A 57,671-nucleotide genomic window follows, 5' to 3' on the forward strand; every position below is an offset into this window, starting at 1 on the left:
TGGCCCATGCCACATCGCAACGATCCCCTTTGGCTATTCTGAACCAACTGGAAAAACCCTTACTGTTCATTGGCTTGCTGTTGATGATCCTAATCATCAACTACCAAACCCTCTTTAGATACTCCATGTCTACCCTGACCACATGGGCTAGCCATCCCGAGCAATACCCCTGGATCACACTCTTTGGCGACCCCACCACCGTTAAGGCATGGTTACGCAGCAAAATAGGCTGGGCCACGTGGAGTGAAGAGCTTGCTCGCTATATTTTTGTATGGATTTCCTACTTAGCCGTATCACTGTCCATACTGTCTAAGAACAGTATCCGCATGGATGCCGTGCATAATGCACTCTCTCCTAGGCTACAGCAGATTGTATGGGTGGCTATTTATGCCCTAAGCCTGCTGCTTACTGCTGCCTTCTTGCAAATGGGGGTAGAGCACATTGCCATGCAACGCGAGTTTCCCCAAACCACCCCCGCCTTGCAAATCAACTATTTGGTGCCCTACCTGATTCTGCCCTTAGGTTTTGGTCTAATGAGCCTGCGCACCTTACAGTGTTTATATGAATCGTGGAAACAACTGCGCTGGTCTGATTTTGTCATTGGGTTGCTCATTCCTGTAGTACTGTTATCGCCACTCTTTGTTTGGGAATACGTAGACGCCACCTTATTGCTGTTTTGCTATTTTGTCGTGTTTATTGTGCTGGGCGTACCCGTCGCCTTTTCACTGGGGCTTGCCAGCATTGTGACCATTATTGGCGCCGGTACTCTGCCGCTGGACTACATCGCCCAAATCGCCTTTGTCTCTATAGACTCCTTCCCCATCATGGCTATACCGTTTTTTATTGCTGCCGGTATTTTCATGGGCGCAGGCGGGCTGTCTGAACGTTTGCTGATGGTAGCCGATAAATTAGTAGGCTCACTGCCCGGTGGCTTAGCGCTTGCCAGCATCATGACCTGCATGTTTTTTTCGGCCATTAGCGGTTCAGGCCCAGCAACGGTGGCCGCCATCGGCACTATTACCATCCCCGCCATGGCTGCTCGTGGCTACAACATTTACTTTGCCGCTGCAGTGGTAGCGTGTGCCGGTGCGATTGGCGTCATCATCCCGCCTAGCAACCCCTTTGTGGTGTATGGCGTGGCCGCTCAAGCCTCTATTGGCAAACTGTTTATTGCTGGCATTGTGCCTGGCTTGGTGATGGGATTGATGCTCATGGCCATCACCTACATTATCTCTAAAAAGAATGGCTGGAAAGGTGAGGACGGCGATCGCTCTTTACCCTCCGTATTGCTGTCACTATGGCAAGCCAAGTGGGCCTTACTGGTACCAGTCATTATTTTGGGTGGTATTTACGGGGGCATTATGACCCCTACTGAATCGGCTGCTGTCGCTGCCCTATACGGCTTGCTGATTGGTAAGTTTGTGTACCGCGAACTTAGCTGGAAGAAGCTATGGAATGCCAGCATTGAGGCCACACAAACCTCCTCTATCATTATTATTCTGATGGCCATGGCAACTATCTTTGGCAACATCATGACGCTGGAGCAAATTCCGGAAACCGTCGCCAGTGGCGTGCTCACTTTCACCGACAACAAATACCTAATTTTGTTTTTGATCTGCATTTTGCTGTTGATCATTGGGGTGTTCATGGAAGCACTGGCGGCTATTGTCATCATTACCCCAGTACTGTTGCCCTTGGTGCTGAAGCTGGGGGTAGACCCCATTCACTTTGGGGTGATCATGGTGGTGGGCTTAGCTATTGGCTTTATTACACCACCTGTGGGGGTAAACCTGTTTGTTGCTAGCGGTATCGCCAAAATCGGCATCGACAAAATCGCTAAGGCAAGCTTCCCACTGCTGCTCATCATGATTTTGGTATTGCTACTGGTGACCTATATTCCTGCTATCTCGTTGGTGCTGCTATGACCACACTTACTCATCGCCACGTATGCCGTGCCAGCCTAGAGGCGTTGTATCACTACGCGAGTAACGATGGGCTCGCACCGGTGTGTTTTGCCTTAGTCGATGCACAAGGGGATTTGCTATGTTTTGAACGCATGGATGGCGCCCCCGTGCGTACCATTAACATTGCTATTGCTAAAGCTTATACGGCTGCCCGCATGGGTGGCAGTACGCGACAATTTAGGCAACGCCTACACAACGAAAACCTGCACTGTAGCGAATTTATGGACCCAGCTCTATGTGCCTTACCGGGTGGTGTCATCCTGACACTGCCGTCTCAACCTTTTGTGGCCCTAGGAGTAAGTGGCCGCTCACTAGACGATGACGAAAAGCTAGCACTTCAACTGGTACAACACTTGCACGCGCACCTCTCGTAAAACCACAGACCATTCATGGCAAGTCAGATTAACGCTAGGGATACACATAACCCGCATTACGCGTCTGTATAATAGGATGTATTCACGTACAATTTCCTATTCTCTATTTTTCTTTCTTGCCATGACTAACTCCACTAGCTCCACCTCACACAAATTGATACGCCAAGCGCTCAGTGCTATTTATTTCTTTGGTGGAATTGTGGGTTTATATGTGCTGCTTTCCCAAGCCAAAATCTTTATGGTTTCAGCCATCGCGGTTATTTTGTTTTCGCTGATGCTGATTCAAAACTTGGTTGCTATTTATGGTGGCGTAAAGTTTTGGCGTGGTAACCCTGAAGGCGGCACATTACTGTACTGGTTATCATGGACCAGCGTACCCGTGTTCTCGTCCACCATGCTGTCGTATCACAGCATTATCGGCTTGGGCTTAACACCCATCATCACCCTCACCCCCGGTATGTACAACTTCCACATACAGTTCACTCTGGGCTACGAGGGCGCGCTTAAATGGTTCCCTACTTTTGATATTTTCCAATTAGGCTTGAACCTAGCCCCCTTGCTGTTCATCGTAGTGATCCGCATGCTGTTGCAAGCTGGCTCTGACAAACCCATACAAATCTAAGCATGAGCCCTACGCTAAAACAGCCTTGCCCGTGTGGTACGGGCAAGCGCTATGAGCTCTGTTGCAGCCGCTGGCATCACGGTAGCGAGTACTGCCAAGCCCCCGATGCCGAGCAGCTCATGCGCTCTAGGTACTGCGCATTTGTGCTGCGCCTACCCCAATATTTAGTGGACACATGGCACCCTAGTACGCGCCCAACTGAGCTTGAACTGGATGACCGTTTTACCAAATGGATAGGGCTACAAATACATCATGCGCATCAGCATGATGACACGCATGCCGAAGTCAGTTTTACCGCACGCTATAAAGAAAATGGAAAAGCAGGCCGTTTACATGAAGTCAGTCGTTTTATAAAAGAACAGACGCAATGGTTTTATGTAGATGGTCAGTTTCCTGAATAACAAAAACAGAAAACCTTTATAAAATTGACATACTCTGAAACGCGTCAGCCATCAGATTGTCAGAAAATTACGTTATGATCTTTCTGAACATAATCTTTCTCAATGGAGAGCACTCATGACAATTAAATACTCTGCTGCGGCACTATCGCTGGCTCTGCTGTTTAGCCCTCTTAGCCATGCAGACTCCACCGTTCCTTATGTAAACGAGTACCTGCCCGACATCGCCGAGAAAAACACCGCCGTTGCCGAGCGTTTTGTGCACTTCTTTGAGCCTGTTGCCGGTCAAGCTGAGTGGATCAAAAACTATGGTACGACCACTCCTGCTCGTTTAGTCACAGCGGGCGAGAACGAACAAAACTATCTGGTCTTCCAAGGCTGCAAACCGCACGACTGCAACACACAAAGCTACTTGGTGCTGTACAACCCTAAATCGGAACAATTTGAAGCCGGTGCTTTGCGTACAGACACAATGAACGATCAAGGTGCATTGACTGAAACCAAAATCAAATGGTTAGGCGAAGCCAACGACAGCCTGACTCAAGTGATGTGGGATGAGTTCACCCCTAGCGAATAAGACGATCAGCCGCATTGCCTATGCATGCTAGTCTGACACGAAAAAATCCCCCTAACGCTCTATGCCTTAGGGGGATTTTTTTATGCCGTGATTACTACTGGCCGGCAATTACGCCGCCTGATGTAACACCGTTTCTGGCAATAAACTTGCTGCGGCCGTATCCATAATAATGCGCACATTCGTATGCTGTTTTAAGACCGTGGCGGGCATAGCTTCACTGGCCGAACTCTCAAAGTAATTCAGCATAGTCTGCGCTTTATGTGCCCCCGTTACCACCAACAGGATTTCGCGTGCTTGCACAATATCTTGTATGCCCATTGTCAGTGCATGGTGCGGCACTTCGGCACTATTCTCAAAGAAACGACCATTATCTATACGCGTGCGCTCTGAAAGCTCCACCACATGGGTACGGCTATCAAAACTCGTACCCGGCTCATTAAAGCCTATGTGGCCATTAGAGCCTATACCTAATAGTTGCAGATCTAACCCACCCTCTTCCTGTATGCGCGACGAATAGTGCAAACACTCGGCCTGCCAATCGGTAGCCAAACCATTGGGCAAATGCAATTGCGCTTCGGTAAAGGGTAAGAGATTAAACAAATGCTGATGCATGTAGTAGTTATAGCTTTGTGGGTGCGCAGGCGATAAGCCCACGTACTCGTCTAAATTAAAGCTATGCAATTTACTCACGTCTAGCTGCAGTGCATTAACCTGCTGCACAAACTGTTGATAGACAGGCTCCATGGTCCCCCCTGTCGCCAGCCCCAACACAGCATTAGGTTTTTTTTGTATCAGTTGGATCAAGTGATTACTCACATGCGCAGCAACCGCTTGCGAATCAGGCAGTACAAGAAACATGAAACACTACAATAAAAAAGTAAAAATAACGAAAAAATCGGTCACCAAATGGCTAAAGCATCATTCTGGCTAAAAACACAGTGTTTTGCACCCTCTTTTTAACAAAGCTAAACGTTTACAGCGTATTTTTATACACTACGCCATTTTTCATGATCAGGTGAAAGTTTTGCTCTGGGTTCGCCACGAAGTCCAAATTTTTTTCGGGGTCCCCATCGGCAATAATCAAATCCGCATACGCGCCTTTCTCTAGCTTGCCTAAGGTATGTGGATACGGATCACGAGCTCCTGCTAAGGCCACATACTCCCCGTTCATACCTGTGCCCTGTTTCAACACCGTTAACGGGTCATAGAAACGCGTTAACTTAGCAAGCTGCTTACCTTGTGTGCGTGTGTTATTGGCATTAAACAGAACATCGGTCCCCCATCCTGTATGGATATTGTATTTTTGTGCCATCTCATACGCATGTACGGTCCCTTGTGCCACTTCGTGCTGCGCCTGACGGCGTGCATCATCTGGGTAGAAGTTCGCATCTTCGTCTTGCAAGAACGGCTGTAGGCTCCACCACGTATCGGTGTCATGCATCATCTTGACGCTTTCTTCATCGGCTAACTGCCCATGCTCAATACTTTTCACCCCAGCTCGTATGCAACGCTGAATACCCGTAGGCGTATACACGTGCGCCATCACGTAGGTATTCCAGTCTGATGCTGCCGCCACAGCCGCTTTTAGCTCGGCTTCGGTGTATTGCGTGCTATCGAGTGGGTCGTACATCGATGCCACGCCACCACCCGCCAAAATCTTAATCTGCGATGCCCCTAGCATCAGTTGTTCACGCACCCTACGCAGTACCTCATCCGCACCGTCAGCAATCATGGCAACGCCTACACGCTCCACCAAGGCTAAATCAGCCGCCCCCGCACGAGGTAAGTCGCTACGCATACGGAAGTCGCCATGGCCAGAGGTTTGCGAAATCATGGCGCCCGATGGATAAATACGCGGCCCATCAATAATGCCCTCATCAATGGCTCGTTTTAGCGCAAAGGCTGGGCCACCGGGGTCGCGAATCGTCGTAAAACCACGCAGCAATGTGTTTTGGGCTTCTTTGGCTGCGACCAAATATAAATACCCTACATCAGAGGTCATCGCAGTCACCTGATTGATCGCCGCCAACATAGTGTGCCAATGCACATCAATTAAACCTGGCATCAACAGTTTGCCGCCCGCATCAATCAGCTCGGCATCATTCACCGGTTCTGACTCGGGAATAATGTCTTCAATCATGCCACCACGCAGCACCAGCTTCATCCCCAACTGTGGTTTGGAGCCTGTACCGTCAAACAATCGGCAATTATGAATCACTACTGGGCGAGGGGGCGTCTTTGGTGTAGCGCTACTTGCGGCTCCCGCGCTACGCGTCATGCCTGAAAAAGCAGCTGCCATGGCCACCGCGCCACCCAAAAACTGGCGTCTGGACATGTCTGCCATCACTCTGGCATGCAAAATTTGCATAATGGTGCCACCGCACTCACAGCCTCTACGTCGCTGAACTTTACCGGGTGTAGCCCCTGTTAGCGAAAACAGCCCTTGCTGCGACCAGCTTTGTCGTAATGCGTTCTGCATGCCAAAAATCACCCATGAAAATGGTTAAGTAGCCTTCTACAGCTGAGATCATACTCAAAGCTGTGTTCCCTGCCTGCTCTTTCGTACAACTTGTCACATATAAAAAACCCGCTACACCATCGGGTATAGCGGGCAAAGGCACTACTTACTTATTTCTATGCATTACTCAAAAGAGCGAGAACGCAGCAACTCTGGTTTCATAATAGGCTTATGACCCGTATTGGCATGATCCGCCAACAACTCGCCATTCAGCTCTGTACCGTAGCGCGTATTCTTGTGGAAGGTATCTAGGTACATTTCACGTGTTTCACGAACATCGCCGGTGTAACGCGGATCTTGAGGACGCTCACGTGTGTCGATGTACTCGGCCAAATCCCATGCTTGCTGATCTGTCAGCGAGTTAGGCTTACCCAATGGCATGTTTTGTTTCACAAACGCAGCCAAGGTAAACGGACGAGCAATACCAGCTCCCCAGTTATAGGAGCCATCGCCCCACAGCGCAGGGAAAATAACCTTATCGCCCTTCATGGTGCCTGCACCGTCTTCAGCGTGACACATCGCACACTGGGCTTGGTACAGTTCACGACCTCGTTCTACATCAGGTTTTAGCTCAGGGTCTGCCAAACGCGCATAACCACGGCCATACAGTTTTTCATCAGCGGCTGGGTACATAGGTACACCACGTGCTAACCACTGGTGGTAAGCCGTTAGCGCCAGCATATTGTCGCTACCGTACTCAGGTGGAATACCATTCATAGAATAGGCAAAACAACCTACGATACGTTCTTCCAAGTTGTTAACGTGACCATTTTTGCCACGGTAATCAGGCAACGTCACCACTGCAGGCCACACGGGGCCAGCGTTAGGCAAACGCCCTTCCCCCATATGGCAACTGCTACAGTTCATGTTGTTAAACACGTTCACACCGCGCAACTGCTGCGTGTCTACAAATAGATCATGGCCACGACGAATCACCGCTTTTAACTCAGGGTGTAGATCTGACGCTTCCAAATCTTCCATCGTAGGTGGAATGTGCACATAATCACCGTCTGCGGGGGCCTTAAAGCCAGGTGCCATCTGTGACAATTGCTCTAGCAATGCCGGATCAAAGCCGCTGGTTTTTGCAGGCTCTTCAGCAGCCAACACCGATGTCGCCACAACGGAAGCACCAATCCATAGCAAAATATTTTTTTTCATGAGTTACTCCTTGCTAGTGGCTTCTTGTTTGGCCAACCACGCTGACACAGCTTGAATGTCACGATCATTCATGCGGCGCGCGATGCTTCCCATCAAGTCTTGTGGGTCATTTTTCCTGGAACCGTCTTGCCAGTGTTTCAACTGCGCAGCGATATAACCTTCGTGTTGACCCGCAATATTCGGAAAGAAGTGACCTACGCCTTGGCTACCTGGGCCATGGCAGCTTTGACAAGAAACAATGTAGCGATCCCAATCACCATGCTCTACCAGCTTCTGGCCATGTTCCAACAACGCTTCGTCAGCATTTACCGTGACATTGGTGGTGTCTGGGAATGGCAGGCTTTCAAAGTAGATCGCCACATCCATCATTTGATCGTCATTCAGCATCATGCTGAAGGGTTTCATACTGATGTTGTCGCGCGTGCCGTCTTTAAAGGCTTTTAACTGCGCAACAAGATAGTCGCGGTCCTGACCCGCCAAACGTGGCCATGACTCACCACCAGGAATACTCATCCCACCACCATTTGCTTGGTGACAGGCAATACAGACCATTGCGGCGTTTTTACCGCGCTCGATGGCGGCAGCATCATCTTGGGCTAACGCAGCAGGCGACATCACTGCGGTCAATACTAACGCAGCGGCCCCCATCAGCCCGCTCATACAGGAAAAGGGTTTTTTATTCATAAATAATATGTCCCATTGTCACAGCTTTGATAAAGCTGCTGTTTTTGAGGTGCTTAAAAAACTGGTGAAAGCTGATAGACCTTTCACCTGTATTTCATTATGCCCAGCGATGCCGAACAAAATAAATACACAAAATCGTGTATTGCCCCTACTTAAGTTATGGGTTTTCTTGCTCTTTCCCTGTACTGTGTGCTGATTTTTTTCCTGCACTACCTTAGGCGTGGGGAAGCGGTTTATGGCCTCCTAACAACGTGGTCGCCACCTCACTAATACATCGTCGCAACCAAATAGCATCGGGTGCTTTATGGGTACGTCGGTGCCAAAGCTGATAAAACCGCATGGGTGGAAAAGCAATAGGTGCATCCAACACTACAATGGGCAAATGCTTGGCGTAATGCTGTGCAAACTGACGCCCTGTGGTAAACACCATATCTGTGCGCATTAATACATAAGGCACTAAGCCAAAATAAGGCACCGCCATTTGCACACGACGCCGTAAGCCTTGTTCGGCCAAGCAGCCATCAATGAAATTACTACGATGCGAGACATAGGGTGTAGGCGCTAAATGCGGTAATTCCAAAAAGTGCTTCATAGAAATTCCTTTCTGCGCCAACGGATGATGCGCACCCAGCATACAGACCACCTCGTCATCAAACAAACGAGAGCGATATAGTTGCGGTGGCGGTTCTAGCCAGTTGCCAATGACTACATCTAGCTGCCCTTCCTCCAATAACGCAGCGTAGTTACTTTCATGGCTAATGGCGTGCACATACAGTTTGACGTGAGGTGCCTCACTGCGCATTTTTTCGATGATCGTGGGTAAAAATAGCGTGTCCAAATAATCCGGCGCCGCTAAATGAAACTCCCGCTCTGAGTGTTGAGGATCAAAATCTTCCGGGGGGTTAGCGATACGTTCTATGGCTTGTAAGGCTTCATTGGCGTAGTGCAGCAGCTCTGTCCCGCGTGCTGTAGGTACCATGCCTGATTTGCCACGCAATAGAATCTGATCCCCCGTGATTTCACGAAGTCGTCGCAACGCATTGCTGATTGCAGGTTGGGATTGCCCCATCTGCAAGGCCGTACGCGATACGCTTTGCTCGGTAAGCAATAACTGCAATACCCGCAATAAATAAGTATCTAAAGGCTCTTTTGGTCTAATCATCTGAGCATTATCCCTAGCCCATACTGAACTGCCTAGTTATGTAATTCCCTCATGATGCAGTTCTGATAGTCATCATCAGCCCCTAGAAATACTGTAATGACATCAGCCTGTTATGCTGAATGCAGCCATTCATTACATTTACTACATAACAGGCAAGGCTATGGAGACACCCCCTATCCGCTTCTATTATCGCGGACACGTTCACGAGGTGCAGAACGCCCCCACTACGCGCACGTTGCTACAGCATTTACGTGAAGACCTGCACTGCACCGGTACTAAAGAAGGCTGCGCCGAAGGCGACTGCGGCGCATGCACCGTGGTGGTGGCCGAATTAGATGCCGACCAAAACGTACAGATGCGTGCTATTAACTCGTGCATCCAGTTGCTGCCGTCCTTAGATGGCAAAGCCATTTTTAGCGTAGAAGACCTACAAGCCGCTGATCAACGTCTACACCCTGTACAGCAAGCCATGCTGGAGTGTCATGGCTCCCAATGCGGTTTCTGTACGCCGGGCTTCTTAATGTCTATGTGGGCACTGTATTTGCAGCATACGGCAAACCAGACCATTCCCACCCGCGACGAGATTGATGCCGCACTATCTGGAAACTTATGCCGTTGCACAGGCTACCGTCCTATTATTGACGCCTGCGAACGCATGTTCAGCTACGAGCAGCCAGAGTTCAACCAAAACACACTAAAACATACCCTCTTGGACTTACAACGAGACAGCTCGTTGCATTACCAACATGAGGATCAGCAGTTTCATGCCCCACTGACGTTAGATGAACTGGCAGAACTACGTGAAGCCCACCCGGATGCCCGCATATTGGCAGGCAGCACCGACATAGGCTTATGGGTAACACGTCAATTCAGGCACCTGCCGCATTTGCTCTACATAGGCCGCGTTCAGGAACTACAACGTATTGATCACCATGATGGTGACTACCTGTACATAGGTGCAGGCGTATTGTTGAACCCTGCCTTTGAAGCGTTATGTCAGTACTACCCCGACCTGCATGAATTACATCAACGCTTTGCCTCACACCCCATACGCAACTCAGGCACCTTAGGTGGCAACATTGCCAATGGCTCGCCCATCGGTGATTCCATGCCCGCCTTAATTTGCTTAAATGCCCGTATCGTGCTGCGTAAAGGCAGCGTAGAGCGTGATATGCCGCTAGAGGATTTCTACCTCGCCTATCAGAAAAACGCACTACAACCCGGTGAGTTTGTACAAGGCTTACGCGTACCTCGCGAGCAACCAGGCCTACAGTTTCATACCTACAAACTGGCCAAACGGTATAACCAAGATATTTCTGCCGTCTGCGCCGCATTCTCGGTAGTACTGGATGCAGAGCAGCAGGTCAGCCACGTACGTATTGCCTTTGGCGGTATGGCTGCCACCCCTATTCGCGCACGCCACACCGAACAATTCCTGCTAGGTAAAAAATGGGAGGACAAGACCATTGCTGTAGCCGTCAGCACCTTGCGTGATGAGTTCCAACCCCTAAGTGATATGCGCGCCAGTGCCGATTACCGTCGCACCGCTGCGGCGAACTTACTACGTCGCTTTTACCTGCATACCCACCCCAATCACGCTTTGGCCACCCACGAGCTCAATGTGTTTGAGTTCGCTCGCACCACTACTCAGGGAGTACAGCCATGAACCATCGCACGGACTCTCTAGACCCTGCTCTGTTTCTGGAGGCTCGCCAAGTCGGTGTATCGCCTTTTCACGAATCGGCAGTACTGCACCTAAACGGCAAAGCCATCTATACCGATGACATTCCCGAGTCACAGGGTACATTGCACATAGCCCTAGGCCTATCGTCGCACGCTCACGCGAATATCCTGTCTATGGATTTGCAAGCGGTAAAAGACGCGGAAGGTGTAGTAGCCGTGTTAACGGTGGCCGATATACCGGGCGAGAACAACTGCGGCCCTGTGCTGCATGACGACCCTCTCTTAGCCGATGATGTGGTGCACTACGTAGGCCAACCTATTTTTGCGGTGATTGCTCGCAGTCATGAGTTGGCACGGCGTGCCGCACGGCTTGGCAACATCCAGTACGAACCCTTACCAGCTCTCCTGACGGCTAAAGAAGCCAAGGCAGCTGGTGCTAGTGTATTGCCCCCCTTTAATCTAGTGCGTGGTAACCCACATGAACAACTTGCTAGTGCACCACACCGCATTCAAGGCACATTTGAATGTGGCGGTCAGGAACAGTTTTACCTAGAAGGCCAAATCTCTTACGCCATCCCTCAAGACGATGGTGCCGTACGCATATGGTGCTCTACACAGCACCCTACCGAAATGCAGATGTTGGCCGCACGATCACTGAATGTCCCCACCCATAAAGTAGAAGTAACCTGCCGACGCATGGGCGGTGGTTTCGGAGGCAAAGAATCGCAATCGGCCTTGTATGCATGCTTAGCAGCCATTGCGGCACAGCAATTGCATCGCCCCATCAAGCTGCGCCTAGATCGTGAAGACGACATGACCATTACGGGTAAACGTCACGGCGTGTACTACGAATGGGACATAGGCTTTGACCAAGAAGGCCGCATTCTGGGTGCTCACGTAGACATGGCATTAAATGCTGGCTATTCAGCCGACTTGTCTGGCCCTGTAGCCACGCGCGCGGTGTGTCACTTTGACAATGCCTACTACCTAGAACACGTTGCCATACATGCGCTATGCGCACGTACCAATACACAGTCCAATACCGCATTCCGAGGCTTTGGCGGCCCACAAGGCGCACTGGTAATGGAAGTGATCTTGGATAACATTGGTCGCCACTTAGGCATAGACCCGTTGCTCGTCAGACAACGCAACTTCTATGGCCACGACGACCGCAACCTTACGCCCTATGGGCAGGTCGTGACAGATAACGTGATTGATACGCTGGTAGAAGAGCTCAGCGTAGACAGCCGTTATCACGAACGCCGCCAAGCCGTACTAGAATTCAACCGCAACAATACTATTCTAAAAAAAGGCTTGGCACTCACACCCGTGAAGTTTGGGATTTCCTTTAACTTCCCCGCCTTTAACCAAGCCGGTGCATTGGTACACGTGTACCGTGATGGTTCTGTACTGGTGAACCACGGCGGCACCGAAATGGGTCAAGGGTTAAACACCAAAGTGGCGCAAGTAGTGGCGCACGAGTTGGGCTTAACTTTGGATCACGTGCGCTGCACCGCGACAGACACCAGTAAAGTGGCCAACACCTCGGCTACCGCTGCCTCTACAGGCTCAGACTTAAACGGTATGGCGGCGCAAGACGCCGCTGCCCAAATCCGTGCACGTCTAACCGAGTTCTGGGCAACGCGCCAACAGCTACAAGCCGAAGACATACACTTTGCTAAAGGCATGGTATATGCCGGCAGCCTAGTGACTCCCTTTGCGGAGGTAGTAGAACAGGCTTACCTGCAACGCATACAGTTATGGTCAGACGGCTTTTACGCCACCCCCGGCCTGCACTGGGATGGCGTAAAAATGACGGGTAACCCCTTCTACTATTTCTCCTATGGTGCGGCGGTAGCTGAAGTCGTGCTGGACACCTTAACTGGTGAATGGTCGCTGCTGGCGGCGGATGCTCTGCATGATGTAGGGCGTTCACTTAACCCTGCCTTGGATATAGGCCAAGTAGAAGGTGCGTTTATTCAAGGTATGGGCTGGCTAACGCTAGAAGAATTATGGTGGGATAAAGACGGCAGGCTTAGAACACATGCCCCTTCTACCTATAAGATTCCGGCTATTCGAGATTGCCCTGAACACTTTTCCGTCAAACTCTTTGACAACCAGAATACGCAACCCAGCATTCACCGATCCAAAGCCGTAGGTGAACCACCCTTGCTGCTGCCTTTCTGCGTGTTTAACGCATTACGTGACGCCGTTGCCAGTACCAGCAACTATACGCGTCAGCCCACGCTGAACGCACCAGCTACCCCCGAAGCCATACTCGCTGCGGTAGAGCGTGCGCAACTCGGGAGCTAAGTATGCCCGCGTTAATTCGTCAAGCACGGCGACTATTAGATAAGGGCGAGGCCGCCGTATTGATTACGGTGGCCCAAACCAAAGGTTCAGCCCCCCGTAATGCTGGTACCCGTATGTTGGTCAGCAATGACCAACTATGGCAAACCATTGGTGGTGGCCACCTAGAGTGGCAAGCCATACGCCAAGCCCGCGCCCTCATCCAACAATCCCCTATAGGCAAATCAACAAGGCAAGTTGAACACTACCCACTGGGGCCTAAATTGGGACAGTGTTGCGGTGGCATGGTCACCTTGGTTTTTGAACTGTTGGGCAGTGAAGACCTAGAGTGGTTAGAAGAACTCGCTGTATTGTTAGATACCGGAAAAAGCGCACAGCGCCGTGTTGGTATGGGGGCGCAACACGATGTCAGCCTACTGGAACTACCGCACAGCTTAGGCCATACCCGCTTGGATCACGACCTAGACGGCCACACACAATGGTTTACCGATGAACTATCCCCTCCTGCCATTCCAGTGATTTTGTTTGGCGCGGGACATATTGGTAAAGCCCTCGTGCATTTTCTGGGTAGCTTAAGTGATTGCTCAGTCACCTGGGTAGATGAGCGCGAAGCGGAATTTCCCGACAGTATCCCTAGCAACGTGCAAGTGCACATCACCGACTTTCCCGAAGAAGCCGTCGCCTTAGCGCCCGCTAATGCGTATTTCCTAGTGATGACACACCGACACGACTTGGATCAAAAGCTGTGTCAGCATATTTTGCAACGCAACGATTTCCGCTATGCCGGTTTAATAGGATCACAAACCAAACGTCAGCAATTTGAAAAGCGCTTTCGCCAGCGCGGTATAGAAGACAATGTCATTGAGCGGCTTACCTGCCCCATAGGCATAGGCCACATTCGCAGCAAAGAACCTGCCGCCATTGCGGTCGCCATCACGGCACAATTGCTACAACTACACGAATCCTTTTTGTAATCGCCACCTCTTCTACCATGACAAACACACTTCCCCCTTCTTCCGACCTGCATGCTTTTAGAGGTAGCCTGCTGTACTTTCATCAGCAGCCTGATGCCAATATCCCGGATCATCAGCATTGCCTGAACTACCATGCAGATGGACTGCTACTCGTAGAGAATGGAAAAATTCTGGCCTGTGGTGACTACAGCGCACTAAAAGAGTCGTTGCAACCACACACCCCACTGACACAGTTCCACAATAAGCTGATCATGCCTGGCTTTATTGATAGCCACATTCACTTCCCACAAACGGAAATGATTGCGTCACCAGCACCCGACCTATTGCCATGGCTAGAAAACTATACCTTTCCTACTGAAAAACGCTTTGCTGACCCCATACACGCCGCAGAAATCAGTGAATTCTTTTTAGACGAGTTACTTCGTAATGGCACAACCACGGCCATGGTGTACTGCACCTCACACAAAGAAGCCACGGATGCCTTCTTTGAAGCCAGCCACCGACGCAACCTGCGCATGATTGCTGGCAAAGTGCTGATGGACAGAAACTGCCCCGACTACTTGCAAGACACGGCAGAAAGCGGCGCCGTAGATAGTGAGGCCTTGATACAGCGCTGGCACGGCACAGGCAGACAGCTATACGCATTGACACCACGCTTTGCACCTACCTCTACCCCGGAACAACTAGGGCGCTGTGGTGAGCTTGCTAAGGCCTATACCGACGTCTACATACAAAGCCATGTAGCCGAAAGCCAAGCCGAAGTGAAATGGGCGGCCGAACTGTTTCCGAACAGCCGTAGTTACCTAGACATTTACGACCAATACTGCCTACTGCGCCCCAAGGCGGTATACGGACACTGTATCTGGTTAGATGACACCGACCGAGGCCGTATGCGTGACACCCAAAGCGTAGCGGCCCATTGCCCAACCTCGAACCTATTTTTAGGCAGCGGACTCTTTGACGTAGCCGCTGCTGAAAAAAGCCATATGCGTTACGCCTTGGCAACGGATGTAGGCGCTGGCACGTCGTTCTCGCTACTGCGCACCATGGACGAAGCCTACAAAGTCGCCCGATTGCAGCAGTATTATCTGCCCGCACTACAACTGTTCTATCACTGCACCGCTGGTGCTGCCGATGCCTTAGGCTTGGCTGGGAAAATAGGTACGTTAGCAGCAGGAGCCGAAGCAGATTTCATTGTGCTAGACCCCAATTCCACTCCGCTTTTAGCCAGACGCAGCACTGCGGCTAACAGCTTAGAGGAGCTGCTATTTGCTCTTGCATTGTTGGGGGATGATCGCTGTATACACGCGACCTATGCGGCGGGGGCTTGTGTGCATCAGCGTGAAGAGTAGCCTATAAGGCTGCGAAACCCGCATATCAACCAACTGCTGCCGTAGCCTAAGGCTTAGCATGCCATGAGCTTAAAGCCCACTTACTCACCACTGAGCTGCATTAGCCTAAGGTGGCTAAACCCGCTTATCAACCACCGGCTGCCATAGCCTAAGGCTGCGAAAGTATTTTTTTATTTGAGACACCAAATAAAAAAATACTTCCATCCGCCTTTTGCTCGTCGCTTGCAGAGGTTTCTAGGCAGATGATTTCTGTAGGTATGCATACTTCTGCACAGAGCACTACCCCTAATACGAAACAGCCTCTTGTACGTCGCTAACCAACACTACGCATAGAGGTCTACATCTATCCTTAGCGGAGTATTTCGAGGCTAGCGTACTCCCCTACAAGAAAGGGCTGTAAATCTATCAATAACGAAATACTCAGGGGTGCGGAGAGAAAATTTTTTTGATTTTGTTTCTCAAATCACAAAAAATTCTTCTGCAGCTCCCCAGCATGTGCGATGAATACAACTGCCCAAAACAACCACCCACAAACGACAAAACCCCTGGCAAAACACCAGGGGTTCGTCGTTAGCCTACTGTTAGCACGCTAAAACACGCACCATCATTCAGCTTATTGGCTTTCCAAGAAGGATTTCAGCTTGTCAGCACGGCTAGGATGACGCAATTTACGCAATGCCTTCGCCTCAATCTGACGAATACGCTCACGCGTTACATCAAACTGCTTACCTACCTCTTCCAAGGTCTGGTCAGTGCTCATCTCAATACCGAAACGCATACGCAGCACCTTGGCTTCACGAGGTGTCAGAGAATCCAACACTTCTTTCACCACGCCACGCATGTCGCCATGCAACGCCGAATCAGAAGGCGATACGGTGTTGTTATCCTCGATGAAATCGCCCAAGTGGGAATCGTCATCATCACCAATAGGCGTTTCCATGGAAATAGGCTCTTTGGCGATTTTCAGAATCTTGCGTACGCGATCTTCTGGCAAATCCATCTTCTGCGCCAAGGTTGCTGGATCAGGTTCTACACCTGTTTCCTGCAAGATCTGACGGTTGATACGGTTCATCTTGTTGATGGTTTCGATCATGTGCACAGGAATACGAATCGTACGTGCCTGGTCAGCAATAGAACGCGTAATCGCCTGACGAATCCACCATGTAGCATAGGTAGAGAATTTATAACCGCGACGGTATTCAAACTTGTCTACGGCTTTCATCAAACCGATGTTACCTTCTTGGATCAAGTCCAAGAATTGCAAACCACGGTTGGTGTATTTTTTCGCAATGGAAATCACCAAACGCAAGTTAGCTTCGGTCATGTCGCGCTTCGCTTTACGAGCTTTGGCTTCACCGGTCAGCATGCGCTTGTTAACCTCTTTCAGGTCTTTTAGCGACAGCACAACACTGGTTTGCAAGTCGATCAGCTTTTGCTGCACTTCTTGAATCGCAGGAATATTACGTTCCAAGGTTTCAGCATAAGCAGGCGTAGCAGCAATCTCTTGTGTTACCCACTCCAGATTGGTTTCGTTGCCAGGGAAACTCTTAATAAAGTGCGAACGTGGCATTTCAGCGCGGTTGACACAGATATTCAGAATTTCACGCTCATGCGCACGAACTTCAGCGACTTGGTTACGCATCGTATCAGCCAAGCGCTCTACCATTTTGGCAGTAAAACGCACACCCATGAATTCCTCAAGGATGGCTTCTTTAGCTTTCAGGTAACCTTCGCTGCGGTAACCTTCCTTCTCAAAGGCGGTACGCATTTTCTCGAACCAATCGCCGATCAGATCGAATTTCTTCAGTGATTTAGTACGCAGATGCTCCAATTGCTGGCTGCTCATGCCGCCTGCAGGACCTTCGTCGTCTTCATCACGTGTTACACCTGAGCCCGCGTATTCTTCGCCGTCGTCGTCAATCAGACCATCAACAACTTCGTCGATTTCCATGGTGCCGCCACGTACTTGCTCTACATAAGAAAGCACTTCTTTCACTGTAGTTGGGCAAGCGGCAATCGCCATGATCATGTGTTTCAGACCGTCTTCGATACGTTTGGCAATTTCAATCTCGCCTTCACGTGTCAGCAACTCTACTGAACCCATTTCACGCATGTACATACGTACGGGGTCTGTGGTGCGGCCAAAGTCGGAATCAACCGTGGTCAATGCGGCTTCAGCCTCATCGTCCACATCGTCGTCGCTGGATGCAGAGGGAACGGTATCGCTCATCAGCAAGGTGTCAGCATCAGGGGCTTGGTCGTAAACCGAAATACCCATGTCGCCAAACGTGCCGATGATACCTTCAATTGCTTCAGCATCAACTAAATCGTCAGGCAGGTGATCGTTGATTTCGCCATAGGTCAGGTAACCACGGTCTTTACCCAGCTTGATCAGGGCTTTCAGGCGGTTACGACGAGCTTCTTGCTCTTCTGGCGTCAACTGACCACGGCCACCAAACACATCGCGTTCACCGCGACCACGTTTAGCGCCTTTTTTGCTGACAGGTTTCAGATCAGGGATAACCTCGTCACTGTCGTGCAGGTCATCATCTTCATCGTCAAAATTCGTGTTTTTAGCAGGACGCCCACGACGACCTGGGACAGCAGCGACTTTAGCTGCAGCTTTGGCAGCTTTTTTAGCAGCTTTCTTCGCAGTTTTTTTCACTGCGGTGCCATCTTCACTTGTAGCGGCAGCCTTTTTCGCCACTTTTTTAGCGGCTTTTTTAGCTGCCGGCTCAACGTCTACAGAGGTGTCGTCAGAGGCCGCCGCAGCTGCCATCACAACACGTTTTTCATCTTCTGTAGTCACCGATTTCTTACCAGTCGTTTGTGTCATAGTGGATCCCATAGATGTGGCAATGCTAAGCAGCATAATGCCACAGGACAAAACGCAATCGGGTAATCGCCAAACCACTGGATGGACAAGGTGACATGAGTTTTCTGATCAGTACTGTATAAGTGTCCCTGCTATTTGGCTAAGGGCTAGATTAATCAGAATACAGCTGCATGTCGTGCCACATGTTCAAAAGAACAAGGCCCTTTCCCTACCAATGGTTTTGCAAACTACCTAAACCTTATATTTTACTTCAGTTGTGAACCAGACGCATCTTTAAAGCGGGCTCTACGCTTGGAAAGTTCAGAAAACCGTCGGCGCGATGCCTCATCGGGCAGTCCGCCCTTCACCAACGCCTCTAACTCTTCTCCCACCAACATTTGTTCCACACGACACAAGGTATCTTGTAGCTCTTGCTGTGGACTAGGCAATTCTTCCTCTGCCAATAAATCAGTAGTCAGCGCTATAAGCATCTCACCAAGCTCAGTGTCTGGATCAACCGCCTCCAATAATGCACCAGAGTGCTTGGCATCACAAACATTAATCAGTGCAATTAACTCTTGTACAAGTAGTAGATTGGGGCTCTGTACAATAATTTCAAGTTGCTGATCCGCTAAACGGCTCACCAACTCGGGATGAGCAGCCAACAAACGCAATAAACGCTTAGCTAATGGCATGACGGTACGTGAGCGGCTTTCACCACCAAAACCACCGCCGCTATTAGGCGCTTTTCCACGTTGACGTCGGCGTGGCTTACTCGTACCCGTGGATGGCATGTCGTCATACGGCATCCCACCAAAATCACCATACGGTACACCATCATCAAAAGGAATATAGTCATCAGGTGGACCATATTCCATCGCGGGTGCGTCCTGATAATCGGCAGCACCTTGTGACATAGCCACCGTAGTGCCCGCAACCGAACTTAAACGCTGTTGCAGCTCTTCTGGTGTCAGTTGCACCAACTTTGCAAACTCATTTTGAATTTGCACAGCCAACGTAATATCAGGCAGGCTTTTCAGTAACGGTAATGCCTCATGTACACACGCTGCCCTGCCCTCTGCTTCGTTTAACGCATGGGTTTCAGCAAATGCATCCAACATAAAGGTCGATAATGCACTGGCCTTACCGGCTTGCTCTCTAAACGCATCAGCCCCAAACTCACGCACAAATGAATCCGGGTCATGCCCTTGTTCTAAGAACATAAAGCGCATTGCCACATCATCGCGCACCAATGGCAAGCACGTTACCAGTGCACGCCATGCTGCTTTACGGCCCGCTTGGTCGCCATCAAAGCAAAACACGATTCTGTCGCTGCTACGAATCAGCTTCTTAATATGATGTTCGCTGGTTGCGGTGCCTAAGGTTGCCACAGCATTAGCCAAGCCATGCTGCGCTAAGGCCACCACATCCATATACCCCTCAACCACCACCACAAAGCCTTCATCACGAATGCCTTTGCGCCCTTCCCATAAACCATAGAGCTCATGCCCTTTGGAAAACAAGGAGGTCTCGGGAGAGTTCAGGTACTTAGGTTCACCCTTTTCTATTAATCGCCCACCAAAACCAATAATATGGCCGCGACTATTACGTATGGGGAACATGACTCGCTGCCTAAACCGGTCATAGCGACGTCCGTCGTCACTTTCTATCACCAGCCCAGACTCGATTAACAGCGGGTCTTCGTAATTGGGGTACACGCTACTTAAGCCACGGCGCTCATTACCACTCCAGCCTAGGCCGAAAGTTTTGGCAATTTCACCGGTTAAGCCACGTTGTTTTAAATAATTTTTGGCCGCTTCGCTACGTTTCAGTTCTTTCAGGTAGTGTTCCTGCGCAGCATCTAAAATTTGCTGGTGACGTGAAACTTCGACTTTACGGCGCTGATCGGCAGCGCGTTGCTGCGGACTACGTGGTGCTTCAGGCACCACCATGCCCACCTCATTGGCAAGACTGCGAACGGCCTCAGGAAAACTAGCCCCTGTATGCTGCATTAAAAAGGTGACAGCAGAGCCATGCGCACCGCAACCAAAGCAGTGATAAAACTGTTTAGTCGGGCTGACGGTAAAGGAGGGGGATTTTTCGTTGTGAAAAGGGCAGAGTCCAAGCAGGTTGGCTCCACCCTTTCTTAACTGCACATAGCGCCCTACAACATCGGCAATATCGATGCGTACGAGCAGTTCCTGAATAAAGGATTCAGGAATCAATATAGGCGTGGAGGCAGTTGCTGGCTACGAATGCGCTTGTAGTGGCGCTTTACTGCGGCGGCGTGTTTACGCTTGCGCTCAGCAGTTGGCTTCTCGTAGAACTCGCGTGAGCGCAGTTCGGTCAGCAGACCTGTTTTTTCAATAGTGCGCTTAAAACGGCGCATTGCGACCTCGAAAGGCTCGTTCTCTTTTAGGCGAACAATAGACATGTAGTTCTAAATTCAGTTAGTAAATCAATCAAAAGCACTTTCTGCCTGAACAAAAAGGCCACTAGGGCAAAAACATACGTTGCAGTCGCACTACATTATGATCCAGACCACAACATATGACACGTATCAGCGACGTCAGATGTAAGCAAAACCACTTACAACCAAGCTACCATGCTTCGCCCAGCCCTTTTGTATCAAACCGCAAAAGGCATACGGGTTAGCCTTACAGAATACCACGAAACACCAAGACAATAAAGATGTGAACCGCTTAAAACTCACATATGCCTTAATTCTTCGTGGCACTACCTGCGACTATTAGTTACTACTACGACCTTTACGGATCCAAGGCTCTAGCTGATGAGGACGAATGCTATCGTAATCCTCAAATGGCTGGTGAATCCAAGGGTTCGTAGGCAGGTGATCTACGTGGTAATCAGGCTCTACCGTTGAGTGCCCTTTCCACCACAATACACCAGTACGCAATTCGTTAATTGCTGGGAACTGCTGACGTAGGTGATCGCGCACGCGTTTAAAGGTCATGCCTGTATCAACCATATCATCCAGCAATAATACATTACCATCCAGCGTACCGCGTGTGATAGTAATAAATTGCGCAATATCCAACGCCCCTTGTTGGGTACCAGCCGCTTCACGGTAGCTACTGGTTGCGAGGATACCTAGAGGTACATCGTAAATACGAGAAATGATATCGCCCACTCGCATACCACCACGAGCCAAGCAGACAATCTTGTCAAACTTCCAGCCGGACTCATGAATGGTTAATGCCAGACGTTCTATCAGACGGTGATACTCATCCCAACTTATCCAAAGATCACTATCGGTGTTTGGGGGCAAACTCATAAAAATTCCTGACTGACAAACAAAGTAGAATCATATCACTGCCTACGCCTGAAAATCATCAACCACCATACAATCATCGCCCTCATGATGATAAAAACGCACAAGGCGGCTAAAAATAGCCGCCTTGTGCGTTAAAAATACCTAACTGCGTTTAGTTCGTAAACGGGTCACGCAAGACAATCGTTTCACGACGGTCTGGACCTGTAGACACCATATCGATAGGCACATCGCAAATTTCAGCAATACGCTCTAGGTAACGACGAGCATTTACTGGCAATTTATCGTATTCAGTCACGCCCACTGTGGTCTCCGACCAACCTGGCATTTCTTCCAATACAGGCTCAGCACCAGCAACCGCATCAGCACCGTATGGCAGCACATCAAGGAATTCGCCGTTGTAACGGTAGCCCACACCAATTTTCAGTGTTTCCAAGCCATCCAGTACGTCTAGCTTAGTCATGCACAAACCAGTGATCCCGTTGATCATGACGGAACGTTTCATGGCAGCGCCATCAAACCAACCACAACGACGAGCACGGCCTGTTACGGAACCAAACTCTTTACCAACCGTGGCCATACGTGTACCCACTTCGTCGTGCAACTCGGTAGGGAATGGACCTGAACCCACACGTGTGGTGTAGCACTTAGCAATACCCAATACGTATTCCAACTGCTGAGGGCCTACGCCTGCACCCGCCGAGGCCGCGCCTGCCAAGCAGTTGCTGCTCGTTACGAATGGGTAGGTACCGTGGTCGATATCCAGCAATGCACCTTGCGCACCTTCAAACAGCAGCTTCTGCCCTGCTTTCTTCGCGGCGTACAGATTGCTAGACACATCAGCCACCATAGGCTTCAGCGCTTCGCTATAGGTGCGAACTTGTTCCATCACTTGCTCGATAGAAACAGCCTCAGCACCCAAATACTGGGTCAATACAAAGTTGTGGTATTCCAGAATCTCTTTCAGTTTTTCTTCGAACTTCACCAGATCAAAGAGGTCTTGTACACGCAAGGCGCGACGTGCCACTTTATCTTCGTAAGCTGGCCCGATACCACGACCTGTAGTACCGATTTTGGCATCGCCCTTACGACGCTCACGCGCTTGATCCACAGCGATGTGGTAAGGCAGAATCAATGGGCAAGCCTGAGAAATCTGCAAACGTTCGCGCACATTCAAACCAGCAGCTTCCAACTCAGCAATTTCTGCCAGCAAAGCTTCTGGAGACAACACTACACCATTACCGATGTAGCAAGTAACGTGGCTGTGCATAATGCCTGATGGAATCAAGCGCAGCACAGTCTTTTGACCGTTAATCCAAAGGGTGTGGCCCGCGTTGTGACCACCTTGAAAACGTACAACGCCTTGGGCAGATTCGGCAAGCCAATCAACGATCTTGCCCTTACCTTCATCACCCCACTGCGTGCCGATGACTACAATATTCTTGCTCATGTTACGTACTTAGAAAAATAGGAACGGCTACGCCGCTCAACCACCAAAAACCACGCGAACCCACACTTATGCGGAAATCGCCCTTAATTGCCACTGATCCGACTCCAGAACCAGCTCTCTGTCGAAGATGAACTCATCTTGAGTTTGAGGTTGATCCGGGAACATCTGTATCACGATTTTCCCTGATTCACGCAAAGCCGAAATAGCTGCCAGCAAAGACTCATCCAACCCCCACGGGGCACGAATGGCTTGTGTTGCCGTAGCAGGCTGCAACCCACCCGACAATTTACGCAAATCCAAACTAAAACCAGTTGCGGGACGTGAACGGCCATAGACTTTACCTACGCCGTCGTAACGCCCACCGCGAACCAGTGCATCATGCCAACCCGGTGCATACACGGAAAAAACGGCGCCTGTGTGATAGCCGTAGCTACCCGCCATATCTGCCAAATCCATCGCCAACGTTTCGCCTGGCAGCGCTGCAACCAGCACCTCCAAGCCATCTAACGCCGAAACGATTTCAGGCAATGCTGGCAGTTTTTTTCGTGCAGCATCCAGAGTTGTATTGACCTCGCCATACAGGCTGGTTAATACCAACAAATGTTCTATAACAGCAGGATTACTCCCTGCAACTGAAGCCCCCAACGCCTGAATACCAGGCATATCTTTGGTGCTCAACAGATCAAAAATATCTGCCGAATGGGGGACTAAAGCAGGATCCTGATTAATCAGTGCCTGACCAATGCCAGGGAAATTCAAATCAAGGCTAGCGCCCTGCACACCCGCAGCGGCAACACTAGCTAGAGCCAAACGGATGATTTCAATATCCGCTTCTACTCCAGCACAACCGAACACCTCTGCACCAATTTGCAGCAGTTCACGATCAGCCATCAAGCCGGTAGGACGCGCATGCAACACAGGACCACAATAGCACAGGCGAGTTACCCCTTCCCGGTTCAGCAAGTGTGCATCCACACGTGCAACCTGCGGCGTCATATCAGCGCGCACACCCATGGTGCGGCCTGACAACTGGTCCACCAACTTATTGGTTCGCAAGTTTAATTTTGTACCGGAAACGGCCTGTAAGGATTCCAGATACTCTACCAGGGGCGGCATGACCAGTTCGAACCCGTAGGTACGATACAGATCAAGCAACTTTCTACGTAGTTCCTCGATTCGTCGAGCTTCTGCAGGCAGAATATCAGCCAGACTTTCGGGTAACAACCAATTTGACATGTCTAAGACTCGTGCGGCGTAGTCAATCAATACACAAACAACAAAAAGGCGACTTGGGGCGTAAGCCCTCCAAGTCGCCTGCGAAATGGTGTAATAACTTACACGTTAGTATAAACGAAACTTGCCTTGCTGTGGCAAGCCCGTCTATACCAATTGTGGTTTAACGGGAATCCTTAGTCTGAGACCAGAAATTAAAGAACTCCGAATCAGGGCTGATTACGAGGATATCGTTTTCAGAACTGAAGGCGTTACGGTAGGCCTCTAAGCTGCGGTAGAAACGGTAGAACTCTGGATTTTTACCGTAGGCCGATGCATACACACCAGCGGCTTCAGCATCACCCTCACCACGAATAGCCTGAGACTTCGCATAAGCCTCTGCCAGCATTTCTTCACGAGTACGATCAGCCTGCGCACGAATACGCTCGCTTTCCGCCATACCGGTTGCACGCAAACGGTTAGCCTCTTGCTTACGCTCGGCTTCCATACGACGGTACACCGACTCGGAAATTTCGGGCACAAAGCCAATGCGTGTCAGACGTACGTCTACCACTTCCACCCCAAATGGGCGTGCGCGTGCCGCCACCGCATTCAGTACCTCACGCATGATTTCGTCACGCTCAGAAGCCACTACGTCTTTTACGGTACGTACGTTAACAGCCGCGTTCAGCGCATCGCGAATCTGTGCTTGCAAACGCTCTACAGCACCACGATCAGACGCACCAAATGTCACGTAGTACTGGCGTGGGTCAGAAATACGCCATTTCACGTAGTAATCAATCAGCAAGTTTTTCTTTTCTGCTGTTTGAATACGCTCAGGCTCTTTGTTCTCAATTGTCTGCAAACGCTTATCCAAAAACACTACGTTTTGGAAAGGAGGTGGCAGTTTGAAATACAAACCGGGTTTGGAAATGGATTCTTTCACTTCACCCAGCGCAAACACCAACGCCAGATCACGTTCGCGTACGATAAAAACAGATGATAGCAATACCGCCAGGGCGATGGCCAAGGCGATCAATGCTGGAAACAAACGATGCATTGTGATCTCCTAGCGGGAATAAGGCGAGTAAAGGTTAGGCAAGTTATTACCTTGCGTAGACGCTGCCGCTGCTGGACGTGGCACCTCAGTTGCTTTGCTGGTTGTTGCCGCTGTCGCTGCAGCAGACACCGCCGCATCGCTACCGTTAGTTGCCGAACCTGTCACAGCTTTCGCTGCCTGACTGGTGATTTTATCCAGTGGCAAATACAGCATATTGCTGCCAGCAGGTAAATCCACCATAACCTTGGCACTTTGCTCCAAGATCTCTTGCATGGTTGTCAGGTAGAGACGATCACGCATCACACCCGGTGCTTTAACGTATTCTTTCTCTACGCTAGTAAAGCGCGCTGAGTCACCCTGTGCGTCACCAATAACGCGGGCTTTGTACCCTTCAGCCTCTTCCATCATTCTCGAGACTTGGCCTCGTGCTTCAGGAAGAATCTTGTTAGCGTATGCATTACCTTCGTTAATCAGACGCTCTCGGTCTTGACCCGCTTTCACTGCATCGTCAAACGCTGCCTGAACTTGCTCAGGCGGCTGAACGTTCTGAATCGCTACCGTACTGATCTCAATACCGGTTTTGTACAATTCAAGAATGCTTTGCGCCAGTTTTTGCACATCTTGCGCAACCACGGTACGACCCGAGTACAAGATGGAATCCATAGGCGTACGCCCCACTACTTCACGCATGGCTGTTTCTGCGGCTTGACGCACAGCATCATCAGGGCCCACGGTATTAAACAAGTAGTCAGGTGCACCACCCGGCTGCAAGCGGTACTGCACAACGAATTGCACATCCACAATACTTTCGTCCTGCGTCAACATCAGTGACTCAGGCAGAACTTTATTACGGGAGTTACCACGATAGCCCAATTCGATAGTACGCAATTGCGCAACGTTTACGTCTTGGTGCTCTTCGATAGGGCTAGGCCAACGCCATTGCAAGCCTGGGCCCAATGTTGTGGTGTATTGACCAAAGCGCGTAACCACCGCGACCTGACCCTCTTCCACAATCATGAAGCCACTTGCCAACCAAAAGCCCACGGCAGCTATACCAAGCCCCATGAAAATCTTTGGTGAGCCTTTAGGCATACGTGGTGTGTTGCCACCTGCACCACCTGGCGGCTGATTGCCACCATGGCGCTGCTTACGACCAAACACCGAACCCAAACGGTTATTAAAATCACGCCAGACCTCGTCTAGATCAGGCGGACCCTCTTGACCGGACTCAGGACGACGAGGAGGCTGCTGATCGCCTTTTTTCTCGCCGCTGCGACCCCAACCGGGATCATTCAAGTTGTAAATTCTGGACATTAAACGCATTACTTTCTGAAAGTTGACCTGATTCGGCAATCGCTTCGCGTAAATAGTCTAGCCCAACCCGCTCAAGGGCGCTGACAAAGACACGCAAAATCTTACCATGTTCATCGCGCTCGATCCTAGGTTCAAAACCTGCTTGATCGATCTTGTTATAGACCAGCACACGAGGTATCTGTGCCGCCCCAATATCATCCAGTACTTTATGTACTTCGTGAATTTGCTCGTCACGCTGTGGGCTAGACGCATCCACCACGTGCAGCAGCAAGTCTGCATGCACTGTCTCTTCGAGCGTAGCACGGAATGCAGCAATCAATGCCGGTGGTAGATCACGAATGAACCCCACCGTATCCGACACCACTACCTGCCCTGTACCTTCAATCCAGATTTTCCGGGTTGTAGGGTCTAGCGTGGCAAATAACTGGTCTGCCGCATAGGCATTTGCACGAGTCAGTGCATTAAAAAGTGTGGATTTTCCGGCGTTGGTATAACCAACCAAAGCAACCGTTAAGGTACTGCTGCGCATACGTGCTCGGCGTTGTGTAGCACGTTGTCGCTGCACTTTTTCAAGACGCTCACGCAACTTGCGTACTTTGTCACCAATCATTCGGCGGTCCAGCTCAAGCTGTGACTCACCGGGTCCACGTATACCTATACCGCCCTGCTGACGCTCTAAGTGCGTCCATAGTCGAGTTAAACGTGTAGATAAGTGCTGTAGCTGCGCGAGCTCCACCTGCAACTTACCTTCATGGCTTTGCGCACGTAAGGCGAAGATATCAAGAATTAGCGCTACCCTATCCACCACGCGACGGTTAAATTGTCGCTCTAAGTTTCGCTGTTGCGCTGGACTTAAGGGGTGGTCAAACAGGATAAGCTCAACTTCGTGAGCCTCTGCGATACGTACAGCTTCTTCAACCTTGCCCGAACCTATGAAGTAGGCCGCATCTGGTTTACTGCGTTTAGCCACCACCACATCGGCAATGACCGCACCAGCACCAGTCGCCAACATCACAAACTCTTCAGCATGTGCTTGGTAGTCTGGTTCGCCCATGTCCACACTGATAATCAGCGTCTTCATCGGCTACCCCTAAAATAAATACCCGCCCATCTGTAGCGATAAGCGGGTATTGGGAAGATGGCACTACACTTATTCAGCGTCGTCATCCGCTTTCAGGGATACGGGACGAGCAGGTACCACAGTGGAGATGGCATGTTTGTAAACCATCTGAGTCACGGTATTACGTAGCAGCACTACGTACTGATCAAATGATTCGATTTGCCCCTGCAATTTAATACCGTTTACCAGATAGATGGATACAGGGATATGTTCCTTACGCAGGGCGTTTAAAAATGGGTCTTGTAATATTTGCCCTTTATTGCTCATTGGCTAAACTCCAATTGTGTTGTTATTCGGTTGAATCTTGTAAACCTATACTTTACAGGGTTTCACCCTGTTGCGCACCCTGCAAACCATAGCATGTTAACAAACGCTTACTCTGCGTTGCGCTCTAGTATAGTTGCTAGCTCTTGAGTCAGACGCTTACACTGCGCCAAAGTTCCCACTGTAATCCTTAAAAACTGCTGAATGCGCTCTTGCGAGAAGTGACGCACCAAAACACCGCGTTCTTTCAAGGCTTGTTGCAAATGCGCCGCATCATGCTCTGGATGAGCAGCAAACACAAAGTTCGTCGCTGACGGCAGCACGGTAAAACCTAAACCTTGCAAGTCTTTGGTTAACTCGTCACGCGCATCCATCACCGCTTTACGCACCTCATTAAAGTAGTCCTGATCGTCAATGGCTGCTTGCGCACCCGCCAACGCCAGACTATCTAATGGGTAAGAGTTGAAACTGTCTTTGATACGTTCTAGGCCTGCCACGATTTCTGGGCTTGCCAAGGCAAACCCCACACGCAACCCCGCCAAGGCATAAGACTTAGATAAGGTTTGCACCACCACCACATTGGGGTACTGCTTAACCAAGCCAGAAGCACTTTTACCGCCGAAGTCGACGTAGGCTTCATCCACCACCACTACCGTATCGGGGTTGGCCTTCACAATGCGCTCTACATCACCCAGCTCTACCAGCAAGCTAGTGGGCGCATTAGGGTTCGCAAAAATAATGGCCGCAGGTGCTACATCACGCTGCTGTGTGTAGTCTTCTACACGAATGGAGAAGTCTTCAGCCAGCGGGATGATTTCAAACGGTACTTGATAGTAACGGCAGTAGGTACGGTAAAAACTGTAGCTAATGTCAGGTAGCAGCAGAGGACGACCGCCACGCAGGAATAAACCACTGAAAATATGCGCCAGAATTTCGTCTGAACCATTACCTACGAAGACGTTCTCAACCTCTAGATGATGCAAACGAGCAATGCTTTGGCGCAAGCCTTTAGCATCGTAACTAGGGTATAAACGCAGGCTGTCATTGGCAGCCTGTTTGATCGCAGCAATCGCTTTAGGCGATGGCCCGTATGGATGCTCATTGGTATTCAGCTTGATCAAGTTTTCTATAGCAAGCTGCTCGCCGGGCACATACGGCTGCAAGTTATTTACGTGGTCACTCCAAAAACGGCTCACTTTTTATCCTGCACATAAGGGTTGTGGGATGACTTCAGGTCTATACGCAATGGCGTGCCCTGCAAGTCAAACGCTTCACGGAAACGTCCCTCAAGGTAGCGTCGATAGGAATCTGATACGCCTTCCAAACCGCTACCATGAATAACGATCAAAGGTGGGTTCTGCCCCCCTTGGTGAGCATAGCGCAGTTTGGGGCGGAAAATACCTTTACGTGGCGGTTGTTGCTGTTCTACCGCTGCATGCAAGACACGTGTCAGTTTTGGTGTAGACAAACGACGGAATGCTGCGCCATGCGCTTCACGCACAGACTTCAGCACCGGACGTATGCCTTGGCCCTTTAAGGCCGACATCGTGTGCATTTTTGCGAAGTTCAAGAAGTGCAACTTACGTTCGAATTCGCGCTGCACCCACTCACGCTTGTAGCTGTCTAGGTCATCCCATTTATTGATACCTATCACCAGCGCACGACCTGTTTCTTGAATAAAGCCCGCGATACTGGCGTCTTGATCCGAGATTTCAGTTTGCGCATCCAGCATCAACAGCACCACATTACTGGCTTCAATCGCTTGCAAGGTTTTAATCACCGAGAATTTCTCGATGGTTTCAAACACTTTACCCTTACGTCGCAACCCAGCCGTGTCTATTAATGTGTAGGGCACACCACCGTGCTCGAACTCGATTTCGATGGCATCACGTGTGGTGCCAGGCATATCAAATGCGATTACCCTTTCCTCACCCATCAAGCTATTGATAAATGTGGATTTACCCACGTTTGGTCTACCCACAATCGCCAATTTAATGCGATGCTCAATGGGTTTTTCCGGCGCATCTGGATCGAATTCTTCTTCGACTTCCGGTTCGATTTCTGGCTCAGGCACTTCCGTCAACGCGGATTCAATCAAATCCATCACGCCGTCCCCGTGCGAAGCAGAAATCATTTTCGCTTCACCCAGACCCAACTCGTAGAAGTCAGCCACGGCCGCACTATGACGCATGCCTTCTGCTTTATTCACTGCCAAAATCACGGGTCTACCCGAGCGACGCAGCAAATTCGCAATATCAAAATCCAGTCGGTTTACGCCTTCACGCGCATCGACTAAGAAAATCACCACATCAGACTCAATAATAGCCTGATGGGTTTGACGTGCCATTTCCCGCACCACCCCCTCTTTGGCCACCGGCTCAAAACCGCCTGTATCCACCACCAAATAAGGACGTGATCCCATTCTGCCTTCGCCGTAATGGCGATCGCGCGTCAGCCCTGGGAAATCCGCCACCAACGCCTGGCGGGAACGCGTAAGACGGTTAAACAACGTGGATTTACCCACGTTGGCCCGCCCTACTAGCGTCACTACCGGCTTGAAAGCAATCTTGCTCAATTGACACCAACCAATAATAAATTACCGTTGCCAGTCTGTACGATCACACCGCGATCAGTAGCCACCAACGGAGAAGTAATTGCACCACCACCAACGCTTACGCGTCCTAGGAAGCGCCCATCTGAGCGGGATAACAAATGCACGTAGCCTTCGGAGTCACCCACCACCACCGCTTCCGGCACCACTGCAGGTGCTGACAAGCGACGGTTGCGCAGCCCTTCTTGGCTCCACAGTGACGTCCCGTCCATCATGCTGAACCCACTCAGCACATCATGTCTGTTTGCAGCGTATACGAACCTGTCGTCAGCCGCGATCCCTACACTAGTAGAGAAATCACGCGACCACACGGGCACACCACCTTGGGACACATCAAAACACACAATACGGCCTTGATATGCTGCTGCACATAGTAATGGACCGCGAATTAACGGCTGGCCCACCACATCAATAATACGTTCTAAGTCAGTAGCCCCTTTGGACACCGCTACCGTGCCTTCCCACTGCACAGAACCGCTGTTCAGGTCTACTGCCATCACACGACCATTAGGCATACCAGCAATCAACATGCCATCGATCATGTCCATCTGAATACTGGTTTTCAATGCCAAGGCTGGGCCTGGTCGCTGAATGCTCCACAACAGCTCGCCATTACGTGCATCAAAAGCTTGTAAGCGGTAGTCGCTACTACGCACCACCACCACGCCGTAACCCACCACAGGGGGCACGTTTACCTCACTAGCCGCCGTAGCACGCCAGGCTTCTTTACCCTGGTCATCCAGAGCAATAACGGTGCCGTCATTCGCCGCTACCACCACCAATCTACCATCGGCACCCACGCCAGCACTAAGACGTTTATCAACGTTAGTACTCCACACAGGGCGGCCGCTAGCCAAGTCTACTTTGCTCACTACACCTGATGGTGTTGCCGCATAAACGTTTGTACCCGATGCAATAGGCACAAAACCATAACCACCACCGCTACCAATAGAGGTAGACCAACGCACACCAGCCTGAACCTCGGGCTGGAAGTCGGTGAGTGGCACGGGATCAAAACGGGGGTTGCTGCTAGAGCATGCTGTTAACAAACCCAAGCCCAACACAGCCGCTACAGCAACCACTGAACGTTTAAATACGTATTTAGCCATTATTGCTGCTCTCCAATTGCATCAATCTTCAGTTGAATTAATTGTTCTACGGCATCGCCCTTCAACAAGCCCAAGGCTTCTTGCCATGCGGCACGTGCGTCAGCCAGTTTCTGCTGAGCAAACAAAACGTCACCTTTACGATCTGCATACAGGCCAGCAAACCCTTCTGGAGGATTATTCAACTGCGCCAAGGCTGCATCGAAATTCTTTTGTTCCAACAACAAACCTGCCAAGCGCAGTCTAGCTACAGCTTTCAGAGCAGGATCGGAGCCTTGCTGAATCAGCCACTCCAGTTGCTCACGAGCACCATCAGCATTACCACGCTCTTGCAATGCCCAAGCGGCTACCAATGCACCACGACTCGCATAGCCGGACTTAGGAAAGTCAGCACGCAAGGTTGAACTCGCTGCAACCAAACGTGCATCAGCTTCTTCACCAGTCATCACACTGGCCGCTTCCAGCGCTTCAAAATAACCCATGGCTTGCGTGTTCTGGTGATTTTGGTACCACTGCCAGCCGCGCCAGCCCAAAATACCTGCCAACACCACGAAGGCGAGAACCACGCACAATGTACCGTAGCGGGTCCACCAGTCTTTAATCGCGTCCAGCTTTTCCTGTTCTTCCAGATCGTAAGCCATGTCGTGTTTATACCTTCGTTGTTAAAACCGTTGCCAATTGATCAAATGCCACGCTTTGTTGCTGGGCTTCGTCTTCCTCTAGACGCAACCACTTCACGCTTGCAGTGCGTGTAGTCAATTCGTTTTCGCCCAGAATTACCGCTACGTACGCACCGCTTGCATCGGCACGTTTAAACTGCGATTTAAACCCCGACGAGCCTGCATGCACAATCACACGCAAACCCACATCGCGCAATTGCTCAGCCAATAAGCTGGCTTGGCGCTGAGCATCATCACCTTGGTGCACCATGTACACATCGCATTCGCTTTGTTCGGTTTGGTTGGCCTCTTGTTCGCATAAATCCAGCAAACGCTCCATACCAATCGCAAACCCCACCGCTGGAGCAGGCTTACCACCCAGCAGAGGAATCAAGCCGTCATACCTACCGCCACCACACACGGTGCCTTGAGCGCCCAGTCTATCGGTAATCCACTCAAACACAGTGAGGTTGTAGTAATCCAAACCACGCACCAAACGAGGGTTTAGCGTGTAAGCAATACCGGCATCGTCCAAACGTTTACATACACCTTGGTAGTGCGCCAGAGACTCTTCGCCCAAGTAATCAAATAACTTGGGTGCATTGTTAGCCATTTCTTGCATGGCTGGGTTTTTAGTATCCAGCACACGCAGAGGATTGCTGTACATGCGACGTTGCGCTTCTTCATCCAGAATAGATTTGTGCTCTTCCAGATAACGAATCAATGCCTCGCGGTGCGCTGCACGCTCTTCAGCTTGGCCCAACGAGTTAATTTCCAAACGAATATCTTTAAGACCCAGAATCTTCCACAGACGATTCAGCATGATGATCAGCTCAGCGTCCACATCGGGGCCGGGCAAGCCCAAGGCTTCTACGTCAATTTGGTGGAACTGGCGGTAGCGACCACGCTGTGGGCGCTCATGCCTAAACACCGGACCCATCGCATACACACGATGTGGACGGTCATACAACAAGTTATGCTCAATACTGGCACGCACCATACCCGCTGTAAATTCGGGGCGCATGGTCAGCAAGTCGCCATTTAACGAGTCGGTAAAGGAATACATTTCCTTTTCCACAATATCGGTCACTTCACCAATACCGCGGCTAAACAGCTGCGTATGCTCTAACACTGGCGTACGCATGTTGCGATAACCGTAGCTGGCCAACCATTGGCGTACGGTTTCTTCTAGCTGTTCCCACTGCCAACTGGTATCGGGAAGAATATCTTTCATGCCGGTTAGGGCACGAAGTTTTTGAAACGACTGCGTCATAACTCTACTTTTTTGTATTGAAGCCGCACAGTATTATTGCTGCGCTTGTTTATTACCATAGCGACGCTGAACATAGTCCAGCACAATGCCTTGAAATTCTTTGGCAATGGTATCGCCCTTCAATGTCACTACCCGCTCACCATCCAAATACACGGGTGCGGAAGGAACCTCCCCCGTGCCTGGTAGGCTAATACCTATATCGGCATGGCGACTTTCACCGGGGCCGTTGACCACACACCCCATGACGGCGACATTCATGCTTTCTACGCCAGGATACTGCTGGCGCCAAATGGGCATTTGCTCACGCAAAAAGCGTTGAATATCATCCGCCAATTCCTGAAACACCGTACTACTAGTACGACCACACCCAGGACAGGCCACCACCATAGGAGCAAAGGCACGCAGCCCCATGGTTTGCAGAATTTCCTGCGCCACAATCACTTCACGCGTACGATCGCCACCCGGCTCTGGTGTCAACGAAATACGTATGGTATCGCCTATGCCTTGCTGTAACAATACCGATAACGCAGCCGTAGAAGCGACAATACCCTTGCTACCCATACCTGCTTCGGTCAAGCCCAAATGCAGTGGGTAATCACAGCGCTGAGACAGATCGCGATAGACCGTAATCAAATCTTGTACATGGCTGACTTTGCATGACAACACGATGGCGTTAGGTGATAAACCTAGTTCTTCGGCTCTACGTGCATTACTGATCGCCGAGATTACCAGCGCATCACGCATCACCGCTTGGGCTTCCCATGGCTGAGACTGACGATTGTTATCGTCCATCATTCTGGCCATGAGGTCATGATCTAGACTGCCCCAATTCACACCGATGCGTACAGGTTTTTCGTAACGGCACGCAACTTCGATCATTCGCGCAAAGTTATCGTCCCTGCGTTTCCCACCGCCCATGTTGCCCGGATTAATACGGTACTTAGACAGTGCTTGCGCGCATTCGGGGTAATCAGTAAGCAACTTATGCCCATTAAAGTGGAAGTCACCCACCAACGGCACGTTCATCCCCATACGATCTAACTGTTCGCGTATGGCTGGCACTTCGCGTGCCGCTTCGGGGGAGTTAACCGTAATTCGCACCATTTCAGAACCCGCCAAGGCTAATTCCTTAACCTGTATCGCGGTTTCTATCGCATGGGCAGTATCCGTATTGGTCATGGACTGCACCACCACCGGTGCACCACCACCAATAACCACCTGCTTATCGTTCCAGGTAACAGGTACTGCGCGAGTTTGACGTCTACTCTGTGCACCTACAGCCAAAGGGGCTTGATGAGCAAAAGGGGTAATGGCAGAGGTCATTTTTTCAGTTCTTTCAACCAGTCAAAAAACAGCCAAGAATCAGGAATCCAGCCCCTGTCCAAAGCATAAAACACCGCCACAAACAGCAGCAAGGCAATTACCAACCCCCAGCCCCATGCTCGTTGGCGAGGCTCTTCGGCATACAGCGGCGTATCGGCACCTGCCCAAGAACCTTTAATTTTACGAGGCACAGGTGGTCGTGGTGACGTACCGGCTTGTTTATCCAACACAGCCAGTACAGCATGTTCATCGACTTTAAGGTAGCGAGCATAGTTGCGCACCATGCCACGCAGAGCGGCAGCTTTGGGCAACTGATCGAATTGCGAAAGCTCCAGCAGACGCACTTGCGCTTCGGAGTACTTCAATCGGCGAGATACATCGCTAACCGATAATCCACGCTGCTCGCGTAACTGCTGCAGCATTGCTCCCACATCTGTAAACTCAGGCGCTGCCGGCGCAGCCACTTCAGTATTCAACGACGAATCGTACGTCATTAGACTCATTAAGGCTCCTGCTTGAGTATGATCTGCGCGCGTTGCGGCATACGCTGGTCAATGCGCGTGCGATCTCGAATATCACCAGCCAACTGGCCACAGGCAGCATCAATATCATCACCACGCGTTTTACGCACCGTAGTCACCACACCACCCTCCATCAAACGCTGTGCAAATTCGCGTACACGCGCATGAGACGAACGTTTTAGCCCAGACTGCGGGAAGGGGTTAAATGGGATCAAGTTGAACTTGCACTTCACTTCTCGTGCAATCGCCAACAACTGATCTGCATGCTCATCCAGATCATTAATCCCATCCAACATGATGTACTCGAACGTGATGAAATCACGCGGTGCATGCTTCAGATAACGATTACATGCTGCCAACAATTCTTTCAGCGGATACTTCTTGTTCAGCGGCACCAGACGGTCCCGCAATGCGTCATTAGGGGCATGTAACGACACCGCCAAGGCAACTGGGCACTCTTCTGCCAGTTTATCCATGAACGGCACCACACCCGATGTAGACACCGTGACACGGCGGCGAGATAACCCATATGAGTTATCATCTAACATCAATTTCAGCGCAATCAGCACTTGGCTGTAATTCAGCAAAGGCTCGCCCATACCCATCATCACCACGTTACTGATCACGCGATCAGGCGGTGTAGCACCACCATCAGTACGGGCAGTCAGCAAATCTGCCATCACGGCACGTCGTGCGTGCCACAACTGACCAATAATCTCTGCGGCAGTCAGGTTACGGTTAAAGCCTTGATAACCTGTGGAGCAAAATGGACATGCCACGGTACAACCAGCTTGGCTGGAAATACACAATGTACCGCGGTCATCTTCTGGAATAAACACCGTTTCTACGGAGTTGTTCTGCCCCACATCAAATAGCCACTTACGTGTGCCATCCGCAGAGCGTTGCTCATGCACGACCTCAGAGGCCTGAATGATGCAATGCTCTGCCAACTGCTGGCGAAAGTCTCGTGCCAGGTCGGTCATCTGATCGAAATCGTCCACACCCCGTTGGTGTATCCAACGTTGTAACTGACGTGCGCGAAAAGGTTTCCCTCCCCACTGTGCCACGAGGTTGCTTAGCTGCTCAGGCGAATGCCCCAACAGATTTATAGGTGTAACGACTTCAGACATAGGACCCGACACGATTCTTTCAATACTCAGCAATTAACGGCTGAAAACCTGGCTAGCTGGGAAGAAATAAGCAATTTCAACCGCTGCTGTTTCAGGGGCATCAGAGCCGTGAACAGCGTTAGCATCAATGCTTTCTGCGAAGTCAGCACGGATGGTGCCAGCAGCAGCTTCTTTAGGGTTAGTTGCACCCATCAACTCACGGTTTTTCAGGATTGCGCCTTCGCCTTCCAACACTTGTACGAATACAGGGCCGGAGATCATGAACTCAACCAAGTCGTTGAAGAAAGGACGCTCTTTGTGAACAGCGTAGAAACCTTCAGCTTCAGCGCGGGACAAGTGAGCCATGCGAGCAGCGATAACTTTCAAACCAGCGTTTTCAAAGCGAGATACGATTTGACCCACTACATTTTTAGCAACGGCATCAGGTTTGATGATAGACAGAGTGCGTTCAATAGCCATGTAAAATTCCAAATAATCAAAAATCCAGCCATTTCCCTAGGGAAAGGAAAACAGCCATTTAAATCAAAGCGTTGTTTTTTTCAATAAAAACAATCACTTTTAATGCTTTTACGGCAACCAGACATTTTAGCATGCCCACGAAGCAGCGCAGCATCATAAAATAACTGCTTCAGCTTCCGATTCTTAGGCACTTGTCTGCGTTACATTCATACAACGACAAGCCGCAAAATTTTCGAATAGACAATGACAAACGCATCTACAACTAGCAATACCGATCAATTAGCCAAGAGTTTTGAACCCAGCGACATCGAATCTCGCTGGTACGCCCGTTGGGAAAAAAGTGGTTTTTTCTCCGGTGGACAGCATGTAGCCCCCGCACCTGGGCACCAAAGCGAGGCCTTTGTCATCCAGTCTCCTCCCCCTAATGTCACTGGCACGCTACACATGGGGCACGCATTTAACCAGACCATCATGGATGGCCTGACGCGTTACCACCGCATGCGCGGTGACGACACTGCTTACATTCCAGGCACCGACCACGCCGGTATCGCCACACAAATCGTGGTAGAACGCCAACTCGATGCCCAAAAAGTTTCCCGACACGACTTAGGCCGCGAGGCTTTTGTAGAGAAAGTCTGGGAATGGAAAGAAAAATCCGGTAATGCCATTACCCAACAGTTTCGTCGCTTGGGCGCTTCCTGCGACTGGGGCCGCGAATACTTCACGATGGACTCCAACATGTCCCGTGGTGTGGCTGAAACCTTTGTACGCCTGTACGAGCAAGGCCTGATCTACCGTGGCAAACGTCTCGTGAACTGGGACCCCGTTCTAGGCACAGCCGTTTCCGACCTAGAGGTAGTGAGCGAGGAAGAAGATGGCCACATGTGGGAAATTCGTTACCCACTGAGCACGCCTACCGCCGCCCTTACCCACCTAGTCGTTGCTACCACACGCCCTGAAACCATGCTGGGCGACGTAGCGGTGATGGTGCACCCCGAAGACGAGCGCTACAAACACCTCATCGGCCAAACCGTTACCCTGCCATTGGTAGGTAGAGAAATCCCCATCATCGCTGATGATTACGTGGATATGGAATTCGGTACCGGCGTAGTGAAAGTCACTCCTGCGCACGACTTCAATGACTATGCCGTTGGCCAACGCCACGGTTTAGACATGATCAGCATCCTAACGCTGGACGCCAAAGTTAACGAAAACGCTCCCGAAGCTTATCGTGGCTTGGACCGCTTTGTTGCCCGTGAAAAAGTGGTGTACGACCTGGACAGCATGGGTTTGCTGCAGCAAGTTAAGCCACACAAACTCATGGTGCCACGCGGCGACCGTACCGACACAGTAATCGAACCATTGCTAACAGACCAGTGGTTTGTAGCCATGAGCAAAGCCGCACCCGCTGACAGCCTGCACCCAGGTAAAAGCATTACCGATGTTGCCCTAGAAGTGGTTGCCGACGGCCGCATTAAGTTCTACCCAGAAAACTGGACCACCACCTACAACCAGTGGCTGAATAACATCCAAGACTGGTGTATTTCTCGTCAGTTATGGTGGGGCCACCAAATCCCTGCGTGGTATAGCGAAGACGGCCAAATCATCGTTGCTCGCAGCGAAGAAGAAGCTAAAGCCAAAGCCGACGCTGCTGGCATTCAAGGCCCACTGCGCCGCGATGAAGACGTACTAGATACCTGGTTCTCATCCGCCTTGGTACCGTTTACCGATTTAGGCTGGCCTGAGCAAACGCCTGACTTGGCAAAATACCTGCCATCCAGCGTGCTAGTAACGGGTTTTGACATCATTTTCTTCTGGGTTGCCCGTATGGTCATGATGACCATGCACATGACCGGCCAAGTGCCTTTCCATTCAGTGTACGTGCACGGCTTAGTGTGCGACATGGAAGGCAAGAAGATGAGTAAGTCCAAGGGCAATACTATTGACCCTGTAGACATCATCGACGGCATTGATCTGGACAGCCTGATCAGCAAGCGCACCACCGGCTTGATGAACCCACGCCAAGCACAAAGCATCGAGAAACGCACTCGCAAAGACTACCCAGACGGCTTCCCTGCCTACGGTACCGATGCGCTACGCTTCACGATGGCGGCTTACGCCACCTTGGGTCGCAACATCAACTTCGACTTAAAGCGCTGCGAAGGCTACCGCAACTTCTGCAATAAATTGTGGAATGCGACACGCTTTGTGCTGATGAACACCGAAGGTCATGTGCTGAACGGCGCAGAAACAGCCGAATTCTCGACTGCAGACCGCTGGATCAGCAGCCTACTGCAACGCCTGCACAGCAACGTGGAACGTGGTTTTAGCGAATACCGTTTTGATAACGTTGCCAACTCGCTGTACCACTTTGTGTGGGACGAGTACTGCGACTGGTATCTAGAACTCGCTAAAGTACAAATTCAGCAAGGCACTCCAGCACAACAACTGGGCACACGCCGCACGCTGATCCATGTACTGGAATCCGTACTGCGCCTCATTCACCCCATCATGCCCTTCATCACAGAAGAGCTATGGCAAAAAGTGGCTGAAGTTGCTGGCGTTCGCCAAGCTGGTGACGATAGCACCATCGCGCTGCAACCCTACCCTGTTGCAGACCAAAACTTGGTGGATGAAGCAGCCGAGCAAGCCATTACAGAGCTTAAGGCTCAAGTGGATGCCATTCGTGCTCTACGTGGTGAAATGAATCTGTCGCCCGCTGAGCGTGTGCCCCTGTTAGCACAAGGTGATGCAGCCGTGTTAGAACACAACACGCCTTATCTACAAGCCTTAGCGAAACTGGAAAAAGTCGAAATCCACGCCACACTACCAGACCTGGGAGCTCCCGTTCAGGTAGTAGGCACCACACAGTTGATGCTGCACGTTGAAATTGACGTTGCGGCAGAAACCGCTCGCTTGACCAAAGAGCTAGACCGCTTGAATGGTGAAATCACTAAAGCCGAAAGCAAACTGGGTAATGCCAGCTTTGTTGAACGCGCCCCTGCTGCAGTAGTAGAGCAAGAGCGCGAGCGCTTAAACCAATTCAGCGAAACACAAGCGAAGATCCAAGCTCAGCTCGCAAGACTGAACGGTTAACGAGCACCCGCCTCTAGCCAGCGTAGCCTGCTACGTAAAAGCGCCCTTGGTTGTCATGACCAAGGGCGCTTTGCTTTTAAGGAGCTGCCGCTAAACGCTTCAAAAACTTAACGACGAGAGCGATAAATCACGGACTCAAGCGCGTCATCAGCATAGGCACTCGCGTTGGTCAGATGCCCATCAAAAGGCCCAAGCTTAGTAATGGTTAAGCCATTTTTGAACACGATCTGCAAGCCATGCTCAACCTCCCAATCACACCCGCACTCTAGCGATACATAGACAGCGTTATCACCATAAGCACTGCGAGAAACCATAGGCTCAGCCCCGAACCGCACGCGCTGCCACAACTCCTCTGCAGTAGTAATGGGCGCATTACCCTCTTCTAGCCAGTATGTTTCGGAGTCTTTGTAATAGCTAAACAGAGCGTCATCCGCCTCGCGCAACACCTTAGGGTCTGCCGCCAGAAAATTGGCAATCGCCGCATGGAAATCCGCCTTGCATTCATCCTCGTCGTACTCCTCAAGGACAACCTCACACTCCTGATCACCCAGAACGGCAATTTCTATAGGATCACTAAAATACCAATCCGTACTTTCATCTTTTTCCACCACACCCAAACCTGGAACTTGCATCCCTCTACCCCACTCTTAACAACGCACACACCCGCTCATCTCAATCGCACAACAGGCCACTAACTGTTATTACGCGCTGAAATAAATACGGTTATCACCCACTTTTTTACTGAGCTCAATAAGCGTGGTCACAATAGGCACCAAGTCAGCCGGATCGCATTGTAACTCCTCAGTAGCCGCCCACTCCACAGCCAAGGACTTAATATCCGCTTCGTTTTTAGCAGCCAGCACCTCTACCAATCTCACAGGCAGCTCAAACACCTCGTACTCTTCCAATTCATCCATAGGGAGAATTTCGTGCAGATCAAAATCGAATTCTTCTCCCGCCGCAATAGAAAAGAAAATACTGATATCCAAGTCGGTAATGCCACCGAACTCATACAAATCATGGATCGTCGCAGGCTCACCCTTAGCATGAGCAATAGCATCTTTTCGAGTAGCGTAAAACAGGGTGTTTGGTAACGACATATAGGTAGGCTCCGTTGGCGTAGTGATTCAGTAGTAATGCGGTAGATTCTAACCAAAATATGCGCCAAGGATCATGTAGAGATGATGTGGCTCTATAGAGAATTACTGTGATTAGACTTTCTTGAATGGAAAGTGAGCTTCAAAGCCCGCTCACTCACCACTAGGCTGCCATAGCCTAAGGCTGCGAAAGTATTTTTTTATTTGAGACACCAAATAAAAAAATACTTCCATCCGCCTTTTGCTCATCGCTTGCAGAGGTTTTGAGGATGGTGATTTCTGTGGGTGTGCGCGCTTCTGCATAAACACACAGTGTCGCGCTGACCGTACCACCCCATAAGAAAGGGCTGTAAACCTACAGTAGCAGCATGCTCAGGGGGACGGAGAGAAAATTTTTTTGATTTGGTATCTCAAATCACAAAAAATTCTTCTGCAGTTCCCCAGCATGTGCGATGAATACAGTCGTTTTCTGAACCAGCCTTGAGCGTAGCTGCTTAGCAATCATTAAGCTGCATCATGGATAAACTGTATTCGCTCTCAAGAAAGGGCAGTAAGCCTATCAATTGCGATACATCAGAGGAGGCGGAGGAAAACTTTTTTGATTTGGTGTCTCAAATCACAAAAAGTTGTTCCGCAGTCCCCTCAGCGTGTGCAATGAATACAGCGGCTGCCCCAACCCAGCATATGCAATAGATACAGCAGCACAAAGACTAGACGCTTAACCCTCAAATGGAGGTTCTCCCCCCAGCGTCGCCAAAAACGCCAAATCCTTCTTAGTCAGCGCCCCACTTTTCCACGCTGCGATCAACAAATCCGGACGGTTCTGCAAACTCAAGCGCAAGGACTGCTCTCGACGCCACTGGGCAATATGTTTGTGATTACCCGATAACAACACATCAGGCACTGCAACACCCTCGTAATTCTCGGGACGCGTGTAGTGTGGGCTGTCTAGCAAGCCATCCAAAGACGGATGAAAAGAATCTTGCATCGCCGACTGCTCGTCATTCAGCACACCCGGCAATAAACGCACAACGCTATCCATCATCACGGCTGCCGCCAACTCCCCACCCGAGAGCACAAAGTCTCCAAGTGAGTACTGATGCGTTACGCATTTATCAATGAAACGTTGGTCTATACCTTCGTAACGACCACACACAAAGATCGCCCCTTGCTGCTGATCAACAATTTGCTGGGCATGGCGTTGCTGAAACACTTCACCAATAGGACTAAGCAAAATCACAGGTGCCTGTTGTGGCTCGCCCTGCTCTTGCCTTGCATTATGCACGCTGCTTAATGCCGCTTCCAACGGCGCAGCCATCATCACCATACCCGGACCACCACCATAAGGGCGATCGTCTACAGTACGATGCGTGTCGTGTGTGAAGTCGCGAGGATTCCAAGTATGCAATTGCCACGCCCCTTTTTTATGGGCGCGCGCATTCACACCGCTGTCTAACAACGATGTAAACATTTCTGGGAATATGGTCAGTACATCAAAGCGCATGTTTATCCCTAACGGGCCAGACAGTCAGAGCACCTGCCGCCAGCAGGCTTAGAATCCAACCGGCCAGTTGCTATCTAACCGCTTGGCGGCTAAATCAACTGTATGCACACACTCTTTGACAAAAGGTACCAGAATAGTCTGTCGCTTTCCTTTTGCAGAAAGCACAGGTGTAAAGCATTGGGCATCATCCAAGTTACCTTGCTCGACCTCCAGCACTGCATGAGCACCGTTATCTAGCACTTGCACCACACGGCCCAATAAGGCAGATTGACCACCCTCTTCTTCACCGTATAGCAGGCAATCTAGTAGATCTACCCAATAGAATTCTTCTTCGTCGGCAGCGGGGAAGTCAGCACGTGACACCCATACCGTATGCGCTTTTAATGGCTCAGACTGGTTTCGGTCATCGAAGCCCTTAAACAGAGCAACTACCGTACCACTATGCCATTTAGCTTGTTGCACCGTAAAAGGTGTAATGGACGCAGAAACGCCTGCGCCTCCGCCGTGAGCAGGAGAAACAGGCGTTTTCAGCCACCACCGTTTTGCGGTAAGCAAGGCATCGCCATCTGCAGCATAAGGTTGAATTTTCACCCAACCGCGCACGCCATAAGCAGATACCACACGACCCAGCTCAACTAGATCATCAGGAATAACTGACATTGCGTTGACTACAGACGATACCCAGCAACAGTCTATTTAGACTGCGCTGCTAACGGTTTTAGCGTATTCTTTAACCAGACGGCTAACGGAAGGCGACAATTGCGCACCGTTTGTTGTCCAGTATTCGATACGATCCAGTTGCAGGCGCAGGTTTTCCTGGCCTTCACCACCGACGGGGTTGTAGAAGCCCAGACGCTCAATAAAGCGGCCGTCGCGGCGATCGCTACGATTTGCGGCTACTACGGTATAAAACGGACGCTTTTTGGAGCCACCACGGGCCAAGCGAATTACCACCATTGATAATTCCTTTTTCTGTTAGTAAAAGTGTAAAACAAAAGAGTTTATCATCATACAGCCAGAAACGGTACGTTTGGCCGCAAAAAACAATTATAAACCCAACCGAAAACAACATCCAGCGCTTTATGATCAGCGCCGCTGTAAATAATGCACCAACGTTTCCCCGTCTTCCTCTTGTTTGAGCAAAAGGTTGCCGGTTTGTGTTGCAAACGCCTGAAAATCAGTGAGTGCATGAGTATCCGTAGTGATGACCTTTAATACGTCACCACTTTGAATTTGTGCTAAAGCCTTTTTAGCCCGCAATATAGGTAGCGGGCATTTCAGGCCGGAAGCGTCTACTTCTAAAGCGACGCTTCCTATTTCTTGGCCACTCATAGCTTGGCTTCCACCCAAGCCTGTACAGAGGCCAAGGCTTGCGGCAATGCGGCAACATCAGAACCACCACCCATCGCCATATCGGGGCGACCACCACCCTTACCGCCTACTTGCTGAGCAATATGGCCCACCACATCGCCCGCTTTAACGGTAGCGCTTAGCGCTTTAGTAACACCAGCCACCAAGCTGATTTTACCGTCTTCGCTAGTGCTTAACACCACCACTGCCGACTGCAGCTTGTCTTTCAACTGATCTACCAGATTACGCAGTGATTTAGCCTCAACACCTGGTAAGTTAGCCACCAGCAATTTTACACCGCCAGCCAACTCAATTGCCTGTTGTGCCAAATCCTGGCCAGCAGAGCTCGCCAATTTGTCTTTTAATTGATCGCGCTCACGCTCTACGTCTTTCAGTTGAACCTGCAGCGAACCAATACGTGAAGCGATATCTTCGGGCGTAGTACGCAACGCAGCCGATGCTTGGCTGAGCAAACCATTAATGCCTTGCACCCACGCCAACGAGTTCAAACCTGTAATGGCTTCAACACGGCGCACACCGGCAGCCACACCGCTTTCGGAGACGATTTTGAACAAGCCAATATCGCCTGTACGGGATACGTGTGTACCACCACATAGCTCACGCGAGAAGCCAATATCCAGCACGCGCACTTCGTCGCCGTATTTCTCGCCAAACAGTGCCATGGCACCGCCTTCAACCGCTTCGTCAAAGCCCATCAATTGCGCAGCCACAGAAGTATTCTGCAAAACCTCACGGTTCACAATTGCCTCAACAGCCGCAATTTGTTCGGCTGTCATAGCGGCATCGTGTGCAAAGTCAAAACGTGTTTTTTGAGCATCAACCAGCGAACCGCGCTGCTGCACGTGACCGCCCAATACTTCACGCAACGCTTTGTGCATCAAGTGTGTGGCGGAGTGGTTGCGAATAGTTGCCTCACGCTTAGCCACATCCACTTGGGCTTGTAGCTTGCTGCCTATACGCAGCTCACCACTTTCCAGCACACCTTGGTGACCAAACACTTGCGATTGGATTTTTTGCGTATCGTGCACCACAAAGTGGCCTTCAGCACTGTGCAACACACCTGTATCGCCCACCTGACCGCCAGATTCGGCGTAAAACGGTGTGTTATCTAATACCACTACCGCCTGTTGACCAGCATTAACCACGTCTACCGATAAACCATCTACGTACAGCGCCAACACGCTGGACTGTGTTTGCAGGTGATCGTAGCCTTCAAACTGCGTGGCTGCACCGTCATACACCAATTCGGCTGCCGCTTTGAACTTACCGGCTGCACGCGCTTGTTCGCGCTGGCGTTGCATAGCGGTTTCAAAACCTGCCAAATCAACGTCTACTTCGCGCTCACGGCAAATATCTGCGGTAAGGTCTACGGGGAAACCGTACGTGTCGTACAACGTAAAGACCGTTTGGCCATCTAGCACCTTGCTGCCATCTAACTGCTGCAACGCACCTTCCAAAATTTTCAGACCGTGCTCCAGTGTTTCACCGAAACGCTCTTCTTCCTGCTTCAGCACTTGCTCTATGCGTGCTTGTTGAGCAAGCAGCTCTGGGTAGGCTTCGCCCATTTGAGCAGCCAAATCACCCACCAGCTTATGGAAGAACGGACGTGTTTGGCCCAACTTGTGACCATGACGCAATGCGCGACGAATGATACGACGCAGCACATAGCCACGACCTTCATTACCGGGAATTACGCCATCCACGATCAAGAAGCTGCAAGCACGAATATGGTCGGCAATCACTTTAAGTGAGTTATTGCTCAGGTCTGCACATCCAGTTTCACGTGCTGCACCCGCAATCAGTGCTTTAAACAAGTCTATATCGTAGTTGGAATGCACATGCTGCAACACAGCCGCGATACGCTCCAAACCCATACCGGTATCTACACATGGGCTAGGCAGCGGATGCATCACGCCATCGGCGGAGCGATCAAACTGCATAAACACCAAGTTCCAGACTTCGATATAGCGATCACCGTCCTCTTCTGGAGACCCGGGAGGGCCACCCCATACTTCTGGACCATGATCAAAGAAGATTTCTGAACAGGGACCGCATGGGCCCGTATCAGCCATTTGCCAGAAGTTATCTGACGCATAGCGTGCACCTTTATTGTCGCCGATGCGAATAATACGCTCAGCCGGCACACCTACTTCATTTTGCCAAATCGCGTAGGCTTCATCATCTTCGTGATACACCGTCACCCACAGCTTGTCGGCCGGCAAACCATACACAGAGGTTAGCAATTCCCAGGCGTTCAGAATGGCATCACGCTTGAAATAATCGCCAAAACTGAAGTTACCCAACATTTCAAAAAATGTGTGGTGACGTGCGGTGTAACCTACGTTTTCTAGGTCATTGTGCTTACCACCCGCGCGCACACAGCGCTGCGAGGATACCGCTCGACGGTAGGGTCGGGTTTCTTTACCGGTAAACACGTCCTTAAACTGCACCATCCCTGCGTTGGTAAACAACAAGGTTGGGTCATTTCCAGGAACCAGCGAGGACGACGGCACGACTTGATGGCCCCGCCCCTCAAAAAACGAGAGAAACTTCTGGCGAATTTCGGATGTCTTCATTGATCGCTACAAAAAAATACAGATAACCACTCATTATAAGTAAGAGGGCTCACTACGCCTAACAAATGCGGGGAAGCTGTGGGGTTCTCACCGCAAAGCGGCGCTCACCGTACTCAGTGAGCGCCGCCCTAAATACACTGCTAACCCGTATTAACGCTGGGCTTGATACGGATGTGTTTGCACCCAATGACGGGCAATCTCTTCACGTGTCGCCACCCATACACGATCATGCTTTTGCACGTGATCCAAGAAACGCTGTAGCCCACGGAAACGGGATGGACGACCAATCAAGCGACAATGCAAGCCAATAGACAGCATTTTAGGTGTTTCTTCGCCCTCTTCGTACAACACATCAAACGCATCGCGCAGGAAGTGGAAGAAATCATCACCCGTGTTGAAACCTTGCGGTGTGGCAAAGCGCATATCGTTGGTATCTAAGGTGTACGGCACGATCAACTGTGGGTGGATACTGCCATCTTGCAAACGTACTTCCTCCCAAAATGGCAAATCATCACCGTAGTTATCTGAGTCGTACAAGAACTGCCCCTCTTCAGCCACCAAACGACGGGTGTTAGGGCTATCGCGCCCGGTGTACCAACCAGCAGGGTGTTTGCCAGTAAGCTGCTTAATAATGTCCACACAGCGCTTCATGTGCTCACGCTCTAGCGCTTCAGGTTTATCTTGGTAGTGAATCCAGCGGTAACCGTGGCAAGCAATCTCGTGACCAGCATCTACAAAAGCCTGAGCCACTTCGGGGTGACGCTCTAGCGCCATACCCACCCCAAAGATTGTCATGGGCATACCACGACGTTCAAACTCTTTCAGAATACGCCACACCCCAGCACGGGAACCGTATTCGTAAATAGACTCCATGGATTTGTGACGGTCAGGGTAGGCGGCCGCCCCCACAATTTCCGATAAGAATTGCTCAGAAGCCGGGTCACCATGCAGCACGCAATTCTCGCCCCCCTCTTCGTAATTCAGCACAAACTGCACAGCAATACGTGCTTTACCCGGCCAGTTTGCATGTGGCACATCGCGCCCATAGCCGCGTAAATCTCGTGGGTATTCGGAAGTCATGGTCATATTTTGTCTCCAGGATTTATCAACGTGGGGCACCAAAAGCTTGCCAAGGGTCTGGCTTTGTCGATGCCTGTTCTTCATTCATACGCTGCTCGCATGCCAACAAGTGATGTTGCATGGCATGCAACGCGCCATCTCGGTCGCGCTGGCACAGCAAGTCCAAAATTTGTTCGTGTTCGCAGAAAGAGCAAGCTTGCTCTCCCGGCTTGTCGTGGTAGGCAATGATTAACGACGTTCTGGCACACAACATGTGCATCAACTCGGTTAATACGTCATTCCCCAGCAAACGCGCCATTTCTACGTGAAAGGCGTTGGATAAACGTATCCAACTAATGCGCTGACCTGCGTTATACGACGCCTGTTCTCGCTGCACCATGTCGTATAAGCCTTGCAACTTTTGCTCTAGATCAGGAAAGCGCAGCAGCTTGTCGATGATCAGGCACTCCATATCCCGTCGCAACTCAAACACTTCGCGTGTTTCTTTGGGATCTGGCTGCCATACAAAAGCCCCTCTATTGGTTTCCAAGCTCACAATTTTGTCGTGAGCAAGCTCGGCCAATACGGTACGAATCACCGTACGGGAGCAGGAAAAAATCTCGCACAGCTTCGCCTCGGTGAGTTTCGTACCGGGCAACAACCGTCTATCCATCACTGCATCGAAAATTTCATTGTAAATACGGCCATTTTCGGAGGCATGGCGCTTGCCGCCCAAAAGCGAAGAAGCCGAAGGCGCTTCAACATCCACAAAGGAGGGAGAAGGAGTGGATGACAGCTGAAGCATAAAATTTCCTAGTGATTGACCTTGACAATTATTAGAGATGCTTTCAAAATCGTCAACATAAATTGTCGACAATTTATTTTCATGGGGCGGAACCCAGCGCACTGATCCTTGCACCGCTTGCCCCACGGCCGGTTTCCCAAACTGGGCTCGCTGGACTTATATTTTTCTTATATAGAATCCAAAAAAACCGGAGACACCAATGGGAAAGCTATCTACCCACGTTCTGGACACCATGCATGGCTGTCCTGCGCAACACGTCGCTATAGACTTGTACCGTCACGAAAACGGCACTCGCTCTCTGATCAAGAGCGTAAAAACCAATGCTGACGGGCGCTGTGGCGAACCTCTCTTGCAGGATCAAGAGGTGGCGAAAGGCCAATATGAACTGGTCTTTCATGCAGGAGACTACTTTGCTGCGCGCGGCGTAGCCCTTCCATCCCCCCGTTTTGTAGACCAAGTATCCATTCACTTTGGCATCGCCGAAGAAGGTGGCAGCTATCACGTACCTCTGGTCGTGACTCCTTGGTCCTGGTCTACCTACCGCGGTAGCTAATCCATACCTGCTCTAAGAGTCAGTAAGCAACAAACACAGAGAGGTTTATATGGAAGCGTATTTGCTTGATTTCGCCAACCTATTATTGCGTTGGCTGCACGTTATCGCTGCAGTAGCATGGATCGGTGAGTCCATCTATTTCGTGATGCTAGACAATGGTCTGCGCCCCCCTAAAAGTGAAACCGCTAAGAAAAGCGGTGTATTTGGTGAAATGTGGGCCGTTCACGGTGGCGGTTTCTACCACAGCCAAAAGTACTTAACCAGCCCGTCTGAACTGCCTTCAGATTTGCACTGGTCTTTCTGGAAGTCTTACACCACATGGTTGTCAGGTTTTGCACTGTTCGCATTGCTGTATCTGACCAAACCTACGTTCTATCTGGTGAACCCTTCCAGTCCGTGGGAATGGGCCGCCAACCTAAGCGGTACCGAAGTAAACGTTGTCGCCATTTTGTTCCTGATTGCAGGCTGGGTGGTCTACAACGAGCTGTGCAAACGTATCAGCCCCAATATGGAACGTGATGGTCTGCTCAGTATTGCTGTTGCAGTGATGATGGTGGTAGTGGCTTACCTAAGCACTCACATCTTCTCTGGCCGTGCCGCCTTCCTGATTACTGGCGCTGTTATGGCTACCAGCATGTCTGCCAACGTGTTTTTCTGGATTATTCCAGGCCAACGTCGCATGGTAGCCGCTCTGAAAGCCGGCCAAACGCCTAACCCCATCGATGGCAAACGCGGTAAACAGCGTTCGGTACACAACACCTACTTCACGCTGCCTGTACTGCTGCTCATGCTGAGCAACCACTACTCATTCACATACAACAATGAGTACGCGTGGATCATCATGACCCTGTTTATTTTTGCAGGCGCTCTGATCCGTCAGTACTTCGTGTTGATGCATGCTGGCCATAACAAGCCTCTGTACCCTATCGCGGGTGTACTGCTTATTTTGGTAATCGTATGGATTGGTGCACCAAAATCTCAGCCTGCTACTGAAGTAAGCAGCGCAGAAGAAACCATCACCATTGCTCAGGTGCAAGACATCATGGAAGCACGCTGTATTCAGTGCCATGCTGCCACGCCTGACAAGCAATTTGGTTTTGCCGCACCACCACTGGGCATGCAAATGGATAGCGAAGCACAAACCCTTTTGCACGCCGCAGACATTAAAAAAGTGGTGTCCAACCAATACATGCCATTGGGTAACCTGACGCAGATGACACCAGAAGAGCGTGAACTGATCGCTCGCTGGGATGCCCAGAACACCCACTAAGTTTTACTCGTTTCACCGTCCCTTTGACCAGCCCACCTCCGTTTGGAGTGGGCTGTTTTTTTATCTGGTAGCCAACACGCCCCCATTTCCGTCTACGCACTTACCCTAGATTGCATATAGCACCATGCTTTTATGCACTACCGCTAAACTCCGTAGCTTGTAAGCACTTGATATGACTCATAGAATGGTAAAAAACAAAAAAGCAGTTTATGGAGACTCTTAGGCTACCTTAGCCGTAGCCGTCGAACAGGAGGAGTTCATGGTGAATATCAGCCATTGCACCACCAATGAAGCACCTCAGAGCCAAAAGCGCTACTGGGAAAAAATCGTCACGGAAACATACTTCCCCCTATCCCTACATTTCAAGGATAGCCCCAGTTTTTCGGGTGCCTTGAACTCATGGGATCTGGGACTGATTTCCTTATCCAAATTGGAGTCTGACGCTCTGCTCTACCAACGCAATAGCCAACACCTAGAGCAAGCCGAAGCGGAAGAAAGCTACTTAGTGACCATTCCCGATAATGACAGCATAGATTTCAGCCAAAACGGCAGGGATGTAGGCTGCTCACCCGGCGGGTTTATCTTACAGCGCAGCCACCTGCCCTATCAATTTAGCTACACCCAACCTAACAGGCTATGGGTACTAAAAATTCCCGCGCCCTTACTACGCTCACGCGTAGGCATGCCTGAACGCTTAGTCTCTTTGGCATTTGATGCCAGCCAAGGAGCGGGTGAGCTGATGACAGAAATGGTACGTATGGTTGCCGTGCGATTAGACCAAATGGATCAAGCCGCTAGGCAAACCATTGGTAGCCACTTAGCCGACTTACTTGCCTTAGCCGTGCTGGATCATTCCCCCATGCAATCGGGTTTAACCTCAGTGCAAACCGCCCACTTGTATCGCGCCGAAAAGTACATACGCGACCATATACAACAGCCCTTGCGCCCCCAGGACATTGCCAGCGCCTGTGGGATTTCACTGCGCTATTTGCACATGCTGTTTCAAATGCGCGGGCAGTCCGTCAGCAGTTGGGTGCAAGAACAGCGCCTGTTGTTTAGTGATACCGCGCTACAGCAACATGCACACACCAAAAGCATTGCGCAGATTGCCTATGAGTGGGGGTTCAGCAGCCCCGCTGCCTTTAGCCAACTGTATAAGAACCACTTTGGACAATCCCCCAGCGAAGCACGCAGCCAATACCGTGCTCGGTTAAACCAACACAACGATCATCACTTTCTTGTAGACAGCTAATCACACTCTGCATCGCTACACCGTATGCGATCAGCAAGCCTAGCGTTAATACCCGTCTGTAGAGCGCTCTAGCGTTCTACCTACCCTTTACATTTTTTGCCTAGTTTTCACTGGGCAGGGGATTTTTTGTCCTCAAAATATCTGGAGCACACTATGAAAAGCACACGCGTTGCCGTCGACGTTGGCGGCACTTTCACCGATATCTGCGTCATGGATGAGCACACTGGACGCATTAGCATCGAGAAAACCTCCTCTACCGTAGATCCCATAGACGGTATTTTGAATGCCGTAGATAAAAGTAAAGTAGACCTAAACCAGGTATCACTGTTTTCACATGGCACTACTGTCGCTACCAATGCGCTGATCACACGCCGCCTGCCCCGTACCGCCATGATCTGCACCGAAGGCTTCAGAGACGTCATTGAAATACGTAGAGCCAACAAAGAAGACTTATGGGATATCTACAAAGACGTAGCTCCACCACACGTCAAACGTCGTGACCGTCTATGCGTGACTGAACGTATAGATGCTCAGGGCAACGTCGTCACCGCACTAAATGTAGAAGAAGCGAAGCAAGTTGCCCGAACCTTGCGTCGTCGTGAAGTGAAAGCAGTAGCTATCTGCTTTATGAACTCCTACATGAATCCGCAGCATGAACAACAAATGCGCGACATCTTGCGTGCCGAAATGCCAGAAGTGGCTATCTCTCTATCGTCTGAGGTCATGCCCGAAATCTTCGAACATGAACGCTTCTCTACCACCGTCATTAACGCAGCCTGCAGCCCCGTGGTGGTGGACTACACCAAGCGCTTAGGTCAGGAACTAAAACGTCGTGGTTATGAAAGTGATTTGCTGCTGCTACACAGTGGTGGTGGCGTCATGACGACTGAGGCGGTAGAACACTTCTCTGCTCGCTTGGCGGGTTCCGGTATTGCCGCTGGCGCCATCGCCAGCCGACACATTGCTATGTTGTGTGGCTTCAGGAACTCTATTGGCTTAGACATGGGTGGCACCTCTACCGATGTATCTTTAGCCTATGACGGCCAATCGCGAATCACCAATGACTGGTTTATTGAGTTCGGTTACCCCATACGTTTCTCTAGCATTGAAGTGCTCACTATCGGTGCAGGTGGCGGCTCATTGGCGTGGCAAGATGAAGCTGGCTCACTACGCAACGGCCCACAATCAGCTGGCGCCAACCCCGGCCCTGCCTGCTATGGCAACGGCAATATGCAACCCACCAACACAGACGCTAACGTCGTGTTAGGTAGACTGGGTACACGCTTAGCCGGCGGACAAGTCACCCTTAACGCTGAACTGGCGCACGAAGCGGTGCGACAAGGTGTGGCCGAACCCTTCAAACTAGAACTGCACGATGCAGCCCAAGCCATTGTGGATGTGGCCAACGCCAACATGGCCGATGCCGTACGACTGCTATCTATTAGTCGGGGATACGACCCTAGGGATTTTGCCCTAGTATCCTTCGGTGGCGCGGGAGCCTTACACGGTGTAGCCATTGCACAAGAGCTGTCTATCCCCGCCGTCATTGTCCCTCCTAACCCCGGCGTGGCATCTGCTTTGGGTTGCTTACTGGTGAACATCCAGCACGACTTTGCTGAAAGCTATATCAAACAAGCGTCTGACGTGGATATAGCCGAACTAGAAGCTGCCTTCCAACGCCTCGAAGCCGAGGCAATCTCGCACCTTAGCCATGAAGGCGTGCAAGAGCAAGACATGGTGTTAGAACGCACTATAGACATGATGTACCAAGGACAATGGCGCTCATTGGCTATCCCCGCACCACGCCCCGTCCAAACACTAGACAGCTTGATTGATATTTTCCATCAAGAGCACGAACGCGAATATAACTACCGCCGCATGGATGCACCAGTTAGCGTGTTCCGCCTAAACCTAAAAGCGGTAGGTTTGGTTGCCCAAGCCGAGTTACCCCGTCACGAACCTACGAGAGTAATCCCAAATCCTGTAAGTCACCGAGAAGTTTGGTTTTCCAAGTTTGGTGCCTGCCACACCCCCGTTTATGAACGCACAGACTTACCAGCCGGCCTGCAATTGCAAGGCCCTGCCGTGATCGAGCAATTGGACTCTACCGTCGTCGTGCCACCCCAGTGCCATGCCGACATTGACGAATACCTCAACATCATCATCCGCTTCTAAAGGGACACATCATGACTACTACAACCACTTCCAGCACCTTGGACCCCGTCACCTTTGAAGTGTTGAAAAACTCCTTCATTACCAGTGTTGACCAGATGGCAGAACAAATTCTGCGCACTTGCTATTCCTTTGTAATTTATAACCGCGACTTTTCCAGCGGCCTACACGATGCGCAAGGTAACTCTGTCGCTCAAGGCAACCAAGATATTGCGGTGCACGTTGGCACCCTGCACTTCACATGTAAAGCCGTCATTGAGGCCTTTGACGGTGATATACACCCCGGTGATGTCTACGCCATTAACGACCCTTATGCGGGGGGTACACACTTTAACGATGTACGCTTAATACGTCCTATTTTTTCGGGCGATACCCTGCTGGGCTTTAGCCAGTCCAATGGTCACTGGTCCGACTTAGGCGGCAGCGTACCTGGTTCGTTTGACGTTACCGCCAAAGACATGTTTAAAGAAGGCATGCGCATCACCCCAGTACGCTTATTTCACAGGGGGGTGTTTTGCCGTGATGTGGCGCACCTCATTGCCTCTAATACACGTGATCCCGCCTCTATCATTGGCGACATTCACGCGCAGTCTCAAGCCACTCAAGTGTGTGAACGCGAGATTATCCGCCTCAGTGAAAAATACGGCGTAGACACCGTTCTAGAAGGCATGGGTGCCGTACAAGACTACGTAGAACGCGCAGTACGTCAGCGCTTAGCCGCTCTACCCGATGGCGAATGGGAAACTCAGGACTTTATTGATAGGGACCCCATTTCCGGCGAAGGCATGATTCCCATCAAGGTAAAACTCACCATCCAAGGGGATCGTGCCACCTATGACTTCACTGGCAGCCACCCTACTATTGGCTCCATCTACAACTCCGCTTTCGGCTCTACTTTCTCTGCGGTCGCCGCTGGGATGAAAACCTTCTTCCCAGACCTACCGTTAAACAGCGGTTTTTACCGTGTGTTCGATGTGATTGCCCCCGAAGACAGCATTGTGAATGCGCGCTGGCCAGTCGCCGTCACCGGCTTTTTGATGCCATTTGAAAAAATCATGAATGCCATCTACGAGATCTGGTCGCAAATCATGCCCGAACGCGCTACAGCATGTGCCTTCAACCTAGAGTATCTGCTCACGGGCGGTAAAGATGCGCGCAGTCCAGAAAAACCCATTTTCATGTTCTACGACTGGCTACCCGGTGGCTGGGGTGGGCGTAATGGTAAAGACGGCAGCAACGTCACCACAGCTTCGTTTGGCGTGGGTTTGATGTCGCAGCCCGTAGAAGGCCAAGAACGTGCTAACCCTATCCTTACCACTGAATTCCAAATCCTGACCGACTCCGCCGGCCCTGGTAAGTGGCGAGGCGGTGTAGGCGTACGCAAAACCTCCATTATGCAAGACGCCGAAGACCCCGTTATTTCCTACATTTGTGACCGCGAACGCGCCATTGTGTGGGGGATTAATGGTGGGCTACCCTCTATGCCGCATGGCTTAACCTTAAAACGGGCAGACGCTACTGAGTCTGAGTGGTTGGGGTCCGTGTTCTCGGATGTGTCCGTTAGCTCTGGGGACGAGTTCAGTCGCCCCACTGCGGGTGGCGGTGGCTTTGGGGACCCCTTAGAGCGAGACCCAACTCTAGTACTAGAAGACGTGATTGATGAATACGTTTCTATTGCTAGAGCGGCTAAAGACTATGGCGTCATTATTGAAGCCATAGACCCGGAGATTTGCGAGTACCGTATTGATGAAGCAGCGACTCACACACTACGTGAGCACATGCGTGCCAACCGCAGAGACTGGATGCAGACTGATCCAGAACAGGTGGCTCAGTGGTACCGCAGCGGCGACATAGATCAGTTGGATGCTGTACGCCGCTACGGCGTTATTTTGGACTGGGACCAAGGCACCGTACTGCCTATCTCCACCCAACAATTCCGAGAAATGCTGGAAAAACGTACATTACAACATTGGCTACAAACCGAAACCGTAATGGCATAACCGCACCAACAAACTGCCCTTCTTAACACTAGCGTAAGCCTATAACCTAGGCCATAAAACAATCCCCCAGTGTTTGACTGGGGGATTGTTTCTTTCAGCACAGGGGTTAACAGCAGCCCCGTGCGCGTGTTAATGCCTTAGCCGTTAAACACGCCGGTAGACAAATAGCGATCGCCTCTATCGCAGGCAATAAATACGATGGTGGCGTTTTCGACTTGAGCCGCCACTCGTAAGGCGGCGACCAACGCACCACCCGTAGAGATACCGGCAAAAATACCTTCTTGAGATGCCAAGGCTCTAGCGGCATCTTCGGCTTCTTTCTGGCCAATCAGTTCGTAGCGATCTACATCTGAAGGCGTAAAAATAGCGGGTTGGTACGCTTCTGGCCACTTACGAATACCAGGAATAGAAGCCCCTTCAGCAGGCTGGGCACCCACAATCATCACGTCTGGTTTCTGGCGACGCAAGAACGACCCCACACCCATGATGGTACCGGTAGTACCCATAGCACTCACAAAGTGCGTCACACGCCCCTGTGTTTGTGCCCAAATCTCTGGGCCCGTACTGTGAATGTGAGCCTGTGGGTTGTCGTCATTCGCAAACTGATCCAACACAATACCTTTACCTTCGGCTTGCATTTTCAGTGCCAAATCACGCGCATATTCCATACCCCCCGCAGAGGCAGGCGTCAGGATTAGCTCTGCACCATAGGCCGCCATCGAGGCCCTACGCTCTACCGAGAGGTTATCAGGCATGATCAAAATCATTTTGTAGCCACGTACTGCAGCAATCATCGCCAATGCAATACCGGTGTTACCACTCGTAGCTTCAATCAAGGTATCGCCTGGTTTAATTTGGCCGCGTTCTTCGGCACGGCGAATCATAGAACTAGCGGCACGATCTTTTACCGAACCGGCGGGATTGTTACCTTCCAACTTGGCCAGAATCACATTCCCACGCTCAGTGATCAGTTCTGGATGCAGGCGTTGCAAACGCACCAGGGGGGTTGAGCCAATGGTATCTTCAATAGTCGGATAAGCAGTCATAGTCTAGTATCAGCAAAATCAAATAAGGAGCGCACCAATGGCCTACTCGTCACCTGGCGATTGGGCTGGTGTCTTTGTATCACGTCCATTTTGAATGCTATACCAAGGTTCTGTCTACTCTCTTGCGGAATATACGCGCATATGCCTTGTGTAATGTCATCTATAAAACCTACAGTTTTATAAAAACCAATAAACATCAAGATATGGTTATTAAAAATCATCAGCTCTTGCGCGGCTATGAGCCCTGCCCATCGCCGCACCCTTATAGCAGCAGCATTAGCGCCCTACCGTAGATGAAGCTGCCTGCGCCCCACCCTCTATAGTGAGCCCTTCTTGTTGCAACGACTGTGCGCGCTTAGCACCTATACCTTTGACACGTTCTTGCAAGTCTTGAAAATCCACAAAGGGGCCGCCACGTTCACGCTCTTCTAGAATCAACGCAGCCGTTTTAGGACCTATGCCTTTAATTTGTTGCAGTTGCTCAT

Annotated in this window: 50 protein-coding genes (2 of these 50 running past the window's edge); 15 read left to right on the forward strand and 35 right to left on the reverse strand. The window is 50.6% G+C overall.

Features of this window, described 5'->3' with window-relative positions; all coding sequences use genetic code 11:
• From GY634_RS08935 to GY634_RS08955, 5 genes are all read left to right on the forward strand, one after another.
• Positions 1 to 1,925, forward strand: the 3' portion of a protein-coding gene (locus tag GY634_RS08935; RefSeq protein WP_207625560.1) for a TRAP transporter large permease. It extends 1 nt beyond the left edge of the window; the window shows 1,925 of its 1,926 coding nt (coding positions 2-1,926); only part of the start codon is in view: it crosses the left edge, with 2 bases visible at positions 1 to 2; it ends in the stop codon at positions 1,923 to 1,925.
• On the forward strand, positions 1,922 to 2,338 hold the full coding sequence (locus GY634_RS08940; protein ID WP_166408203.1) for a GlcG/HbpS family heme-binding protein: 417 nt from the start codon (positions 1,922 to 1,924) through the stop codon (positions 2,336 to 2,338). Before GY634_RS08935 ends, GY634_RS08940 begins: the two co-directional genes overlap by 4 nt.
• 121 nt (positions 2,339 to 2,459) lie before the next feature.
• On the forward strand, positions 2,460 to 2,960 hold the full coding sequence (locus tag GY634_RS08945; protein WP_166408204.1) for a hypothetical protein: 501 nt from the start codon (positions 2,460 to 2,462) through the stop codon (positions 2,958 to 2,960).
• A gap of 2 nt (positions 2,961 to 2,962) precedes the next feature.
• Entirely contained in the window at positions 2,963 to 3,361 is a 399-nt protein-coding gene (locus GY634_RS08950; RefSeq protein ID WP_166408205.1) for a YchJ family protein, read from the forward strand.
• Between the two features lie 115 nt (positions 3,362 to 3,476).
• Positions 3,477 to 3,935, forward strand: coding sequence for an Ivy family c-type lysozyme inhibitor (locus GY634_RS08955; protein ID WP_166408206.1), 459 nt, complete (start codon positions 3,477 to 3,479; stop codon positions 3,933 to 3,935).
• 108 nt (positions 3,936 to 4,043) lie between these two features.
• Here the strand turns inward: GY634_RS08955 and nagB are convergent, their stop codons facing one another.
• The 5 genes from nagB to GY634_RS08980 all read right to left on the reverse strand — a co-directional run bounded on the left by nagB (position 4,044) and on the right by GY634_RS08980 (position 9,457).
• Entirely contained in the window at positions 4,044 to 4,793 is a 750-nt protein-coding gene (nagB, locus tag GY634_RS08960) for a glucosamine-6-phosphate deaminase (RefSeq protein WP_166408207.1), read from the reverse strand.
• A gap of 115 nt (positions 4,794 to 4,908) precedes the next feature.
• Positions 4,909 to 6,414 (reverse strand): metal-dependent hydrolase family protein, encoded by a 1,506-nt coding sequence (locus GY634_RS08965; protein ID WP_207625562.1) that lies wholly within the window; start codon positions 6,412 to 6,414, stop codon positions 4,909 to 4,911.
• A 162-nt stretch (positions 6,415 to 6,576) separates the two neighbouring features.
• Positions 6,577 to 7,611 (reverse strand): c-type cytochrome, encoded by a 1,035-nt coding sequence (locus tag GY634_RS08970; RefSeq protein WP_166408208.1) that lies wholly within the window; start codon positions 7,609 to 7,611, stop codon positions 6,577 to 6,579.
• Between the two features lie 3 nt (positions 7,612 to 7,614).
• Positions 7,615 to 8,295, reverse strand: coding sequence for a c-type cytochrome (locus tag GY634_RS08975; RefSeq protein WP_166408209.1), 681 nt, complete (start codon positions 8,293 to 8,295; stop codon positions 7,615 to 7,617).
• Between the two features lie 214 nt (positions 8,296 to 8,509).
• A complete protein-coding gene (locus GY634_RS08980; RefSeq protein WP_207625564.1) occupies positions 8,510 to 9,457 on the reverse strand; it encodes a LysR family transcriptional regulator in 948 nt (315 codons plus the stop codon).
• A gap of 160 nt (positions 9,458 to 9,617) precedes the next feature.
• Between GY634_RS08980 and xdhA the strand changes: the two genes are divergently transcribed.
• Genes xdhA through guaD form a run of 4 tightly spaced genes read left to right on the forward strand, consistent with a single transcriptional unit; the run spans position 9,618 to position 15,776 of the window.
• Complete coding sequence (xdhA, locus tag GY634_RS08985; RefSeq protein ID WP_166408210.1) at positions 9,618 to 11,123, forward strand: xanthine dehydrogenase small subunit; 1,506 nt, start codon at positions 9,618 to 9,620, stop codon at positions 11,121 to 11,123.
• Positions 11,120 to 13,453: a xanthine dehydrogenase molybdopterin binding subunit gene (gene xdhB, locus GY634_RS08990; RefSeq protein ID WP_166408211.1), complete on the forward strand. Its 2,334-nt coding sequence runs from the start codon at positions 11,120 to 11,122 to the stop codon at positions 13,451 to 13,453. The genes xdhA and xdhB overlap by 4 nt, the downstream gene beginning before the upstream one ends.
• Positions 13,454 to 13,455: 2 nt before the next feature.
• Positions 13,456 to 14,424: a xanthine dehydrogenase accessory protein XdhC gene (gene xdhC / locus GY634_RS08995; RefSeq protein WP_166408212.1), complete on the forward strand. Its 969-nt coding sequence runs from the start codon at positions 13,456 to 13,458 to the stop codon at positions 14,422 to 14,424.
• Between the two features lie 17 nt (positions 14,425 to 14,441).
• Positions 14,442 to 15,776: a guanine deaminase gene (guaD, locus tag GY634_RS09000; protein ID WP_166408213.1), complete on the forward strand. Its 1,335-nt coding sequence runs from the start codon at positions 14,442 to 14,444 to the stop codon at positions 15,774 to 15,776.
• Positions 15,777 to 16,389: 613 nt separating this feature from the next.
• Here guaD and rpoD read toward each other — a convergent pair.
• The 19 genes from rpoD to ndk form a co-directional block, all read right to left on the reverse strand.
• Entirely contained in the window at positions 16,390 to 18,612 is a 2,223-nt protein-coding gene (rpoD, locus tag GY634_RS09005) for an RNA polymerase sigma factor RpoD (protein ID WP_423227296.1), read from the reverse strand.
• A gap of 245 nt (positions 18,613 to 18,857) precedes the next feature.
• The gene (dnaG, locus tag GY634_RS09010; protein WP_166408215.1) at positions 18,858 to 20,816 is read right to left on the reverse strand and encodes a DNA primase; all 1,959 of its coding nucleotides are present in this window, start codon (positions 20,814 to 20,816) and stop codon (positions 18,858 to 18,860) included.
• Complete coding sequence (gene rpsU / locus GY634_RS09015; RefSeq protein WP_166408216.1) at positions 20,813 to 21,025, reverse strand: 30S ribosomal protein S21; 213 nt, start codon at positions 21,023 to 21,025, stop codon at positions 20,813 to 20,815. The genes dnaG and rpsU overlap by 4 nt, the downstream gene beginning before the upstream one ends.
• A gap of 315 nt (positions 21,026 to 21,340) precedes the next feature.
• On the reverse strand, positions 21,341 to 21,886 hold the full coding sequence (locus GY634_RS09020) for a phosphoribosyltransferase (RefSeq protein WP_135861973.1): 546 nt from the start codon (positions 21,884 to 21,886) through the stop codon (positions 21,341 to 21,343).
• A 151-nt stretch (positions 21,887 to 22,037) separates the two neighbouring features.
• Positions 22,038 to 23,333, reverse strand: a complete 1,296-nt coding sequence (locus GY634_RS09025; RefSeq protein WP_166408217.1) for an adenylosuccinate synthase — start codon at positions 23,331 to 23,333, stop codon at positions 22,038 to 22,040.
• 66 nt (positions 23,334 to 23,399) lie between these two features.
• Positions 23,400 to 24,569, reverse strand: coding sequence for an ATP phosphoribosyltransferase regulatory subunit (locus GY634_RS09030; protein WP_166408218.1), 1,170 nt, complete (start codon positions 24,567 to 24,569; stop codon positions 23,400 to 23,402).
• 160 nt (positions 24,570 to 24,729) lie between these two features.
• Positions 24,730 to 25,605: a protease modulator HflC gene (hflC, locus tag GY634_RS09035; protein ID WP_166408219.1), complete on the reverse strand. Its 876-nt coding sequence runs from the start codon at positions 25,603 to 25,605 to the stop codon at positions 24,730 to 24,732.
• 9 nt (positions 25,606 to 25,614) lie between these two features.
• On the reverse strand, positions 25,615 to 26,928 hold the full coding sequence (gene hflK / locus GY634_RS09040) for an FtsH protease activity modulator HflK (RefSeq protein ID WP_166408220.1): 1,314 nt from the start codon (positions 26,926 to 26,928) through the stop codon (positions 25,615 to 25,617).
• A complete protein-coding gene (gene hflX / locus GY634_RS09045; protein ID WP_166408221.1) occupies positions 26,894 to 28,000 on the reverse strand; it encodes a GTPase HflX in 1,107 nt (368 codons plus the stop codon). The genes hflK and hflX overlap by 35 nt, the downstream gene beginning before the upstream one ends.
• 69 nt (positions 28,001 to 28,069) lie before the next feature.
• Entirely contained in the window at positions 28,070 to 28,306 is a 237-nt protein-coding gene (hfq, locus tag GY634_RS09050) for an RNA chaperone Hfq (protein ID WP_135861985.1), read from the reverse strand.
• A 107-nt stretch (positions 28,307 to 28,413) separates the two neighbouring features.
• Positions 28,414 to 29,499: a histidinol-phosphate transaminase gene (gene hisC / locus GY634_RS09055; RefSeq protein ID WP_166408222.1), complete on the reverse strand. Its 1,086-nt coding sequence runs from the start codon at positions 29,497 to 29,499 to the stop codon at positions 28,414 to 28,416.
• The gene (der, locus tag GY634_RS09060) at positions 29,496 to 30,869 is read right to left on the reverse strand and encodes a ribosome biogenesis GTPase Der (protein ID WP_166408411.1); all 1,374 of its coding nucleotides are present in this window, start codon (positions 30,867 to 30,869) and stop codon (positions 29,496 to 29,498) included. Before der ends, hisC begins: the two co-directional genes overlap by 4 nt.
• Positions 30,870 to 30,874: 5 nt before the next feature.
• Positions 30,875 to 32,023, reverse strand: a complete 1,149-nt coding sequence (gene bamB, locus GY634_RS09065) for an outer membrane protein assembly factor BamB (RefSeq protein ID WP_166408223.1) — start codon at positions 32,021 to 32,023, stop codon at positions 30,875 to 30,877.
• Complete coding sequence (locus GY634_RS09070) at positions 32,023 to 32,661, reverse strand: YfgM family protein (protein ID WP_166408224.1); 639 nt, start codon at positions 32,659 to 32,661, stop codon at positions 32,023 to 32,025. Before GY634_RS09070 ends, bamB begins: the two co-directional genes overlap by 1 nt.
• Positions 32,662 to 32,668: 7 nt before the next feature.
• Positions 32,669 to 33,952 carry a histidine--tRNA ligase gene (gene hisS, locus GY634_RS09075; RefSeq protein WP_166408225.1) on the reverse strand — a complete coding sequence of 428 codons (1,284 nt, stop codon included), beginning with the start codon at positions 33,950 to 33,952 and terminating at the stop codon, positions 32,669 to 32,671.
• Between the two features lie 33 nt (positions 33,953 to 33,985).
• The gene (ispG, locus tag GY634_RS09080) at positions 33,986 to 35,275 is read right to left on the reverse strand and encodes a flavodoxin-dependent (E)-4-hydroxy-3-methylbut-2-enyl-diphosphate synthase (RefSeq protein ID WP_166408226.1); all 1,290 of its coding nucleotides are present in this window, start codon (positions 35,273 to 35,275) and stop codon (positions 33,986 to 33,988) included.
• On the reverse strand, positions 35,272 to 35,778 hold the full coding sequence (locus tag GY634_RS09085) for a helix-turn-helix domain-containing protein (protein ID WP_242683661.1): 507 nt from the start codon (positions 35,776 to 35,778) through the stop codon (positions 35,272 to 35,274). The genes ispG and GY634_RS09085 overlap by 4 nt, the downstream gene beginning before the upstream one ends.
• Complete coding sequence (gene rlmN, locus GY634_RS09090; RefSeq protein ID WP_166408227.1) at positions 35,778 to 36,926, reverse strand: dual-specificity RNA methyltransferase RlmN; 1,149 nt, start codon at positions 36,924 to 36,926, stop codon at positions 35,778 to 35,780. Before rlmN ends, GY634_RS09085 begins: the two co-directional genes overlap by 1 nt.
• Positions 36,927 to 36,959: 33 nt before the next feature.
• Positions 36,960 to 37,385 (reverse strand): nucleoside-diphosphate kinase, encoded by a 426-nt coding sequence (gene ndk, locus GY634_RS09095; RefSeq protein WP_166408228.1) that lies wholly within the window; start codon positions 37,383 to 37,385, stop codon positions 36,960 to 36,962.
• Between the two features lie 243 nt (positions 37,386 to 37,628).
• On the opposite strand from ndk, the gene GY634_RS09100 reads away from it, so the two are divergent.
• Positions 37,629 to 40,481: a valine--tRNA ligase gene (locus GY634_RS09100; protein ID WP_166408229.1), complete on the forward strand. Its 2,853-nt coding sequence runs from the start codon at positions 37,629 to 37,631 to the stop codon at positions 40,479 to 40,481.
• A gap of 107 nt (positions 40,482 to 40,588) precedes the next feature.
• Here GY634_RS09100 and GY634_RS09105 read toward each other — a convergent pair whose 3' ends face one another.
• The 9 genes from GY634_RS09105 to GY634_RS09145 form a co-directional block, all read right to left on the reverse strand.
• Entirely contained in the window at positions 40,589 to 41,113 is a 525-nt protein-coding gene (locus GY634_RS09105) for a DUF6985 domain-containing protein (RefSeq protein WP_166408230.1), read from the reverse strand.
• Between the two features lie 69 nt (positions 41,114 to 41,182).
• Complete coding sequence (locus GY634_RS09110) at positions 41,183 to 41,581, reverse strand: hypothetical protein (RefSeq protein WP_166408231.1); 399 nt, start codon at positions 41,579 to 41,581, stop codon at positions 41,183 to 41,185.
• 715 nt (positions 41,582 to 42,296) lie between these two features.
• Complete coding sequence (gene trmD, locus GY634_RS09115; RefSeq protein ID WP_166408232.1) at positions 42,297 to 43,082, reverse strand: tRNA (guanosine(37)-N1)-methyltransferase TrmD; 786 nt, start codon at positions 43,080 to 43,082, stop codon at positions 42,297 to 42,299.
• Between the two features lie 48 nt (positions 43,083 to 43,130).
• Positions 43,131 to 43,742, reverse strand: a complete 612-nt coding sequence (rimM, locus tag GY634_RS09120; protein WP_166408233.1) for a ribosome maturation factor RimM — start codon at positions 43,740 to 43,742, stop codon at positions 43,131 to 43,133.
• 36 nt (positions 43,743 to 43,778) lie between these two features.
• Positions 43,779 to 44,039 (reverse strand): 30S ribosomal protein S16, encoded by a 261-nt coding sequence (gene rpsP / locus GY634_RS09125; protein ID WP_135862012.1) that lies wholly within the window; start codon positions 44,037 to 44,039, stop codon positions 43,779 to 43,781.
• 129 nt (positions 44,040 to 44,168) lie between these two features.
• Positions 44,169 to 44,414, reverse strand: a complete 246-nt coding sequence (locus GY634_RS09130) for a sulfurtransferase TusA family protein (protein ID WP_166408234.1) — start codon at positions 44,412 to 44,414, stop codon at positions 44,169 to 44,171.
• Complete coding sequence (alaS, locus tag GY634_RS09135; RefSeq protein WP_166408235.1) at positions 44,411 to 47,029, reverse strand: alanine--tRNA ligase; 2,619 nt, start codon at positions 47,027 to 47,029, stop codon at positions 44,411 to 44,413. The genes GY634_RS09130 and alaS overlap by 4 nt, the downstream gene beginning before the upstream one ends.
• Positions 47,030 to 47,179: 150 nt before the next feature.
• Positions 47,180 to 48,115, reverse strand: coding sequence for an allantoinase PuuE (gene puuE / locus GY634_RS09140; protein WP_166408236.1), 936 nt, complete (start codon positions 48,113 to 48,115; stop codon positions 47,180 to 47,182).
• Between the two features lie 19 nt (positions 48,116 to 48,134).
• Entirely contained in the window at positions 48,135 to 48,893 is a 759-nt protein-coding gene (locus tag GY634_RS09145) for a GntR family transcriptional regulator (protein ID WP_166408237.1), read from the reverse strand.
• Positions 48,894 to 49,092: 199 nt separating this feature from the next.
• Between GY634_RS09145 and uraH the strand changes: the two genes are divergently transcribed.
• The 5 genes from uraH to GY634_RS09170 all read left to right on the forward strand — a co-directional run bounded on the left by uraH (position 49,093) and on the right by GY634_RS09170 (position 56,140).
• On the forward strand, positions 49,093 to 49,446 hold the full coding sequence (gene uraH, locus GY634_RS09150; protein WP_166408238.1) for a hydroxyisourate hydrolase: 354 nt from the start codon (positions 49,093 to 49,095) through the stop codon (positions 49,444 to 49,446).
• Between the two features lie 49 nt (positions 49,447 to 49,495).
• Positions 49,496 to 50,716 carry a urate hydroxylase PuuD gene (locus GY634_RS09155; RefSeq protein ID WP_166408239.1) on the forward strand — a complete coding sequence of 407 codons (1,221 nt, stop codon included), beginning with the start codon at positions 49,496 to 49,498 and terminating at the stop codon, positions 50,714 to 50,716.
• A 259-nt stretch (positions 50,717 to 50,975) separates the two neighbouring features.
• Positions 50,976 to 51,968, forward strand: a complete 993-nt coding sequence (locus tag GY634_RS09160; protein WP_166408240.1) for an AraC-like ligand-binding domain-containing protein — start codon at positions 50,976 to 50,978, stop codon at positions 51,966 to 51,968.
• Positions 51,969 to 52,121: 153 nt separating this feature from the next.
• The gene (locus GY634_RS09165) at positions 52,122 to 54,143 is read left to right on the forward strand and encodes a hydantoinase/oxoprolinase family protein (protein ID WP_166408241.1); all 2,022 of its coding nucleotides are present in this window, start codon (positions 52,122 to 52,124) and stop codon (positions 54,141 to 54,143) included.
• Positions 54,144 to 54,154: 11 nt separating this feature from the next.
• On the forward strand, positions 54,155 to 56,140 hold the full coding sequence (locus GY634_RS09170) for a hydantoinase B/oxoprolinase family protein (RefSeq protein WP_166408242.1): 1,986 nt from the start codon (positions 54,155 to 54,157) through the stop codon (positions 56,138 to 56,140).
• A gap of 137 nt (positions 56,141 to 56,277) precedes the next feature.
• Here GY634_RS09170 and cysM read toward each other — a convergent pair whose 3' ends face one another.
• Positions 56,278 to 57,186 (reverse strand): cysteine synthase CysM, encoded by a 909-nt coding sequence (cysM, locus tag GY634_RS09175; protein WP_166408243.1) that lies wholly within the window; start codon positions 57,184 to 57,186, stop codon positions 56,278 to 56,280.
• Positions 57,187 to 57,462: 276 nt separating this feature from the next.
• Positions 57,463 to 57,671: the 3' portion of a ComEA family DNA-binding protein gene (locus GY634_RS09180; protein WP_166408244.1), read on the reverse strand. The gene runs 142 nt beyond the window's last position; only the last 209 of its 351 coding nucleotides appear in the window; its start codon lies off the right edge, out of view; its stop codon occupies positions 57,463 to 57,465.

This window comes from Paenalcaligenes suwonensis (assembly GCF_011290505.1).
Classification (GTDB): Bacteria; Pseudomonadota; Gammaproteobacteria; order Burkholderiales; family Burkholderiaceae_B; genus Paenalcaligenes; species Paenalcaligenes suwonensis.

What these genes read in the sequence shown, in the direction of transcription:
- GY634_RS08940 (WP_166408203.1), top strand. Translation starts at nt 1,922, where the DNA reads ATGACCACACTTACTCATCGCCACGTATGCCGTGCCAGCCTAGAGGCG.
- GY634_RS08945 (WP_166408204.1), top strand. Translation starts at nt 2,460, where the DNA reads ATGACTAACTCCACTAGCTCCACCTCACACAAATTGATACGCCAAGCG.
- GY634_RS08950 (WP_166408205.1), top strand. Translation starts at nt 2,963, where the DNA reads ATGAGCCCTACGCTAAAACAGCCTTGCCCGTGTGGTACGGGCAAGCGC.
- GY634_RS08955 (WP_166408206.1), top strand. Translation starts at nt 3,477, where the DNA reads ATGACAATTAAATACTCTGCTGCGGCACTATCGCTGGCTCTGCTGTTT.
- nagB (WP_166408207.1), bottom strand. Translation starts at nt 4,793, where the DNA reads ATGTTTCTTGTACTGCCTGATTCGCAAGCGGTTGCTGCGCATGTGAGT.
- GY634_RS08965 (WP_207625562.1), bottom strand. Translation starts at nt 6,414, where the DNA reads ATGCAGAACGCATTACGACAAAGCTGGTCGCAGCAAGGGCTGTTTTCG.
- GY634_RS08970 (WP_166408208.1), bottom strand. Translation starts at nt 7,611, where the DNA reads ATGAAAAAAAATATTTTGCTATGGATTGGTGCTTCCGTTGTGGCGACA.
- GY634_RS08975 (WP_166408209.1), bottom strand. Translation starts at nt 8,295, where the DNA reads ATGAATAAAAAACCCTTTTCCTGTATGAGCGGGCTGATGGGGGCCGCT.
- GY634_RS08980 (WP_207625564.1), bottom strand. Translation starts at nt 9,457, where the DNA reads ATGATTAGACCAAAAGAGCCTTTAGATACTTATTTATTGCGGGTATTG.
- xdhA (WP_166408210.1), top strand. Translation starts at nt 9,618, where the DNA reads ATGGAGACACCCCCTATCCGCTTCTATTATCGCGGACACGTTCACGAG.
- xdhB (WP_166408211.1), top strand. Translation starts at nt 11,120, where the DNA reads ATGAACCATCGCACGGACTCTCTAGACCCTGCTCTGTTTCTGGAGGCT.
- xdhC (WP_166408212.1), top strand. Translation starts at nt 13,456, where the DNA reads ATGCCCGCGTTAATTCGTCAAGCACGGCGACTATTAGATAAGGGCGAG.
- guaD (WP_166408213.1), top strand. Translation starts at nt 14,442, where the DNA reads ATGACAAACACACTTCCCCCTTCTTCCGACCTGCATGCTTTTAGAGGT.
- rpoD (WP_423227296.1), bottom strand. Translation starts at nt 18,612, where the DNA reads ATGACACAAACGACTGGTAAGAAATCGGTGACTACAGAAGATGAAAAA.
- rpsU (WP_166408216.1), bottom strand. Translation starts at nt 21,025, where the DNA reads ATGTCTATTGTTCGCCTAAAAGAGAACGAGCCTTTCGAGGTCGCAATG.
- GY634_RS09020 (WP_135861973.1), bottom strand. Translation starts at nt 21,886, where the DNA reads ATGAGTTTGCCCCCAAACACCGATAGTGATCTTTGGATAAGTTGGGAT.
- GY634_RS09025 (WP_166408217.1), bottom strand. Translation starts at nt 23,333, where the DNA reads ATGAGCAAGAATATTGTAGTCATCGGCACGCAGTGGGGTGATGAAGGT.
- GY634_RS09030 (WP_166408218.1), bottom strand. Translation starts at nt 24,569, where the DNA reads ATGTCAAATTGGTTGTTACCCGAAAGTCTGGCTGATATTCTGCCTGCA.
- hflC (WP_166408219.1), bottom strand. Translation starts at nt 25,605, where the DNA reads ATGCATCGTTTGTTTCCAGCATTGATCGCCTTGGCCATCGCCCTGGCG.
- hflK (WP_166408220.1), bottom strand. Translation starts at nt 26,928, where the DNA reads ATGCGTTTAATGTCCAGAATTTACAACTTGAATGATCCCGGTTGGGGT.
- hflX (WP_166408221.1), bottom strand. Translation starts at nt 28,000, where the DNA reads ATGAAGACGCTGATTATCAGTGTGGACATGGGCGAACCAGACTACCAA.
- hfq (WP_135861985.1), bottom strand. Translation starts at nt 28,306, where the DNA reads ATGAGCAATAAAGGGCAAATATTACAAGACCCATTTTTAAACGCCCTG.
- bamB (WP_166408223.1), bottom strand. Translation starts at nt 32,023, where the DNA reads ATGGCTAAATACGTATTTAAACGTTCAGTGGTTGCTGTAGCGGCTGTG.
- GY634_RS09070 (WP_166408224.1), bottom strand. Translation starts at nt 32,661, where the DNA reads ATGGCTTACGATCTGGAAGAACAGGAAAAGCTGGACGCGATTAAAGAC.
- hisS (WP_166408225.1), bottom strand. Translation starts at nt 33,952, where the DNA reads ATGACGCAGTCGTTTCAAAAACTTCGTGCCCTAACCGGCATGAAAGAT.
- ispG (WP_166408226.1), bottom strand. Translation starts at nt 35,275, where the DNA reads ATGACCTCTGCCATTACCCCTTTTGCTCATCAAGCCCCTTTGGCTGTA.
- GY634_RS09085 (WP_242683661.1), bottom strand. Translation starts at nt 35,778, where the DNA reads ATGAGTCTAATGACGTACGATTCGTCGTTGAATACTGAAGTGGCTGCG.
- rlmN (WP_166408227.1), bottom strand. Translation starts at nt 36,926, where the DNA reads ATGTCTGAAGTCGTTACACCTATAAATCTGTTGGGGCATTCGCCTGAG.
- ndk (WP_166408228.1), bottom strand. Translation starts at nt 37,385, where the DNA reads ATGGCTATTGAACGCACTCTGTCTATCATCAAACCTGATGCCGTTGCT.
- GY634_RS09100 (WP_166408229.1), top strand. Translation starts at nt 37,629, where the DNA reads ATGACAAACGCATCTACAACTAGCAATACCGATCAATTAGCCAAGAGT.
- GY634_RS09105 (WP_166408230.1), bottom strand. Translation starts at nt 41,113, where the DNA reads ATGCAAGTTCCAGGTTTGGGTGTGGTGGAAAAAGATGAAAGTACGGAT.
- GY634_RS09110 (WP_166408231.1), bottom strand. Translation starts at nt 41,581, where the DNA reads ATGTCGTTACCAAACACCCTGTTTTACGCTACTCGAAAAGATGCTATT.
- trmD (WP_166408232.1), bottom strand. Translation starts at nt 43,082, where the DNA reads ATGCGCTTTGATGTACTGACCATATTCCCAGAAATGTTTACATCGTTG.
- rimM (WP_166408233.1), bottom strand. Translation starts at nt 43,742, where the DNA reads ATGTCAGTTATTCCTGATGATCTAGTTGAGCTGGGTCGTGTGGTATCT.
- rpsP (WP_135862012.1), bottom strand. Translation starts at nt 44,039, where the DNA reads ATGGTGGTAATTCGCTTGGCCCGTGGTGGCTCCAAAAAGCGTCCGTTT.
- GY634_RS09130 (WP_166408234.1), bottom strand. Translation starts at nt 44,414, where the DNA reads ATGAGTGGCCAAGAAATAGGAAGCGTCGCTTTAGAAGTAGACGCTTCC.
- alaS (WP_166408235.1), bottom strand. Translation starts at nt 47,029, where the DNA reads ATGAAGACATCCGAAATTCGCCAGAAGTTTCTCTCGTTTTTTGAGGGG.
- puuE (WP_166408236.1), bottom strand. Translation starts at nt 48,115, where the DNA reads ATGACCATGACTTCCGAATACCCACGAGATTTACGCGGCTATGGGCGC.
- GY634_RS09145 (WP_166408237.1), bottom strand. Translation starts at nt 48,893, where the DNA reads ATGCTTCAGCTGTCATCCACTCCTTCTCCCTCCTTTGTGGATGTTGAA.
- uraH (WP_166408238.1), top strand. Translation starts at nt 49,093, where the DNA reads ATGGGAAAGCTATCTACCCACGTTCTGGACACCATGCATGGCTGTCCT.
- GY634_RS09155 (WP_166408239.1), top strand. Translation starts at nt 49,496, where the DNA reads ATGGAAGCGTATTTGCTTGATTTCGCCAACCTATTATTGCGTTGGCTG.
- GY634_RS09160 (WP_166408240.1), top strand. Translation starts at nt 50,976, where the DNA reads ATGGTGAATATCAGCCATTGCACCACCAATGAAGCACCTCAGAGCCAA.
- GY634_RS09165 (WP_166408241.1), top strand. Translation starts at nt 52,122, where the DNA reads ATGAAAAGCACACGCGTTGCCGTCGACGTTGGCGGCACTTTCACCGAT.
- GY634_RS09170 (WP_166408242.1), top strand. Translation starts at nt 54,155, where the DNA reads ATGACTACTACAACCACTTCCAGCACCTTGGACCCCGTCACCTTTGAA.
- cysM (WP_166408243.1), bottom strand. Translation starts at nt 57,186, where the DNA reads ATGACTGCTTATCCGACTATTGAAGATACCATTGGCTCAACCCCCCTG.